Source organism: Flavobacterium sp. GW821-FHT11G01 (genome assembly GCF_058808175.1).
Genome location: NZ_JBXARK010000005.1, coordinates 144840 through 202510 on the forward strand (window position 1 = coordinate 144840; position 57671 = coordinate 202510).

The following is a 57671-nucleotide window of genomic DNA, read 5'->3' on the forward strand; positions in this document are numbered from 1 at the left end:
TGCTTCAATCAGGAAATGTCCAGCATATGAAGTTCCCCAATCATCTGCAATCGTATTTCCTTGCCAATAAGCCACACCTCCATTTGACAATTGGAAACTTCCTAATCTTGTAATTCCCGCCGTAATATTTTTTTGGATAAGTGCTTTACGCGTGGCATCCAAATCAACAACATCATTCAAATACAATTGTGGAAAAACAGACGAAGTCGTTTGCTCTACACATCCATGCGGATATTGAATAAGATATTGCAATCTTCCATTCAAATTCATTGTTGGCATTGATGAAACTTCCAATCTGGCTTTATTACTTCCAGCAACTCCAAAGGTTTTCCATGAAATCGTTTTGGTACTATTTGGAGGTAAAATTACATCGGTAAAAGTATTCGTAACCGGATTCGGGTTCGTCATATCGATTTCGACATCATAAACCGATTTCTCTTTTCCGGAAGTTGCAACAACCTGAACTTTTGCAATTCCGGTAGCAGAACCTACAACTAAATTAAAATACGCCATTTTTTCGTCAGGCGAACTAAAAGTTAAAGATTGTGTTGCACTTCCCATTACTTTTAAACCATTGCTCGTTTTAATCTGAATCGAAACATTTTTGATATTATTCTCCGTTGCAAAAACAGTAACCGGAATCGTCACTTTTTCTGAAGGCGAAATTTTTCTCGGCAAAGAAGCCAAAACCATTAACGGACTTTTAACCGAAGTTGCTTTTTCTACACTTCCGTAAGCGCTTGTATTGGCATCGCCAGCAACAATCATAGTTCGAACGGAACCAATGTATTTTGGCAATTTTAATTGATGTGATTTGGTTTGTCCTTTTTCTAATTTAAACGGACCGTAATACAATACAACAGGTTTAAAACGATTGGCTTTTTTAGCTTTTCCTCCGCCTAAATCCTGATCTCCACCAATACTGAAAATCTGATTTATTTTTCCGCCATATGCTCCAATTACATCATCATAAATATCCCAGGTTTTAACACCCAAAGCTTCACGAACGTAAAAACTATCCCATGCATTTGGTGTTTTAAAACGAGTTAAATCCAATAAGCCTTCATCAACAACTGCAATGGTATAGGTCATTTCTTTTCCGGTTTTCTCTCCTACTTTTACCGTAAAGGTCTGCTCTGGTTTTAAAACATCAGGCATTGATAATGTTGGGGCTAGAATCGTATTTTTATCTATCACTTCAATCGGCACAATTCCGTACATACGAATTGGCGAATCATTTTTAGTAGAAGCATGAGGCTGTAATAATGTGATATTAAAATACACGTTTGGAGCCATTGCAGAAGTTATCGGAACTTCCACTTTTGTTTCTCCTTTTTCAGTTTTTGCCCAAATGGTCTGTACTACTTTTGATCCGTTTTCTATCGAAATCAAAGCGCGTCCTCCTTCACTTGAAGGGAAAGATATTTGTGCTTTTTCGCCTACTGCATAATTCTTTTTATCTGTAGAAAAAACCAACATATTAGCCGTAGAAGCATCTCTGTTACGCGTTTTTCCAGACCAAATTGGCCAGTCGATATTTACAGTCAAAGCAGTCGCATGACCGTCTGTATTATCTGAAACGCGAATTAAATAACGTCCCCATTCTTCATCGGTTAACGAAAATTGAACACTTCCTTTTCCGCTTGAATCGGTATTGATTACAAAAGTTTTATATGAATTTGTCGCATTCGAAGAATTATAATTTGACAAATTATCGCTAGAAGCATCCCACCACCAGCGCCATTCAACTTTATAAACCTTAACTTCAAGATTTCTGACTGATTTTGGTCTTCCGTTTTCATCAACAGTAACAATATCAAAACGATTATTGGTTCTCGTTTCCAACATTCCATATTTGTTAGGTTCTGGCGATTTAATTCCAACATATGTTTTATATGGAGAATAAGTTGTTGAAATCACATCAGTACTAAAATCTCCTCCTTCTTCATAAACTTTTGTGATGAACGAAGCACGAAGCATTCCGGGCGCCTGTCCTTGTAATTTTGGCTGAATATTTACCGATGCTTTTCCGTTTTCATTCAATTTTCCTGAGAAAACATTTATTTCTTCTGTGCTGAATTGTCGCACTAAATCATCAAAACTAAATTTCTCGTATCCTTTAAAAGTAGTCGTCTGTTGCGAAAACTTCGCCTGCATTTCTACATTTAAATTTTTCGCAATAGCACCGTGAAGCCACGTTACTTCAAGGTTGCTTGTATTTGGATAAGAAGACGAAAGCGTTTTTCTTGAAAAATTGTTTTTTATTTTCAAACGATTCGGTTTGATCGTTTCAATTTTGATGCTTTTGTAAAATTTAGCCCCACCAACGCTAACCATTGCTTCCCAATTTCCTGTTGGTGCATCCTGGCTTGTTGGAACCGTAAAAGCATAATGATTCAATTCGTTTGTTTTTTGAACAGTCTGATAAACGGTTTTCCCATTCGGATCATTCAATCTGAATTTAATTGGATGTGATTTCGGTAATTTATTTGAAACATCATTTAAAATGAAAGACAAATACAAATTATCTCCCGGACGCCAAACACCACGTTCCCCATAAATAAATCCTTTTAATCCCTTTTGCAAAGTTTCGCCGGCAACGTCAAAATTACTGACAGACAATGAAAGACCATCGTCTAACTTCACATAAGTGGATTGATTTCCTAAAGAAACGATAGCAAAATAAGCGAATTTATCGAGTTGAAAAGAAGCGATTCCTTCACTGCTTGTGGCGGCTGTTGCAATTTTTTGTTGTTGATAGGTATACAAATCAACTCTCGCATTCGAAACCGGTTCTGTTGTTTCAATGTTATTTACGGCAAATAAATAGGATTTATTCTCGCCTCTTTTTGCAATTACGCCTAAATCTGTTGCCAGAATATTGGTCGCAATTTTGGCATTGTAATAATAAGAGCTTGTACAAGGATCCTGGCTTTCTCTCCATTCGTAATCGTCATAATAGTAATCATCGTACGAATTCTCACTATAGTTCACATCATTTTCATCAACTTCTTCCTCTTCTTCCTCATTTTGATCAGCTTCTGAAGACTCACATTTGTATAAAGAATATTTCTTTTTATAAACAAATTCTACTCTATAAATTGCTCCCGGTTCCGGCGTGATTATTTTTGATAAGTCTAAAGCATAAGTGTTCCATTTACTCGGATTAACCAATTTACTTTCAATTAAATTCAGCGTTGTTTTCGCGATGGGCTGAGCTACTTTCTTGAGATTTTGACTACCATTTAATTCATTATACTGAAGAAATTGCAGAATATTATTCTTGTAAATTTTATACACTTTTACATCGACAGCGCTTAAGTTTACCGCTTCGAAATTCAATTTTAAATTATTGGAGCTTGGCAGAATTGTACCATTTTTAATAAAACGGACATTTGGTTTTATTTGATCAAAAGTGATTTTCTCGGTATAATTAGCGTCCATTTTTTTACCGTATTGACTTTCGATTCCCTGAAAAACTTCAATCAGTAAATCTCCTGTCAAAATTTGTTCGGGTGCAGGCTCAGCTTCTTCTTCCTGAACGACTTCTACGACATCATCAACTACCGCCGCAGCGCTATCAACTACAACCGTAGCCGTGTCAACTAATGAAACCGCTGTTTCTTCTACAGGTACTGAAACCGTAACTTCTTTTTTGGCAGGCGCTTTTTCATTATTGAAATATACTTTCAATAAATTTCCCTGAGTTGAAAATTTCAGATTATTGGTATTCTGAATCGAAACCAAACCTTTGAAATCCTGTCCTTTTTCTAAAGGTTCAGAAAAATTAATCAAAACCGATTGATTGCTTCCGTCCGGAACTTCAACTTTTACGATTTTAAATTCGTTTATATTCGTAATCGGAACATCGATCTGACCTTTCTGATCAATATCAAAATCACTTCCATCATAAATAATCTCCAAATTTGTAGCTTCAGAATAACGCTGAATACTATCAATAATAAAATTGAATTCTTTTCCAGAACCTGAGTTCTTCTCAAATTTAATTTTAAGATTATTTCCTTTTTGTTTGGTTTCAACTAACTTTTTCGCCGTTTCAATATCAATATTGTCTGCTGTTTTAAGAACGCAGTTCAGGTATTGATATTCTTTGCTGTACGATTGAATATCGGCAGTATTTATCGTAAAATCCTGCTTGATGGTTTTGACGGTAAAATTGAAATCGGAAAGTGCTGCCTCTTTCTCTTTTGGAAGTGTAATCAGCTTATCCAAGTTCAAAGTAACCTGATATTCTGTTCCCGGTTTCAACTTTTTTTCCGGAATAAAAGCAATTGTATTTGGAGAAAGTGCCACGACTTTACCGTCAACACTTGGAGAAATATCAAACAAATCGCTGTCTAAAACCTGATTGGCTTTCCATTCTTTTTTATCGAAAGCCAAAACTACCCGAATATCAGATTCCGACGAGACTATTCCCCCCGTGAAACTGACTATATACTCTTTAAATAATGAAAAATCGGAATTGAAATCGGCTGCTGATTTTCTGCCGCAAGATTGAAAAATAAAAAACACACAAAACACGAGAACTAATCCTTTTGCTTTCACTTTTATTTAGAGTTAATGGGTTACGAATTTTAAGAAATGACAGAACGTTTTAACATTTTAAGTATTAAAACCATAACTATCAAATGATAAATATATTGTAGTAAATGTAGAATATTTTCTACGATATTTTAAGAGGAAAATTCGCCACTATAACTATTTAACTTTTGTTGAAGTTTTTAAAAAATGAATTATTAAAATATTATATTTCACAACTTTTTAATAATATAAAAAATGGCAAACCAATCAAATAGATATTCTGCTGAAAATGAATTTATTGTAAAAAATAAACATGTAATTATATATCTGCTAAACGTAGTAACATTTTTTATTTTAGTTGGTTTCGCTGATTATTATGTTTTACCAGTTTCAAAAACCACTGATTTAATAACTCATTACAGTGTTCAAACTACTGGAAAATCCAAGCAAACGGTTTCTTATCATTATTTTACGCAAAAGGGATTTACATTCTCAACAGCAAAAGAATACATTGAAGAGAATAATATTGAGATTGAAACTTCCTTGTTATTTAAATCGATAACCAAGGTAAAATCAAAGACAAAAAACTATACCAACTTACTTTCAAGCAGCTTAAGCGTTAACGGTATCCTGTTTTATTTTTGTCTTGTACTGCTCTTTTCAATAGGAATAAGTTTAAAAATACTTCTTTCAAAAAAGGGCTTCTCAGAAAACACATTTTATAACATAGTCTGTTTTAATTCCTTATGATTTTTGTATGTCTTTATATGACTTACTTATTCTAAAACTACTTTCTTCTTTCAATAAAAAATCGTTTCATTAAATCAGCGGCTTCATTAGCCATAATCCCTGAAACGACGGTAGTTTTGGGATGTAGTTTTGTTCCCATAACCATAAAACCGCGTTGTTCATCACGGGCACCAAAAACGATTTTAGAAATCTGACTCCAGTACAAAGCACCTGCACACATTTGACAAGGTTCAAGTGTGACATATAAGGTGCAATCTTTTAAATATTTTCCGCCAAGAAAATTCGCTGCAGCCGTTATCGATTGCATTTCGGCATGAGCCGTAACATCATTTAGTAATTCGGTTAAATTATGACTGCTTGCAATTACTTTATTTGCCACAACAATGACAGCTCCAACAGGAATTTCGCCTTTTTCAAAGGCCATTTCAGCTTCCTGCAAAGCTTTTTTCATAAAGTATTCGTCTGTGAAAGGATTTATCATAATTGCAAAAATACTGTTTTCGTATTTATTTTTTATTACATTTATTTTTTGATATTTATATATGGAAAGAAAACATACAATATTTCTACACACTTTATTTGTCATTATAGGAGCAACTTTGTTTAGTTGTCAGGACAAAAACGAAAAAAAACAAAAAATTGATACCTTAGAAATTATCGCTGATACAACTAAAATCGAAAGCTCTATTGATAAAACTTCAATTAGCAAAAATGATTCTGTTCAGGATGTTAAGGCTCAGCCAAAAGTTGATTATCATCAATCTGTAAAGCCAAAAGAAAATAATAATCTTAAATCTGAGAAAACAGATGATAAGAAAAATAGTCTCCCAAAAGTAGCAATTCATGCTACTTCCACCGGAGAAATTGTATCAGAAACCAATGCAGAATTTCCAGGCGGAATTGAACAATTCTATAATTATTTTGGAAAGGAATTTAAAACTCCTGAAAATGTAAATACCAAAAACCTTAAAATAAATCTTTCTTTTGCAGTAGACAAAAATGGCTCTGTTTCGTACCTTCAATCCGAGCCGGCAATTGAACAGCCTTTAGAAAAAGAAATTATCAGAGTTTTAAGCTTATGCCCTAAATGGCAGCCGGGAGAATCAAACGGAAAAAAAATTAAGAGGCAATATTCTTTGCCAATTGTATTGCAATAATACGCTGCAATAAAATTAAATTTAAAACCGTAAATTTGCTTTTTACCTTACAATGAAAAGCAATTTACTTTCAAACATATACAATCCCGCCGATTTACGCTTACTTTCTGAAGCGCAACTACCAGAAGTTGCTCAGGAATTGCGCCAATTTATTATTGACATTGTCTCGGTTAAAGAAGGCCATTTGGGCGCAAGTTTAGGCGTTGTTGAATTGACAATTGCCTTGCATTATGTTTTTAATACGCCCGAAGATTTATTGGTTTGGGATGTTGGACACCAAGCTTATGGTCATAAAATTCTAACTGAAAGAAGAGAAAATTTTGATACCAACAGACAAATTGGTGGTATTTCCGGTTTCCCGAAAAGAAGCGAAAGTATTTACGATACTTTTGGCGTTGGACATTCGTCCACTTCTATTTCTGCTGCTTTAGGAATGGCGATTGCTTCTAACTTAAAAGGCAATTTCGAAAAACAGCATATTGCAGTTATTGGCGATGCTTCAATCGCATCCGGAATGGCATTTGAAGGTTTAAATCATGCCGGAGTCACCGATGCTAACTTATTGGTTATTCTGAATGATAATGCAATTGGAATTGATCCGAGCGTTGGTGCACTTAAAAAATATCTTACTGCTGTAAAAGAAGGAAAAAATCCGAAGAAAAATAACATGATCAAATCTTTGAATTTTGATTATTCGGGGCCAATTGACGGTAATGATCTTCCAACTCTGATCAATGAATTAAACCGTTTAAAAAAGATAAAAGGTCCAAAATTCCTTCATATTGTAACGACAAAAGGAAAAGGTTTACAGCAAGCTGAGGAAAATCAGGTAAAATATCATGCGCCTGGAAAATTTGATGCTGCAACTGGAGAACTCCTTTTTAAATCTGAAGAAAATTTACCTCCAAAATATCAGGATGTTTTTGGTTTAACGATCTTAGATTTAGCCAAAAAGAATAAAAAAATCATAGGAATTACACCGGCAATGCCATCAGGAAGTTCTTTAAAATTTATGATGGATGAAATTCCGGAACGTGCTTTTGATGTTGGAATTGCTGAACAACATGCCGTAACGCTTTCTGCAGGAATGGTAACACAAGGAATGATTGTGTATTGCAACATTTACTCTACCTTTTTACAGCGCGCTTATGATCAGGTTATTCACGATGTAGCGTTGCAAAATCTGCCGGTTATTTTTTGTTTAGACCGCGCCGGTTTGGTTGGCGAAGATGGCGCAACCCATCACGGCGTTTTTGATATCGCTTATTTAAGAGCGATTCCAAATATGATAATTTATGCGCCTATCAATGAAATTGCTTTACAAAACATTTTATATACAGCACAATTAGGACTAAATCATCCTATTGCGATTCGATATCCTCGTGGTCGGGGTGTTCTTCCAAATTGGGAAGTAGAAAATTTCGGACATTATGAAGAAATTAAAATTGGCGAGGCCAGCTGCTTAAAAAACGGCACAAAAATTGCGGTTTTATCAACGGGGAGTATTGGCAATAATGTAATTGAAGCGCTGAATCAATATTCAAATTCTGACGAGATTGCACATTATGACTTTCCTTTTATTAAACCATTAAACAACAATACATTACACTCTATTTTCTCTAATTTTAACCGCATTATCACAATCGAGGATGGCACAATAAATGGAGGATTTGGAAGTGCTGTTTTAGAATTTGCTGCTGCAAATAATTACAAAAATGATATTCAAATTTTGGGTATTCCTGACGTATTTATTGAGCATGGAACAGTAAATCAATTGCAACAATTGTGTAAAATTGACGTTAAAAGTTTGGTAAATCTTTTTTCAAACGATTCAAAATAATTATTTTGCACAACCAAAATATTAAAACCAACCTAATGAAATTATTGCGTTCTACCCTTTTGTTGCTGTTGCTTTTGTGTACTTCAAATAACTTTGCTCAAATTATTCAAACCACTTTAGATCCAAATCAATTACCAAAATTGCCTTCTAACTGGACTAAGAAAAATCAATTAGGTTTTGACATTTCAGAAATTGCTTTTGTGAATTGGAGTGCCGGGGGAACAAGTTCTATTTCAGGATTATTTAAAGGTGAATTTGGAAGAACTTACGCCAAAGGAAATCATAAATGGGTGAACGAACTTATTGTAAAATACGGTTTAAATAAACAGGATGGTACCGAATTAAGAAAAACGGATGATGCACTTTTGATTAACTCCACTTATGGATTTAGAAAAGATACTATTTCGAATTGGTATTATTCAGCTAAATTTAATTTCAATACACAATTTTCAAACGGTTACAATTATCCAAACAGAGATATTGCCATTTCGAAACCTTTTGCACCAGCTTATATCTTTTTAGGAGCCGGAGCTGAGAATTCAAACAAAAAGAAAAACAGAACATTTTATTTCTCTCCAATTACTTTAAAAACCACTTTAGTACTAGATGACTATTTGGCCAATCAGGGATCTTTTGGTGTTAAAAAAGCAGTTTATGCACCAGATCCTCTTGATCCTACCGCTAAAATATTAATTGAAGAAGGGCAAAAAGTAAAAGCCGAATTTGGTATTTTATTTACCGGATATATGAAAAGCGAGATTTACAAAAATGTATTTTACGAAAACAGATTGAGTTTATATACTGATTATCTAAATAAATTCGGAAACGTCGATGTGGATTATGACACTCGTTTAGATCTTGTTGTTAATGCTTATGTTAAAGCAAATATTGGTTTGCATTTAGTATATGATGACGATATCAAAACTAAAAAGGATGTTGTCGATCCTACTACGGGAGCAACAACTCAGGTAAATGACGGTCCAAGAGCTCAGCTGAGACAAGTTTTAGGTGTTGGTTTAGTGTATGCTTTCCAATAATAAATCTACTTCTCTATTATTGAGAAAATAAAAAACATCCCATAAAATGACATTTTATGGGGTGTTTTTTATTTGATTAAACTAATATATCTTAATTGCTTTTTCTTCCGTTGATTGTTTCAAATAACTCCAGTGCATTTCCATCTGTTAGAAGCGAAACATAGTGACAAATATGAAGCAGACGCTCGTATAAATTTCCTTTGTCTAAATGATGTTTTTCTGGCAGCATTTTCAAAATCAATTTATCGTAGTTTGACGCTGTTCCGTCATATTTATTGTTGAAAGCTGTTATGAATTTATCCAGCAAAGTTTGAATAATTTGGTAACCTACAATTTCTTTTTCGATTACTTCGCGGCTTTGATATATTTTCTCAACACTTAAATTGATAATATCATTCATTTGCGCTTTGTATTTACTTTTATCAGTTAAAGCATAAGGAAATTCTCCAGCCAGAATTGCTTCTTCATTTTCAACAAAAACATCGACTGCGTCATTAATTAGGGCACCAATTGCCAAAGCACGCAAATAACTAATTCGGTCTTCCTTGGTTTCCAACAGTTTGTATTTTGCTACTCCAATATTATCTTTTACTAATTTAATCAGATATTCTAAGGCATAATCTTCTGAAACTAAACCTAAATTGATTCCATCTTCAAAATCGATAATGGTATAGCAAATATCATCTGCAGCTTCGACTAAATATGCTAACGGATGCCTTTCAAAACCAAGATCTCCATCAGATTTATTAGGAATCATTCCCATATCGTTGGCAACTTCTTCAAAAAATAATTTATCGGTTTGAAAGAAGCCGTATTTTTTGTCTGCTATATTGTTTGTTGGTTTCTTCGGAAGACTTTCTTTTGGATATTTCATGAAAGCACCTAAGGTCGCATATGAAATTCGGAGTCCGCCTTCAATTCCCGGACGGCTTGCAGTTAGAACTGAAAAACCATTCGCATTTCCTTCAAAATCAATTAAATCCTGCCATTGTTTTGCGGTCAGTTTATCTTTGTATTTCAATCCTTTTCCGATTGAAAAATACTCTCCAATTGCTTTTTCGCCAGAATGCCCAAAAGGCGGATTCCCGATATCATGAGCCAAAGAAGCCGCAGCAACAATAGCACCAAAATCGTTCATATGATAACCATGAATTTCTTTTAAATAAGGATATTTTTCGATAATTTTTTTGCCAACCAAACGACCTAAAGATCTTCCCACAACCGAAACTTCTAAACTGTGCGTTAATCTGGTATGTACAAAATCTATTTTTGAAAGTGGAATTACCTGAGTTTTATCCTGTAAAGATCTAAATGCGGCCGAAAAGATAATTCGGTCATAATCAACCTCAAAACCTAAACGCGTGTCGTCTTGTTCTACACGTAATCTTTTGCTCGTATCGCCTTGGCGTTTTAGTGATAAAAGTTGTTCCCAGTTCATTTTTCTATTTTAGATTTCTGATTTTAGATTTTAGATTGAAGCTCAAAAATACGTTTTATTTTAGGATAATATTGAATAAAAATAGGCCGCAGATTAATTTGATTTAAGTTTTATCTGCCACGAATTCACGAATTATTTTAAATAGAATGATTTATAAAAATTCGTGAATTCGTGGCGAAAATTAAACATTCAAAATATACAAATCATTATAATCTGTGTAATCTGTGGCAAAAAAATTTCACTAAAACTCCAATGCGGTACTATGTTTGATTTCTCCCATTACAAAAATACTATTTGTATTTCCGATGTTTTCAATCGTAGATAATTTATTCATGACAAAATCCTGATAACTAGCCATGTCTTTGACTAAAATTTTTAGCATGAAATCATAATCGCCTGCAATATTATAACATTCGATAATTTCAGGAAGTGCTACAATATCTTTCACAAAATTACTTCCCACATTTTTTGCATGCTCTTTTAAACGCACATTACAAAAAACAGTCATGCCACGATTCATTTTGTTTTTATCAAGCAAAGCAACATATTTCGTAATATATCCGTCTCTTTCTAATCTCTTAATACGCTCATAAACGGGCGTAACCGTCAGAAATAATTTACTGGCGAGGTCTTTTGTGTTGATATTTGAGTTTTCCTGAAGGTGTTTCAATATCAATAAATCGGTTTTATCCAGGTTTTCCATAGTAATTTTTACGGCTAAAGGTTCTTTAAAAAGAGTTTCACAGTAATATAATCTCCAAAAAAACAATTTAAAAAGACAATTTACTCAAATAAAGACCAAATATAAGTTTTAAAATCTAATACAATAAATTTGTTCAGTAAAAAATACTGAATCAAAAATGAAAACAAATAATTTAGGTTACCCAAGAATTGGCAGCAATAGAGAATTAAAAAAAGCTTCTGAATTATACTGGGCAGGAAAAATTCCTGTAGAAGAATTAATCGAAACCGGAAAAGATATTCGCCGCAGAAACTGGCATTTACAATCAGAAGCCGGAGTTGATTTGATTCCGTCTAATGATTTCTCTTTTTACGATCAGGTTCTGGATTTAACGTTAACTGTAGGCGCAATTCCGCAACGTTATCAGGAATTTGCCAAAACTAATTCGGCTATCGATTTGTATTTTGCCATGGCAAGAGGAGCGCAAAAAGACGGTCAGGATGTTGTAGCAATGGAAATGACAAAATGGTTCGATACCAACTATCATTACATTGTTCCTGAATTCACTAAGAACCAAAAATTCGAATTGTTTTCTGAAAAAATAATAACTGAGTTCAAGGAGGCAAATGCTTTAAAAATTGCCACAAAACCAGTTTTAATTGGACCAATTTCTTATTTACTTTTAGGAAAAGAAAAAGAAGAAGGTTTTCACCGAATTGATCTTATCGATAAATTACTTCCTGTTTACTTCGAAATTTTTGAAAAGTTACAAGCAGAAAATGTGGAATACATTCAATTGGACGAACCGTTTTTAGCTTTGAATTTAACGGATAAAGAAAGAAAAACTTTTACCGAAGTTTATAATGAAATCAACATTCGTTTTCCGAAAATTAAAATCATTTTAGCTAATTATTTTGACTGTTTTGGAGAAAATCTTGCAACAGCTTTGGCTTTGCCTGTCGACACTTTCCATTTAGATTTAGTGCGTTGCCCCCTTCAATTAAATGATATTTTAGAGTCAGGAAAATTAAATCCGAATGTAAATCTTTCTTTGGGAGTTGTTGACGGAAGAAATATCTGGAAAAATGATTTCAAAAAATCATTAGAATTGATCCAAAAAGCAACTGATGCTTTGGGAGAAAACAGAATTTTAGTAGCACCATCTTGTTCGCTAATTCATAGTCCTTGCGATTTAGATTTAGAGACAAATGACGAAACGCTTACGCCGGAAATTAAACAATGGCTGGCTTTTGCTAAACAAAAAATCAACGAAATTGTTATTTTAAAACAATTGGCTTCTAATGAAATCGATGTTAAAAATTCAGTTGATTTTGAAAAAAATGTAATTGCAAATAACAATCGTAAAACTTCAAAATTAATTCATAATGATGAAGTTAAAGCGCGTGTTGCCGGAATTACATCTTCTGATGATAAACGTAAAAGTACTTTTGCAACCAGAAGAAAAAGTCAGATTGATGCTTTAGATTTGCCTTTATTTCCAACAACTACAATTGGATCTTTCCCTCAAACCGCTGAAGTAAGAAGCTGGAGAGCGAAATTCAAAAAAGGAGAATTAACTACAGAACAATACAATGATTTAATTGAAAAAGAAACCGAAGCTACGATTCGTTTTCAGGAAGAAACCGGAATTGATGTTTTGGTTCACGGAGAATTTGAGCGTAATGATATGGTTGAGTATTTCGGCGAACAATTATCCGGATTTACTTTCACGAAAAATGGCTGGGTTCAAAGTTACGGAAGCCGTTGCGTGAAACCTCCGGTTATTTATGGCGACGTTTCAAGACCAGCTCCAATGACGGTAAAATGGTCGAAATATGCACAATCTTTGACTTCAAAATGGGTAAAAGGAATGTTGACCGGACCGGTAACTATTTTGCAATGGTCATTTGTTCGTAATGATCAGCCTCGTTCTGAAACTTGCACGCAAATCGCTTTGGCCATTCGCGATGAAGTTGTTGACCTGGAAAAAGCCGGAATCAAAATTATTCAAATTGATGAGCCTGCGATTCGCGAAGGTTTACCATTGAGAAAGGAAGAATGGGCAAACTATTTAGACTGGGCTGTAAAAGCGTTTCGTATTTCTGCATCTGGTGTTAATGATGATACGCAAATTCACACGCATATGTGTTACAGCGAATTCAACGATATTATTCAAAATATTGCTGATATGGATGCGGATGTAATTACGATTGAATGTTCGCGTTCGCAAATGGAACTTTTAGATGCTTTTGCCAACTTTAAATATCCAAACGAGATTGGACCCGGGGTTTATGATATTCACTCGCCACGTGTGCCTTCAAGTGCAGAAATGGTTCGTTTATTAGAAAAAGCTTCGGCTGTTATTCCAGTTGATCAATTATGGGTAAATCCGGATTGTGGTTTAAAAACACGTCATTGGGATGAGACTAAAAAAGCTTTGATCGAAATGGTTGCTGCTGCTCAGGAAATGAGAGCTGCCGTTGAAAACGGCGCAACTGTATAATTTCATTTGAATATATTTTTGTTTTTTAGTGCCAACAAGTGGAATCGAAAATTCTTGTAGTTATGATTTAGTTTCGATTTCACTTTAGTTGGCACTTGTTTTTTTGAAAATATTGTAGAATTAAAAATGGAATTCTTTTGAAAACAAAAATGTCTTGCTTAGCCCCGATAGAAGCGGCATCCTTTTTCTTGCTCCTTTAGCAAGAAAAAGATATAGCGGATAGCGGGACGAAACGTGTTAGGAAACGAAAACTTCTGCTTCATAAAATTTAAAACTACATGTCATTATTTTTAAACAAAAAAAAACACCCCAAAATTGGAGTGTCTTTTTTGAAATTGAAATATATTCTAAAATTAGAAATTCTTTGAAATCCCTACAGAAAATTGTTTTCCGAAAGAAAAGTTGAAATTTTTAACGTTGTCTCCGTTTCCATCATTTCCATCATAATTTAAAGTATTATACCCCAAACCTCCAACATTAAAGTTCAAACCAAATCCTTTACCAACATTAACTAAAATTGCTGGTGTAACACCAATATAGAATCCGTCTCCTTCATTTATTACATTCATTGGCCCCACATCTTGTGTTACTTTTCTGCTCTGGTATCCTACACCTAAATCAGCATAAGCAGAAAATGTTTGGTTTAATGGTTTAGAATAACGTAAAAAACCTCCTAAAGAGAAATTGTTTGTTTTGTACTCTGTGTTATTACCATTTTCTTGTTTTGAAGTACCAACTCCAGCCTCGATACCTGCAGTCCAATTTTCGTGAAATTGGTAACCAACTTTAGGTGAAAAAGCAAAAGTACTGTATTTATTTTCTGAACCAGAATTAGATACGTTTTGAGAATTGTACTCAATACTTCCCATAACTAAAATAGAACCTTTTTTTTGAGCATTTGCAAAACTAACAATAGCTAATGCAACAACAACTAACATTTTTTTCATGTGTGATATTTGTTAAAATTTAATACTCCTTTAACAATAAAGATGCCACAAATCTTACTTCTTTCATTTTTAATTCAATTCTTTGAAAGACAAAATTTAGTAATCAAAACTATTTCTGTTTACTTTTGTAGCAAATAAAAAGTGATGTCGATAGAAGTAAACAACATATCAAAAAGTTACGGAACTCAAAAAGCCTTAAACGAAATTTCATTCTCCATTCAAAAAGGAGAAATTGTTGGATTTCTTGGTCCAAACGGAGCGGGAAAATCTACTTTAATGAAAATTTTGACGACTTATTTATTGGCCGATGAAGGCTCAGCCCTTGTAAACAGTCACGATGTCATGACGGATGCTAAAGCCGTTCAGCGTTCAATTGGTTATTTACCGGAGCACAATCCGTTGTATTTGGATTTGTATGTTCGTGAGTATTTGGCTTTTAATGCCGATGTATATAAAGTCCCAAAATCAAGAATCGAGGAAGTTATTCAGCTGACAGGACTGTCATCAGAAAGTCATAAAAAAATAGGACAATTGTCTAAAGGATATCGCCAGCGTGTGGGACTTGCCAACGCATTATTGCACAATCCTGATGTTTTGATTTTGGATGAACCAACTACCGGACTGGATCCGAATCAGTTAATGGAAATTCGAAATGTAATTAAAAATGTTGGAAAAGATAAAACAGTCTTTTTATCCACACACATTATGCAGGAAGTAGAAGCTATTTGTGATCGTGTCATTATTATTGACAAAGGACAAATCGTTGCCGATAAAAAATTAGATCATCTGGTTTCTGAAGATAAGGAACAAGTTATAGAAGTAGAATTTGATTATCAGGTTGAAGAACAGCTTTTAGCAAAGCTCCCAAATATTACTTCATACAAAAACACCCATGATATGACCTGGGAATTAACTTTTGTAGCTGATAAAGATATGCGTCCGGCGATTTTTGATTTCGCCAATGAAAATGGTTTAAAAACGCTACAATTGAATCAGAAAAATAAAAACTTAGAAGCTGTTTTTAGAGAAATTACTAAGTAGTTTTCAGTCGCAGTTTTCAGTTTACATATAAAAGCTCGTTTAAAGTATTAAACGAGCTTTTTTCTATTTCATTAAATTCTTCAAATAAATTGTAAATAATAGTGAAAGAAATATAGCTGAAAGTCGCAACAGATTTTTAAGAAAAAAACCATTGACATGTACTGATTGCAAGGTAGATTTTGTCTTAAAGAAAAAATCATTCAACTTTTTTGAATCCAGCAAAATCAAATATAAAACACCAACTGTTACTAATATTGACTGCAATAAGGCACCGGCATTCATATGATAAAAAATATTTATCAAGGTTAAATTCAACAGAAAGGAGAACAATATGATTGCTCCAAACAATACTGTTCTTCTAAACAATAATAAATAACCTCCAACAATCTGAATCAAGGCTATTACAATTCCGAAAGTATGCGAGTATCCAAAATAAAACCAGGTTAGCCATTCGCCTGATTGCTGATTCATGGGCATATTTGAGATTTCGGCCGGAACAATAAATTGAAGTCCGTAGAACTTTTTCCAACCAAAACTGGCTATATTAAAAGCGATGCAATACCGAATTCCGCTATATAAAATGGCATAGACTTTAGTAGAATTTATTTTTTGTTTTTGTTCCAAAAAATGCCAAACAAATGGAAATAAAATTGAAAGCAGTAATGAAACTCCAACTCCAGAAAAAACTAAAACAGGTGGCAACCAGGGAATATTTCCTCCATTTCCCAGTAACAAAAGTAAAGCTGCTATTTCAAGGCCAAGAATTAAAGAAGCGCTGATTTTTTTTAAAATTGAATTTGAAATTTCTAAAGATTGTTCTAACATGGTTTTTTATTTTTGAGTTAATATCCAGCAAATTTGAATATTAATCAAAAATCAAATGTTCCGATGTACCCTTTCGAACGGATTTTAAACTTCTTTTTTAATCAGGAAATATGAGATTTTACAAATTCTGTTGGAGACATACCAACATATTTTTTGAATGTCGTATTAAAAGTTGTTTTCGAATTAAAACCCGATTCATAAGCAATTCCTAATATGTTTAATTGATTGTATTTTTCAGACAACAATAACATTTTTGCTTCTTTGACACGATGTTTATTTATAAAATTATAGAAATTCTCTTTATACAATTCATTAATTAAAAATGAAGTTTCATTGCAGCTTGCTTCAATCTTTTTGGATAATTTAGGCAAACTTAAATCACTTTCCAGATAGATTTTTTCTACGTCAATAAGTATTCTAAGTTTTTCATTCAATACATTCAATCGGCTTTCAGGAACTCTTTTTGGATTGTCTTTTTTATATACATTAATTGCTGACAATTCATTTAAGATACTTTTATCGAAATCAAAAATTTCTCTTTGTTGCAACGAAAAATAAGCCAGAAAAAAAATACTTGATAAATAAAGCAGAGGGGTAAAATTCTTCAAATTTTCCAATTGAAAAAAAATCAAATTAAACCAGACTAATACAATTACCAGTAAAATCAATAAAAAATATTTAAGCCATACAAGATCAATATTTTCAGTAGCTGCTGAAAACTGACGTATATTTTTTAAATGTTTTTGAAGTATTATAAATGAAAAACTCCAATAAATTATTGTCTGAAGTGGTAAAGCTGTCTGCAAAATAAAAAATAAAATCCTTCTTGCTTCATCATTAAATTCGATGTTTTTTCCGGTAACAAAAAATGGAATTCTAAAAATTAAAAAAAATAAGAAAGGCAAAAAATGTAGTAAATACTTCAATTTAAATGTTTTTCTAATTGAAGTAAAATACAGGACACTAATATAAAGTAGAGGGGCAGTCAAAAATCTTGATAAGCCAATCATTTCAAACAGATAAGGGTGTTGCAAATGAAAATTTTTATAAAAAAGCGGAATTTCAATCAATGCTAAACCCACTGTTATAATAAACAATCCCAGAAATCTATTTGCTGCTCCATTTACTCTACGAGGATGAACAATGAGTAAAAAACCCAATAGGAATGCTGCACCACCTGTAATACCCATTATTATTGGAAAATCTATCATTTCAAATAATATTTTAGTTTTTTATCAATTGTAATTTTAGCATTACTTCGTTTTCAACCTGTTATATTTTTTTTCGTAAATTATGTTTGTTTTTATTTAGACTTAATACAAATAATATTATATTTGCCATGTGAATTAAAATATACGCACAATGACGAATATAATTGTTCTCATAATTTCAATATTAATTTATAATGCAAGTCAATTTTTGAATTGTCCTTAATTATAAAAAACTTAAATCAGAATATTTTTTTTTGTTTTTAAATCCTTGTTTTTTTGTTTTTTTGATGTTAGTAAAGAGCCTGTCTGTTCAACAGGCTCTTTTTCATTAAATCTCTAAATCTAAAATCGCACTTTTCATTTCTTCAATTACGATTTTAATATCTTCTTCTGTGGTACGCCAGTTAACAAATGAAGCTCTTATTCCTTTACGATTTTGATAAACTGTTGGAGTCATAAATACTTTTCCTTTGTCATTTAAAAGCGTCAAAAACTCGCTTACTTTTTCCTGATTGTGATTTCCTTTCAAAGTAAAACAAACATTATTTAAACGAATTGGAGCCAGTAATTCAAAATTACCTTCTTCAATAAGTTCATTAGCAAATTGAAGCGCCATTGAAGTACTGTTTTCAACGATATCCTGAAAACCTTCTTTTCCATACGCCAATAAAGAGAACCAAACTGGTAGCGCTCTTAAACGTCTTGAATTTTCCGGTAACACGTTTAAATAATTAAAATTTTCTAACGGATTTCCTAAATAAGGTGCATTCGAATTTTGAAAGGTTTCTATTTGCAAACTTGCATGTTCTTTTTTAATCAAATAAAAAGCACTTTCATAAGGTACATTCAACCATTTATGACAATCGATGGTAATACTGTCCGCTCCCTCCCAACCTTCAACAAAATGTTTGTATTTATCCGAAACCGCAGCAAAACCTCCAAAAGCAGCATCAATATGCCACCAGAAATTGTATTTTTCTTTTAGCTTTGAAATGGCTTCAAAATCATCAAAATCTGCTGTATTTACAGTTCCTGCACTTGAAATTAAAATAAAAGGCTTTCCGTTTAAGTTTTGAATATTCTTTTCCAAATCGGCAATATCAATAGCTTCACGATTGCCTTCTATTGTTTTTAATGTGGTGTAATTATTACTTCCAATCCCTAACATCGCCAATGATTTGATTGAAGAAGAATGTGGAGTTGCTGTTAAAATATTAATTGTTTCTGAAATTCCGTTTTTAGCAAAATCTTTCCCAAATTGTTTTCCAAACCATTGTCTGGCAACTCCTAAACAGGTGAAATTTGACATTGTTGCTCCAGTTACAAATCCGCCTAAGAAAGTATCCGGTAATTCTAATAATTGCAACAATAAGTTAATAGTTTCAAATTCAATCAAAGCTGAAACTCCACCCTGAGCTTTTACCGCCTGAGTATTTTGATCGTAAACCGAAGCTAACCAATCGCCAACAATGGAAGCCGGAGTTGATCCTCCGGTTACAAAACCCCAATATCTTGGACCAGACGAACTAACCATTAAAGGTGCTAATCTTTCATTAAATTCTTCTAATGCGGCCAATGATCCTAATCCTAATTCGTTTAGCTCTCTGGTGGGATCAATTGAATTTTTAGTAGAAGTTGGAACATTTTCAAGATTGTTTAGAAAATCTATTCCTTGCTGTTTTGTTTTCTCTAAAATATTTGAAAGATCATTTAGATCGTTCTGTAATACTGTATTCATTATATAGTAATTTGAATAGTTGTAAATTTATTTTACCATTTGGTTTTTTCAGAAAACCGCGCTACCATCATTGAGCAAATTACATCGCCATTTGCATTTAGTAAAGTCGCAATTGGGTCAACCAGAGTTCCTAAAATCATAGCAACCGGAAGTGCTTGTTCCATCGGGAAACCATAAACGGTAATAGCTAAAATTTCACCTATATAACCACCGTTGGGGATTCCGCCTTCAACAATCGAAACTATTACTGTAATTCCTAAAGCTAAAAGAATCGTCATGGGATCTGTAAAATCCTTCCCAAACATGGCGAATAAAAAAGTTATTTTTAAGATAGATGACATACTGGAGCCATCTTTATGCAAAGGCGCACCAAGCGGAATTACCAAATTACGAACATGTGCCGGAATTCCCATTTTTTGTGCAGCTTCCAGATTTGCCGGAATAGTTGCAATACTGCTGCAAGTTCCCACTGCTGTTAATGATGGCGTAATATTATTACTCCAAAAAACTTTAAAAGCTCTTTTTCCACCAGCTACAAGTGCGTATAAACTAAAAAACACAAAGAAATAAAAGATACAGGCAGCATAATATACTGCCATAGGTTTTGCATAAACGCCAAACAACTGGGGTCCGAAAATACCAACCTGGTACGCAAAATAAGCACCCAGACCAATTGGAGCAAACTTCATTATGATATTCAAAAGTTGCTTCATAACCTCGTTTCCAGAATCTAGAAAACTTTTAAAAGCATTTCCTTTTTCTCCAGACTGCAAAGTTGCGAAACCAATTAAAAAAGAAAAAATAATCAACGCTAGCATACTTTTTCTCGAGAGTAGTTCGAAGAAATCATTTGCAGTAAGCAATTTTACGATTTGATCTCCAACCGATTCTGATTGAATATTTTCAAACGGAACTTTTGTAATGGCTATATCCTGATGAATTGGAAAAACATAAACGGCCAAAATCATGACAATTGCAGAAATCAGAATCGTGGCCAAAAAAACAACAATCATGATAATGAATAGCTTTCCTAATTTTTCTGTTCGTTCTAAATTAGCAATGGAAGAAGCAATTGTGAAAAATATAAGTGGAATAATTGCCGTAAAAAGTAAGTTTAGAAAAATATCGCCGAGCGGTTTGATAACCAAGACATCTTTACCAAAAAATAATCCTAAAATACTACCAAGTATAATTCCGCCAAGAAGTAATAAGATACTGCTATAGCTTTGCAGAAAATTGATTTTTTTAACCTCCATATTATAAAAAGTATTAGGATTTGCCGAAATGGAAACTTGAAATAAAAATCAATTAAATTACTCAAAAAAAGGGTTCAAAAACTATTTTTCTAAAACAATAGTAGTAAAATCCCGATCGACCAATTCGCCTGTTCTGGTTTTTACCTTTTCAGTTAAAGTCTCTCTGTACAAGATTTTAAACAGTGTTTTTTGAACTAATTGTTCTACTTTTTCAGTGCTGTAAAGTTGAAATTCGAATTTGGTAAAAGGAAGCTGTTTCATGAAACTTTCTTCTGCAAAAGTGATACAGAAAACTCCGCTTGGTTTTAAAACCCTGTATATTTCTGAAAGTAATTTTTCAGGCTCCTGCCAAAAATAAATGGTGTTTACAGTGAATATTTTATCGAAAGATTCGTCTTCAAACGGAATTATATCTCCGTCATAAAGTGAAAAGAAAGCTTGTTTTTGAGAGACAAAATTTCTGTTGATCTTGCGTGCTTCCTGAAACATTAATTCAGACATTTCGAGTCCGTAATATTTCAGATTCTCAGCCTGTTCGAATATAAATTCAACATGTCCTGCATTTCCGTGACCTAATTCTAAAATAGAATTTCCAGCTTTTACATTTAGATTTTGTATAGAATGGCGCGTCATATTGATGTTGGTTTCATGCATCATGTTGGCCATTTCTATTCCTTTTTCTCCTGTTGGATGTTTTAGCTGAGAGGCGATTGCTTGTAATTCTTCTTTTTCCATAATGCTTAAAATTAAATTCCAAATTAAAAAAAAATCCAAATTCCAAGCTTTCATTTCATTCCGAGGAATGACAACTGTACTGGAACAACTTTGTCAAAGTTTAAAACTTTGACAAAGTTCAGTGTTTATCTTTAAAAAATCTGACTCGCAATCTGGCGAATATTCTCCGATTTTCCCATTGAATAATAATGTAAAACCGGAACTCCGGCTGCTTTTAATTCTAATGATTGCTGAATCGCCCACTCGATTCCGACTTGTTTGATTTCAGCGTTATTTTTGCATTTATCTACAGCATCAATTAAATCTTCAGGTAAATCGATTCTAAAAATTTGTGGTAAAATCTGTAAATGTCTTTGAACGGCGATTGGCTTAATTCCGGGAATAATCGGAATTGTGATACCCATTTCTCTGGCTTTCGCTACAAAATTAAAATATTTAGAATTGTCGAAAAACATTTGTGTTACCACATAATCTGCTCCGGCGTCTACTTTTTCTTTTAATCTTTTTAAATCTGATTGCAAAGAGGGTGATTCTAAATGTTTCTCCGGATATCCGGCAACACCAATACAAAAATCAGCTTTGTTATCGGCATCCATCACTTCGTGAAGGTATTTTCCACAGTTTAAATTATTGATCTGTTTTACCAAATCGATAGCAAAATGATTTCCGCCCGCTTTTGGTACAAAAGATTGCTCGTCTTTCATAGCATCACCACGAAGTGCCATTACATTATTGATGCCTAAATATTGACAATCAACCAACATATATTCAGTTTCTTCCTGTGTAAAGCCGCCACAAAGTAAATGCGGTACAGTATCAACGTTGTATTTATGTTTTATAGAAGCGCAAATTCCAAGCGTTCCCGGACGCATACGAGTCAACTTTTTATCCAAAAGTCCGTTGCCTTTATCAATATAGATATACTCTTCGCGCGAAGTCGTTACATCAATAAACGGCGGTTTAAACTCCATCAACGGATCAATATTGTCGTATAATTCCTGAATGCTTTTCCCCTTTTGAGGTGGAATCAATTCAAATGAGAATAATGTATTTCCTTTGGCGTTTTCTATATGTTCTGTTACTTTCATTCTTTTAATTATGAGTTATGAATTATGAATTTTGAGTTTTGGTTTGTGAAAAAAAATCTGAATCAAAAAACGTAAATCAATCTTTTAGTATAAAGTCTGAATGTCCAAAGTCGAAAGTCACATTCTTTGGGACTTTATGACTTTTGACTTTAAGACTATTTTTAATCTGCTATATTAGGGTTTAACCATTTCATTGCGTATTCAGTTGAGACATTACGTCTTTTAGCGTAATCTACTACCTGATCTTCTTTTATTTTTCCGAGTCCGAAGTATCTGCTTTTCGGATTTCCAAAATAATATCCTGAAACCGATGACGCCGGCCACATTGCCATGCTTTCTGTCAAGGTCACTCCAATTTCTTCAGCTACATTCAAAAGCTTCCAGATTGTTGGTTTTTCCAAGTGATCTGGACAAGCTGGATATCCTGGCGCTGGTCGAATTCCTTTATAATTTTCTTTAATCAATTCTTCGTTGGTTAAAGCTTCTTCTGAATCGTAACCCCAGAAATCTTTACGCACTTTTTCGTGAAGGTACTCGGCGAAAGCCTCAGCAAAACGATCGGCAAGCGCTTTTACCATAATCGAATTGTAATCGTCTAAATTCTTTTCAAATTCTGCTGCCCATTCGTCTACACCAAAACCGGTTGTAACACAAAAAGCTCCCATATAATCTTCTATTCCGCTTTCTTTTGGCAGAATAAAATCGGCCAAAGCGATGTTTGGTGCACCTTTTGTTTTTTGCGACTGCTGACGAAGCGTTAAGAATTTCTCCAACACTTTTCCGTTTTCATCACGCAATTCGATATCGTCGTCATCAACCTGATTTGCAGGGAAAATTCCGTAAATACCTTTTGCTTTTAGTTTTTTCTCCTCTAAAATTACTTTCAGCATCGCCTGAGCATCTACAAAAACCGAAGTTGCTTCTTTACCCACAACTTCATCTGTTAAAATCGCTGGATATTTTCCGTGCAATTCCCACGTTTGAAAAAATGGTGTCCAGTCGATATACGGAACCAAAACATCTAAGTCAACTTCAACAATTTGTTTGCCAATTACTTTTGGTTTAGTCGGCGTATATTCAGACCAATCTAATGGTAATTTATTTTTACGGGCATCTTCAATACTTAAGAAATTTTTATCTCGCGAACGATTTAAAAATGTTTCTCTAAATGCATCGTATTCTGCACGAATATCGCTTGCATATATTTTTCGGTTATGATCCAACAAGTTTCCTGCAACAGTAACAGCTCTCGAAGCGTCGTTTACGTGAATTACAGTTTCTCTGTATTGAGGTGCAATTTTCACGGCGGTATGCGCACGCGAAGTCGTTGCTCCACCAATCATAATCGGGATTTTAATTCCTTGTTTGTCTAATTCTTTAGCCAGATACACCATTTCGTCAAGCGAAGGCGTAATCAATCCGCTTAAACCAATAATGTCAACATTATGTTCAATAGCCGCAGCAATAATTTTTTCCGGAGGCACCATAACACCAAGATCTACAATCTCGTAATTGTTACAAGCCAAAACTACTGAAACAATATTTTTACCAATATCATGAACGTCGCCTTTTACAGTCGCCATCAGGATTTTTCCATTTCCTTGTTTGTCTCCGGCTTGTTTGCTGGCTTCAATATAAGGTAACAAATAAGCAACGGCTTTTTTCATAACACGAGCCGATTTTACTACCTGAGGCAAGAACATTTTTCCGCTTCCAAATAAATCTCCAACCACATTCATTCCCGTCATCAAATTGATTTCGATAACTTCGATTGGTTTTGTAGCAGCCAAACGCGCTTCTTCCACATCTTCTTCAATGAAAGCGTCAACTCCTTTTACCAATGAATGTGTAATACGTTCCTGAACTGTTCCTAAACGCCATTCCTGAATCGCTTTTTCATCTGATTTTACTTCGCCTTTTACGTTTTCAGCAAAATCTAAAAGTCGTTCTGTCGCGTCGTCGCGTCTATCTAAAATTACGTCTTCAACGTGCTCTAATAAGTCTTTTGGAATATCATCGTAAATCGAAAGCATCTCCGGATTTACAATTCCCATCGTCATTCCGTTCTTGATCGCGTGGTATAAAAACACCGAGTGCATCGCTTCACGAACCGTGTCATTTCCTCTAAAAGAAAACGAAACGTTACTCACACCACCACTAATATGTGCGTGCGGCAGGTTTTCGCGAACCCATTTTGTTCCTCTAAAAAAGTCCAAAGCATTTAAGCGATGTTCTTCCATTCCGGTTGCAACTGGGAAAATATTCAAATCGAAAATAATATCCTGCGGAGGAAAACCAACTTTGTTAACCAAAATATCATACGAACGCTGACAGATTTCGACTCTTCGGTCAAAATTATCCGCCTGACCAACTTCGTCAAAAGCCATGATGATAGCCGCCGCTCCGTAACGTTTGATCAATTTGGCATGATGAATAAAGGCTTCTTCGCCTTCTTTCAACGAAATCGAGTTTACAACACTTTTTCCTTGTACGACTTTAAGACCCGCTTCGATGATTTCCCATTTCGAGCTGTCGATCATAATCGGCACTCTCGAAATATCGGGTTCTGATGCAATTAAATTCAGGAATTTTGTCATTGCCTGAACACCATCAAGCATTCCTTCATCCATATTAATATCGATGATCTGTGCTCCACCTTCTACTTGTTGTCTTGCAATATCAAGCGCCTCGTCATATTTCTCTTCCTTGATTAAGCGAAGGAATTTTCGTGAACCGGTTACATTCGTACGTTCCCCAACGTTTACAAAAACACTTTCGGGCGTAATAATCAACGGTTCTAATCCTGCTAATACAAGGTCTCTTCTTTTTTCTGCCATTTTTTTTAAGTTACTAAGATCCTGAGATTCTAAGGTTCTGAGTTTTTTTATTCTTTGTTTTATTTTCCTGCGAGGTTTTCGAAACCTTGTAGGTATATTCGTTTTTTTAAATAATCTTATTTTTGGCGTGTTTCGCCGCGGTGAACCGGGCTAACGCTACTATCCATCACACAGACTCGCTTCTTAATTTCTTGCTGAATTATCTAGAACTTGAATAGTTTCTTTACTATTACCAATTCCAACATCATCATTGCAGTTTAAACTATAGTTTACTTTTGCATCTTTTCCCCAAGATTTATTTGCAATTGCTGCATTTACATCATTTACTGTAATACAATTGAGATTGGGATTTTTAATTGCTTCTAAATTAAAATTAGGCGAACCATTTTTTATATTTAAACTTCTTAAATTATTATACATACATACAAGCGTAGACAAATCTGGATTTTTTGAAACATTCAAATTCGCTATTTGATTTTCTTCACAAGATATTCTCTGTAATTTCAAGTTTTTTGAAACCTCTAAACTTGTTAATTTGTTGTGCCCGCAGTCTATATCCTTTAAGTCGTTATTTTTTGAAATATCTACGCTGGCAAGAGAATTAAAACTAATTTGTAGTTTTTCTAATTTTATATTTTTAGAAACATCAATAGTTACTAACTTATTATATGAACAATCTACATTTGTTAAGCCTATATTTTTTGACAAATCCAAATTGATTAAACGGTTCGAAGAACAAAATAATCCATACATCACAACATTATTTGTCATCTTTAAACTTGATAATTCATTAGAACCACAATCTAAATATAGTAACATAGTATTTTTTGATACATCCAAACTTTTCAATTTGTTTGATGAACACTTTAAACTTAATAGATTCTTAAAATCCTCAATACCTGTCAGATCTGAAATATTTAAATTTGCAACATATAATTCTTCTACATTAACGACATTAGCTGTCAACACTTTACCATCTACTGAACCTGAATCAATTCCGAGAGCAATAAGTTTTGTTTCAAAATTAATATCTGGTATTTTGGTATATTGTGAATAAGAAATAACCGAAGTAAATATTAGAAAAAATGCTAATTTAATTTTCATTTGAATTGTTTTATTTATTATAATGAAACCGGTGCTACTCTAGGTTTATAATCTTTCGCAACCTCAGCAATCAATCGAATATGATCTGGAGTTGTTCCGCAACAACCTCCAATTATATTGATTAAATTATCGTCTAAATATTCTTTTATTAAAGCCTGAGTTTGTTCTGGTGTTTCATCGTATTGTCCGAACGCGTTTGGCAAACCTGCATTTGGATGTGCTGAAACGTTGAACTGTGTATGCTGTGATAATGTTTTTAAATACGGTTTTAACAAATCCGCTCCAAGAGCGCAATTGAAACCAACACTTAATAACGGAATATGTGATACTGAAATCAAAAACGCTTCTACCGTTTGTCCTGAAAGTGTTCTTCCTGAAGCATCTGTAATCGTTCCTGAAACCATGATTGGAATATCAAGGTTACGTTCGTCTTTTACTTCTTCGATGGCGAAAAGTGCTGCTTTTGCATTTAACGTATCGAAAATAGTTTCTACCAAAAGTAAATCACATCCGCCGTCCATTAAAGCTTCCACCTGTTGTTTGTAGGCAATACACAAATCATCAAAAGTTACGGCTCTGTAACCTGGATCGTTTACATCTGGCGACATACTTGCCGTTCTGTTTGTCGGTCCGATTGAACCGGCTACAAAACGTGGTTTATCCGGATTTTTAGCAGTAAACTCATCGGCTACTTGTCTTGCAATTTTAGCCGATTCATAATTCAATTCGTAAACCAAATCTTCCAGGAAATAGTCGGCCATACCGATCGTAGTTCCTGAAAAAGTATTGGTTTCTACAATGTCTGCGCCAGCATCAAAATAAGCAGCGTGAACATCGCGGATCGCTTGTGGTTGTGTTATGGATAGTAAATCGTTGTTTCCTTTTAAAGGATGTGGGAAATCTTTGAAACGCTCTCCTCTGAAATCTTCTTCGGAGAAATTATAGCGCTGCAACATTGTTCCCATTGCTCCATCAAGGATTAGGATATTTTTTTTAATTGCTTCCTGAATTGTTATTGCCATTTTGTTTGCCTTTTGCCACGAAGACGCTAAGACACTAAGCTTTTTTTTAATTTTTATTATCTTCATACCTAACAGGTTTTGGAAACCTGTTAGGATACGCATTTTGATTCACATTGATTCCAAGAATTCACTATTCATAGCTAATTAGCCCCGATGGAAGCAAATATCCTTTTTATTCTGGGGTTCAGAATAAAAAGATATTGTGTACAGCGGGAACGATGACAGCAAAAATGCGTCAATGATTCGCTCATGATACTGTGAATTCAGTAAAATAATATTGTAAGTTGTCAGGAAAAGTTGAGGAAATACTTTATGTATTTGTGTTATCTATCTTTAATACTATGATTTAGTATAAAGTAGAATTTAGCACCTTCTTTATGATAAAGGGTTGCTAAGGTTTCATCGGGTCTATCCCTCCGCCTTTCGTGATAACTTTCAATAAATTTAGGAACGGTGCAAAGGTATGAAATAGACATCCGATTTGCAAATGTTTTTTTTAAGGTTCTGAGATGCTAAGGGACTAAGGTTCTAAGTTTACAATCTTAGTGTTTAAGTTTTTGTTTGGTTCCTCTAAAATTGATAATTTCAACAGTATTAGATTCTTTATTTACTCTGTAAACTAAATAATTATTTTTGTCTACAATTGCTTTATGCAATGACACACGCTTCTCAGATTTCGGGAATTGTTCTGGATTGTGACTGATTTGATTTATTACTTGCTGGATTTTATTTTCTAAATTTAAAATCTCTTTTGCTGTCCATTTTGCTTCAAGATAATCAACAACTTTATTAAAGCCTTTTACAGCTTGTGAAGTCCAAATAAATTTTAATGCCATTTTGAAAACCTTTTCATGACATTTTCATGACTTGTAAATTCGCCTTTTTCGGCTTGATCTAGTCCAATTTGAATTTCGTTTTTCTCTGATTCTGATAATTCATCAAACCAATCATTTTGATTTGCTTTCAACACCAATTCCAGTTTCTCTAAAATACGCTCATCTTCCACCTTAACCAACTCTTGAATAAACTGATATTTTCTAGCTTCTAAATTCATGATAATCAAAATTTATATTTACAAAGATACGTTTTTTTTTGGGGTTCTGAGATGCTAAGGTTCTAAGGGACTAAGCTAAAAAAGCCCAAACTAAAAGTTTGAGCTTTATATATAAAAATCTTAGAATCTTAGTCCCTCAGAACCTTAGCAACTTAGACTATTGCTTTCACAACCGCTTTTGGCGCTTCTTTACGAGTTCCGTCGAAACCATCTACTCCAGAAACTGTTGTATATTTCAATACGTATTTTTTACCTGGGTTGATGATTTGGTATGCTGCCTGACACATTAAAGTTGCCTCGTGGAAACCACAAAGAATTAACTTTAATTTTCCTGGATATGTGTTTACGTCTCCAATCGCGAAGATTCCCGGAATGTTCGTTTGATAGTCTAATGCATTGTTTACTTTGATCGCATTTTTCTCGATATCTAATCCCCAGTCTCCAATTGGACCTAATTTTGGTGTTAATCCGAAAAGTGGAATAAAATAATCGGTTTCGATTTTACGGTGTGCTCCGTTTTCTTCTATATCTAATGATTCAACATGTTCAGCACCGTTGATTCCGATAACTTCTGCAGGCGTAATTAATTTGATTTTTCCGGCTGTTTTTAATTCCTGTACTTTTTCTACAGAATCTAAAGCTCCTCTGAATTCATTTCTTCTGTGAATTAAAGTTACTTCTGAAGCTACATTTGCAAGGAAAATACTCCAGTCTAAAGCTGAATCTCCTCCTCCGGCAATTACAACTCTTTTATCTCTGAATTTCTCCGGATTTTTAATGAAGTATTTTACTCCTTTATCTTCATAAAAATCGATATCTTCTATAAGTGGCTTGCGTGGCTCAAAACTTCCTAAACCTCCTGCGATAGCAATAACCGGCGCGTGAAATTTAGTTCCTTTATTTGATGTTACAATGAAACTTCCGTCTTCTTGCTTTTCGATGGTTTCAGCTCTTTCTCCTAATGTATAACCTGGCTCAAACTGTTTAATTTGTTCTTGTAAGTTATCAATTAAATCTCCTGCTAAAACTTCTGGGAAACCAGGAATATCATAAATAGGCTTTTTTGGATATAATTCTGAAAGTTGTCCGCCTGCTTGTGGTAAAGCATCTAAAATATGACATTTTAATTTCAATAATCCTGCCTCGAAAACGGCAAATAAACCTGTTGGGCCTGCTCCAATTATAAGTATATCTGTTTTAATCATTATGGTTGTTGTTTATAATCATTCTTAATAATACAAAGAAACGAATAATTTATTCTACTGCCAATGATTTTTATCATTGATTTCTTTGTGTAATTTCTACTCTTTATTTTTTAATGAAGCGGTTATTTCGTTCATTCTTTTAACCTTATCTTCAAAATTGCCTTTCAGTGTCTTTCGGTATTCGTTCAGATTTTCTACCATTTGGTTGATATCTTCCGGAATTACTTCTTCGAAAAACTCCCGCAATCTTTTTGCTGTTGTTGGCGATTTTCCGTTGGTCGAAATGGCGATTTTTACATTTCCTTTCGTTACGATTCCGCCTAGATAATAATCACATAAATCTGGCGTATCGGCAATGTTGCAAATCAAATAGCGTTTTCTCGACAATTCGTAAACTCTTTTATTCACTTTTAAATCGTCTGTACAGGCAATTACCATGTGACGCTTTTTGAGCATTTTCTTTTTAAACTTGGCTTCCGTCAATTTAATTGAAGGATGATTTTCGGCTAAAACTTTAATTTCTAAATGAAAATCCGGCGCAACCACCTCAACATTTGCATTTGGACTCGACTTCAACAAAAAAGAAAGTTTCTCTAATCCTACATTTCCTCCTCCCACAATTAAAACATTCAGATTGTGAAGTTTTAAGAATATTGGATATAATTCATTCTGTTCCATGTTACTCTTTTTTTATACAATCAAAATTAGATGATTTTATTGAATCGGATAACCAATCATATGTTCCTAACGAACATTTTTATTGAAACGTTTGTTTTTACCGATGAATTGTTCCTAACGAAACATTTCCTTTGTCGCTCCTTCGGAACTTTATCTTGCGATTTCTTTTGATAGAAATTCTTCGTAAAAACCTTTTAGTTTATTGCTTTCTCTCACAACTTCTCCGAGAACAATAATGGCTGGCGAACTCAATTTTTGTTCTTTTACGATTTCAACGATTGAATTTACTGTTCCAACTCCTACTCTTTCTTCTGAAGTTGTTCCGTTTTGAATGATCGCTACGGGCAAATCTCCTTTATCTTCTTTTTGAAACAAATCGATAATTTGAGGCAATTTGTGCATTCCCATCAAAATAATTACTGTTGCTGATGACTGTGCGGCCAAGGCTACATCTGCAGATAATTTTCTGTCAGAAGTTGTGCCTGTAATCGCCCAGAAACTTTCTGAAACTCCTCTTTTAGTAATCGAAATTCCCTGACTTGCCGGAACAGCTACTACTGAAGAAATTCCAGGAACGACAACGGTCTCGATTCCGAAGCTTTCAATAAATTCTATTTCTTCGCTTCCACGCCCAAAAATAAACGGATCACCGCCTTTTAACCGAACCACATTTCCGTAAGTCAAAGCGTTATCAACAATTAATTGATTGATCTGATCTTGCGTATAAGCGTGATTCCCAATTTTCTTCCCAACAAAAATTCTAATTGCATTTTTGGGTGCGTAAGCTAGTATTTCTTCATTGGCCAATGCATCATACAAAACCACATTTGCTTCAGCCAATGCTTTTGCGCCTTTCAGCGTAAGCAAATCCGGATCGCCAGGACCTGCACCGACTAAAGTTACTTTGGGTTTTATTGTATTAAGCATTTGCTAATTCTTGAGCTCTATATTTTTCTATGGTATCAAAAAATGCAATTCCTTCCTGAATGTATTGTTTTGCAAACGCTTCTGAAGGTTCGTTTTGATTGATTTGATACACTAATTCTTTGAATGATGTTGCCAATTCGATTTTACCAGTTGCAATGAAAACAGTATCAAACAAATCAACAATTCCTGCGTGATTGTTTGTTTTTTCATTTTCAGAAAGTAACAATGCTTTTGCACCGTTTACGAATCCTGCATAAGCGTGATAAATGGCATCTGACCATTTTGCTTCGTCGAAAGATTCTTGTGCGAATGTCAATTTATCTTTTGCTTCTAATAATAAAGTAGCAACCAAATCAATTACAACTCCGGCACATTCTCCAACTCCAACTGCTTTTACGTAGTTATCGGCATTACCCCAGTCTATGAAATCAGCTTCTGTTAAATTCGTTACATCTGCGAAAGGTTTCAAAATTTCATAGAAATATTTCTCTCCTTTTTGATCGTAATAGTTTAGGAATTTTTCTCCGTTAGCATTTTTATCAAAGTCATTTAAGATGGTACGTAACGCATCTGGACCTCTACGGCTTGGAATTTTGATTACTTTATCGGCAAAACGTCCTTCGCCGTTTCCTAATCTTCCTCCACCTAATAATACCTGCAAAGCCGGAGCCACTAATTTCCCTGAATTGATTGACATTCCCTGAAAACCAATTGCTGACATATTATGTTGCCCACAAGCATTCATACAGCCAGAAATTTTAATTTCGATTTCACGGTTTTTTAAGTACTGTGGATATTCTGCACTTATTACTTTTTCCAGTTCTTCTGCAATACCGGTACTACTTGCAATCCCCAAATTGCAAGTATCTGTACCCGGACATGCCGTAATATCTACCGTAGAATTATATCCTAAATGAACAAAATCCAATTTGGCTAATTCCTGATAAAAGAAAGGTAAATTCTCTTCTTTTATGTGACGTATTACAATATTTTGACGCAATGAAAAACGTAATTCATTTGCTCCGTAATTCTTAACTAAATCGGCTAATAATCTGGCTTTATCTGTATAAAAATCTCCTAATAAAACTTTGATTCCGATAGCATAATAACCTGCTTGTTTCTGAGCAATTACATTTGAATTTTTCCATGCTTCATAAGCTTTGGTATCTTCAATTGTAACTTGCGGAACTTCTAATAATGGTTCCGGAATTGGACCATCAAAAGCTGTTGTATCAATTTCGTAGGTTTCAAAAGCGATTGCTTTTTTCTCTTTTTCAACCAAATCAAGGAAAACATCTCTTCCCATTTCTTTGATTAAGAATTTCATACGTGCTTTCATTCTTTTCGCACGCTCTCCGTATCGGTCAAAAATACGGATGATTCCTTCTGCTGTTGGAATGATTTCGTTTGCCGGAACGAATTCAGAAAGTAATTCAGCGTGCGCTGGCTGAGATCCTAAACCTCCTCCAAACATGATTTTAAATCCGCGTTGTCCGTCAACAATTTTTGGAATAAATCCTAAATCGTGCAAATAACTCAGCGCCGTATCTTCATCTGATGAAGAGAACGAAATTTTGAATTTACGTCCCATTTCCTGACAAATTGGGTTTCTCAACAAATATTGAAATAAAGCATGGGCATAAGGCGAAACATCAAATGGCTCGTTTACATCTACACCTGCTAATTCACTTGCTGTAATATTACGAACTGTGTTTCCGCACGCTTCACGCAACGTAACATCATCTTTGGCCAAATTTGCCCAAAGTTCTGGTGTTCTGTCCAAACTCACATAGTGAATCTGAATATCCTGACGCGTTGTAATGTGCAAACGTCCTGTAGAATATTCATCAGAAACTTTTGTGATACGCAATAATTGCTCACTGGTAACTTTACCAAAAGGCAATTTAATACGAATCATTTGAACGCCTTCCTGACGCTGACCGTAGATTCCACGCGCTAAACGAAGACTACGAAAACGCTCATCATCAATTTTTCCTCCACGGAATAAATGAATCTTTTTTTCTAAATCGATAATCTCTTTTTGAACTATCGGATTTTCTATTTCTGTTCTAAAACTTTCCATTTTTCTTTCGCTTTAGGCTTTAAGCTTTAGGCTATAAGCTTTTTTTACTTTCTTGCTTTAGGCTTTAGGCAATAAGCTGTAAGCCTTCTTGCTTGCCTTTTTTATACGTTTTTTGCTAAAAGCTTACAGCCTAAAGCTTATTGCTTACAGCAGTGAAACTATCTAATGAATCCTACTCCTGCTGTTGTGTTGGTTGCTGTATCAATTAAGATGAAAGCTCCGTTTGATTTATTTTCGTTGTAAGCGTCAAAATATAAAGGCTTACTTAATTTGATGGTTACTTCTCCGATTTCGTTGATCGCTAATTGTGAAGCTTCTTTTGTTCCGGAATAATCTGTTGAGATGGTATTTTTTATACTTTCTACTTTTGCTAAAACTGAATTTGTATTGTGTTGTACAATATATTTTGTACCAGCAACCAGTTTTTTACTGTCCATCCAACAAACTGTTGTTGTGATTTCTTTTTCAATTTTTGGAAGTTCTGATGATTTTACAATCATATCACCTCTTGTCACATTGATATCATTTTCTAATTCGATAGTAATTGATGAACCCGCAACGGCTTCGTCAAATGTTTTATCAAAAAAGTGAATTTTAGATACTTTTGATTCTGTTAAAGAAGGAAGAACTGTTACCGCATCTCCAACTTTGATTGAGTTTCCGTATAATTTTCCAGCGTAACCTCTAAAATCGTGGTATTCTTCTGTTTTTGGACGAATCACTGTTTGAACCGGAAAACGTGCTTTTCCTGCTTCAAAAACATCTGAAGAATGCAATCCTTCTAAATGCTCTAAAACTGTTTGTCCTGTATACCAAGGCATATCTTTTGACTGATCCACTACGTTTCCGCCGTTGATTGCACTTAAGGGAATATAACTTACGTTTTGTTCTTTGAAAGTACTTTTAGCATTTAATGCCTGAAAATCAGCTTTGATTTTGTTGTAAACTTCTTCAGAATAATCAACTAAATCCATTTTATTAATCGCAACAATTACCTCTTTTACTCTCAATAAATTATTGATAAAAAAGTGACGGTAAGTCTGCTCGATAACTCCTTTTCTGGCATCAATTAAAATGATCGAAACCTGAGAAGTTGAAGCTCCTGTAACCATGTTTCTTGTATATTCTACGTGACCCGGAGTATCGGCAATAATGTAACTTTTCTTTGCAGTCGAAAAATAAATATGTGCTACGTCAATTGTAATTCCTTGTTCTCTTTCTGCTACTAATCCGTCAGTTGCCAAAGAAAAATCAAGATAGTCGTAACCTTTTTGTTTACTGCTTTTTTCGATTGCTTCAATTTTATCTGTAGTCAATGATTTTGTATCATACAATAATCTCCCGATCAAAGTACTTTTTCCGTCATCTACACTTCCTGCTGTTGCTATTTTTAAAACTTCCATTCTTTTTTTGTTGTTGGTTGTTGGTTTATGGTTGTTGGTTTTTCTTAAACATCAACTAAAACCATCAAAATATTTAATCTGTTCTTTTATGTTATTACTATAATTGAAGTTTTCAGCTATCAACTAAAAACTATCAACCATTAACTTAAAAGTATCCCTGTTGTTTTCTCTTTTCCATTGCAGCTTCAGAACGTTTGTCATCGATTCTGGCTCCTCTTTCAGAAATGGTTGAAGTTCTGATTTCTCCAACAACTTCCTGAATTGTTGCTGCATACGATTCAACAGCGGCTGTACAACTCATATCTCCAACGGTTCTGAAGCGAACAATTCGTTCTTCGATTTGTTCGTCTTCTTCCTGATACACAAAAGGAGAATGCGACCAGATTAAACCGTCTCTCAAAAAAACTTTTCTTTTATGTGAAAAATAGATTGATGGAATCTCGATATGTTCTTTTTCGATATAGCTCCAAACATCTAATTCTGTCCAGTTTGAAATTGGGAAAACACGAACGTTTTGACCATTTTCTATTTTTCCGTTCAAAATATCAAACAATTCCGGACGTTGATTTTTTTCATCCCATTGACCAAAATCGTCACGAACTGAAAAAATACGTTCTTTTGCTCTTGCTTTTTCTTCGTCACGACGCGCTCCGCCAATACAAGCATCAAACTTAAATTCTTCAATTGCATCTAAAAGTGTTGTTGTTTGCAGGCTGTTTCTACTAGAATATTTTCCTGTTTCTTCAACCACTTTTCCCTCATCAATAGCATCCTGAACATTACGAACGATCAACTCTAAACCTAATTCTTCTACCAATTTATCTCTGAAAGCAATTGTTTCAGGGAAATTATGTCCCGTATCAACATGCAATAGAGGAAACGGAATCTTAGCAGGGAAAAATGCTTTTTGTGCCAAACGCACTAATGTAATAGAATCTTTTCCTCCTGAGAAAAGTAAAACCGGTTTGTCAAACTGTGAAATTACTTCTCTGAAAATGTATATCGCTTCACTCTCTAAAGCGTTTGTTTTTAATACTGAACTCATTGTGTTTTTTTGTTTCAAGTTTCAAATTTCAGGTTGCAAGTTTTGTGGTGTACTCTAAAATTTTCAACTATTGTTTTATTCTATACTCTTGTCTCTTGCTTCTATCTTCTTTGTTCTATTCTCTTTATTCTTTCTTAGCGCTGTGCAATCCGCACTCTTTATGGCTCGATTCCCACCACCATCTTCCGGCTCTGATATCTTCACCAGGGAAAATTGCTCTTGTACATGGCGCGCATCCTATACTTACGAAACCTTGTTTGTGCAAAGCATTTTGAGGAACATTGTTTTCTGATAAATACGTTTCAACTTCCTCTAAGGACCATTTTAATAATGGATTGAATTTGATGATTTCGAAACCTCCGTCATATTCAAACAAATTCAAATCTTGTCTGTTTTCTGATTGCTCGGCTCTTAATCCCGTAATCCAAACTGAGTTTCCTGCTAAAGCTTTTCTTAACGGAACAACTTTTCGGATAAAACAACATTCTTTTCTATTCTCAACCGAATCATAAAAACTATTCGGACCTTTTTGTTTTAATAAATTTTCCACTGCTGTTGCTTCCGGAAAATAAACTTCAATTGGTTTTTTATACTTTTTTAATGTTTTATGAAAAACATCATAAGTCTCCTGAAACAATCTTCCGGTATCCAGAGTAAAAATGGTAATATCAGTATTGCTTTTTGCAATTAAATCTGTAATTACCTGATCTTCCTGACCAAAAGAAGTCGAAAAGGTCACTTTTCCCGGGAATTCCTTTGCTAAAAAAACTAAGGTTTCGTCAAGCGAAAGATCTTTTGTTATATCTAATAATGATTCTATAATTGGTGTGCTCATATTCTTTTTCCTTTCTAAAAAACTGCTTACAATAATTTAGATAATGTTTTTAAACTCAATAATATAATTAGGATTCCAACGGCAATCATCATTGGTTTTCTTTTGATTTTATTTACCAAATAGGCTCCCAATGGTGCTGCAATTACACCTCCTAAAATCAAACCTATAATAACCTGCCAGCCATGGATTCCTCCAAAAAGCATGAAAGTGATACCGCTTGCAAATGAAACCGCAAACTCAGCTGCATTTACAGAACCAATAGTGTAACGAGGATTTCTCCCTCTTCCTAACAATGTAGAAGTTACGATTGGTCCCCAGCCACCGCCACCTACAGCATCCATAAAACCTCCAAAAGTGGCAAGTATTCCTAATTTTTTGGTTTTCTTTTTTATAATACTTTTTGCTAATGCTTTTCTAATAATAATGATCGCTAAAATGATCATATAAACTGCAATGAACGGTTTTATAACATCACCATTAATCACATCAGAAAGTAAGTAAGCTCCTGTAATCGAGCCTAAAACTCCCGGAATCAACAAATGTTTCACCAGTTTTTTATTGATATTCCCAAAACGATGATGAGAAATCGCCGATGCTCCGGTTGTAAACATTTCTGCAACGTGAACTCCCGTACTACTCACTACTGGCGGAACTCCATAAGCCAATAAAAAAGAAGTTGAAGTTGCTCCGTAACCCATTCCTAACGTTCCATCAACCAATTGAGCAAAAACACCAATAAAGAAAAAAACTAAAAACTCCTGATTAAATCCTGAAACAAAACCGTTCCATGAAAATTCAGCGTGATGATTATAGACTAAAACCGTCAATAAACCGACCAACAAAACCACAGGCACAATAACCCATAATTTTTCTTTTAATGACGTATCAGACTTAACATCAGCACTATTTAATTTTAGCTCTTTTTCCATATTTCTACTATATCTTTTTTACAAAATCCATTACCCTATCGGGTTAGTAGATTACTTTGCAAAAATACTACTTATTTCTAAATATCAAAACAATATTTTTATTTTTTTAACCCTCTAATAACCCCTCAATTACATCTTTCATAGATATTTAAAGCTTTGACGAATTAATTTAACAAATAATACACTATTTCAACGTATTCAAACAATAAATTCAGAACGAATATTTGTTTTTTAAAATAGATTTTTAAAGTCTACCATTTCCATAGGATAATTATAAAATTGTTGTTATTTTTACGGCAAATTTTTATTATGGATTTTCAAATCGGTCTTGTTATTGCGGGTTTACTCGTTGGTTTTGTGGTAGGGTTGACAGGTGTTGGCGGCGGTTCTTTAATGACTCCAATTTTATTGTGGTTTGGTATTCCTCCAACTACAGCCGTAGGTACCGATTTATTGTATGCGGCTTTTACCAAAATGGGAGGCGTATTTGTGCATCATAAAAAAAGCAATATCAATTGGCAGATAACAGGCTGGCTTACATTAGGTAGCGTGCCTGCCGCTTTACTTACTTTATGGATTTTAAATAGCATCAAAACAGATATTAGTACAATAAATGCGGTAATCAAATACAGTTTAGGCTGGGCATTACTGTTTACATCAGTGGCTATTTTATTTAAAAAGAAACTTTTAGTGTTTTCTCAAAAACATGCCGGAGACAAGTTTCATAGTGAAAGTCATACCCAAAATATGCTGACTATCGGGATTGGAGTATTGTTAGGAGCGACCGTAACACTTACTTCTATTGGTGCCGGCGCATTAGGAACTGTTACTTTATTTTTCCTTTATCCTCTTTTGCCAACACCACGTTTAGTTGGAACTGAAATTGCCCATGCCGTTCCGTTAACTCTTGTTGCAGGAATTGGACATGCCTCAATGGGAAATTTAGATTTGGGATTATTAGGTCAGCTATTAATGGGCTCACTTCCCGGGATTTTCATAGGAAGTATGTTGAGCGGAAAAGTACCCGATTTATTTCTTAGAAATGCAATCGCAGTGATGCTTTTTCTGGCAGGTTATAAATTAGTTTTTTAGAAGAAACAATATCATCATTTTATAAAAAGCAAAGACCATTTCAGGAAGTATGAAATGGTCTTTTTTATATTGTTTTAAAACAGAATTACTTAAAACGCAATATCTGCCAATGAATTACTTTCAAGAATTTTAAGCGTGTTATCTCTAACCTCGGTCATTAAACGTCTGGCGGCGCAGGTTGATTCATCATCACAATCATCACATTTTTCATAAAAATTATGACTGGCACAAGGCAAAAGTGCAATTGGACCTTCAAGAATACGATAGACTTTAGCCATGCTAATATCTTTTGGATCTTTGATAAGATAATATCCGCCACCTTTTCCTTTTTTGGCTCCAAGAAAACCAGAGTTTCGAAGTAATAATAAAATACTTTCCAGAAATTTAATTGAAATATGTTCGCTTTTGGCAATTTCAGCAATTTGTACAGGTTCGTTGTTTTCGCGTCTGGCCAAATAAGTTAAAGCTTTAATTCCGTATTTTGTTTTCTTTGAAAGCACGTATATAAATTTTAGATTTTAGAGTGTAGATTTTAGATTCGAAGTTTTAAATCTACACTCTAGATATTTTTCTGTTACAAAAATATACTTTTTGAACGAGAATAATAATATAATGAACAACTATATTCTACCAAATTAGTATAGTTTAAATTAATTCTGCTTCCGGAACACCAATTAAATTAAAATCATGAAACGATTTTACACTTTCATCCAATCCTTTTTTACTTACAACATAGGTATCAGAAATAGAATCATGCCAGCCTCTTGAACCTCCTAAAAAAGTAAAGGCATCAAAAGGAATATAACGGCACAAACTTCTTTTAAAAATTATTCCAAAGCTTGGTTTTTCTCCATTTTCATCTACAACGACAGAGCCCGTAATAAATTTGCCTACAGATCGTCCAAAGAATCCTTCCATAACCGTGTAATAAATAATAGATACAGTAATCGCTACAACATTCCATCCCAAATCACCCAAATTATCAACCCATAGACCGAGTGCAGTCATTCCAAAGAAATTGGTCAAAATTCCTAATACAACGCCAATCGCAATTAAGACTATAAAAAATGAGACTAAATCAATAATGTAATTCAAAAAACGTGTGCCACCGGACACCAATAATGTATCATCTAAAATGTAAGTAGAATTACTCATAAGCGATAAGGGTTAATTAAGGTTAAGTTAGATTTTTTGATTTCGTTATGAACAAAAATATACTTTTTACTCAAACAATTGTTAAATAAAACAACGATTTTTAACAGTAATAAATCTACAGTCAAAAATCGTTGTTTTAAAAAAAATAATAAATTCAGATATAAATTTTGCAATCTAATATCTAAAATCATAAATCTAAAATACCTTAAGAAAGCGCCTGATCTAGATCGGCAATAATATCTTTTACTGTTTCTAAACCTACAGAAACACGTACTAAACCTTCTGTAATTCCAACTGCCAGCTTTTCTTCAACAGACAATTTACTATGTGTTGTAGAGGCTGGATGTGTTACAATTGTTTTAACGTCTCCAATATTTGCCGAAAGAGAACATAATTTAATCTTGTCCAAAAATTTCCTTCCTGCTTCAAGACCTCCTTTAATTTCAATGGCAATAATGTTACCTCCTAAAAGCATTTGTTTTTTAGCAATCTCATATTTTGGATGTGATTTTAAAAATGGATATTTCACACTCGCAACATTTGGATGATTTTCTAAAAACTCAGCCACTTTTAAAGCATTTTCACAATGTCTGTCAACACGAACAGCCAAAGTCTCTAAACTTTTTGACAAAACCCAAGCATTAAATGGTGACATTGCCGGTCCTGTATTTCTCGAAAATAAATATATTTTTCGAATCAACTCTGCTTCTCCAACTGCAACTCCGCCTAGTACACGACCTTGTCCATCTATTAATTTTGTTGCCGAATGAATAACGATATGTGCACCGTATTTAATAGGTTGTTGAATGTATGGCGTTGCAAAACAATTGTCGATTATTAAAATCAAATTGTGCTTTTTTGCGATTTGTCCCAATAATTCTAAATCAACTACATCTACACCAGGATTTGTTGGTGTTTCTGCGTATAAAATCTTCGTATTTGGTTTGATGAAACTTTCAATGGTTTCTGGCTTATTGATATCAAAATAAGAAGTTTCAATTTTCCATTTTGGAAAATATGTCATGAACAACGCATGAGTTGATCCAAAAACACTTCCCGCAGAAACAATGTGATCGCCAGATTCTAATAATCCTGCAAAAGTAGAATATATCGCGGCCATTCCGGTTGCAAAAGCATAACCAGCTTCGGCACCTTCCATTGCACAAACCTTGTCTACAAATTCTGTAGTATTTGGGTTGCTAAAACGAGAGTAAATATTACGTACTTTCTCTTCTGTGAAAGACGCTCTCATATCTTCTGCATCTTCAAATACAAAACTTGATGATAAATACAAAGGAGTTGAATGTTCCTGAAATTGTGTTTTTTCTAAATGTGTACGGATGGCTTGGGTTTCAAAACCAAATTCTTGATCGCTCATTATTTTTTTGTTTAACACGAATTGCACTGATTAGCACTAATTCGCTAGTTTTATAATTTCACAAAGACTCGCAAAGAAACTCAGAGATACACTAAGAATTTTTCTGCAGTTTTGTTACAATCAATAAAAGAATTATCTAATTTTCTAATTCTCAAATTGACTAATTGACTAATTTTCTAATTCTACAATTGTTCGTTGTTCAATACAACTTTATATTTTATTGTCGCTGTTGGTTCAACCGTTTTGGCAACTGAACAATATTTCTCGAAAGAAAGCTGTGCAGCTCTTTGTGCTTTTTCAGGATTGATATCGCCTTCTAGGTAAAAAACTACATTGATTTCTTTAAAAGGTTTTGCTTCTTCAATTTGAACACGCTCGCCTTCAACCTCAGCATTAAATGAAGTTATTTCCTGACGTTGTTTCTTCAAAATCGAAATCATATCAATAGCACTGCATCCTGCAACACCCATCAATACTAATTCCATTGGACTTGCACCTAAATCGCTTCCGCCAAATTCAGCTCTGCTATCAACATCAACTACATGACCTCTTTCATTTTTTAATTTGAAATGAAACGCGTCGTTTACTCTGTTTAAGGTTACTTTCATTTTTTTTGTTTTTTGTTTTGTTTGAGCTTAAGATTTGCAATCTAAACTCTAAAATCTTCAATCTAAAATTAGAATTATCCTTTATCTGATAATCTCAAAATATCTCCAAAAACTCCTCTTGCTGTAACTGCAGAACCTGCACCGGCTCCCTGAATTACGATTGGACGATCTCCGTAAGATTCTGTATAAATTTCGAAGAAAGAATCTGAACCTTTCAATCCGCCAAGTGCGGTATCAGAAGGAACAGATACTAGTTTTACTTCTAAATTTCCTTTGTCGTTTTGCAAGTCTCCAGACAATTCACCAATATATCTTAATACATGATTTGGTTTTTGATCGGCTTTTATTTTATCATAAATTGGGTCGAATTCTTTCAGTTTGGTTAAGAAATCAGCAACATTCCCTTCACGCAAATGTTCCGGAATTAGATTCTGAATTGAAATTTCTTCAAATTCATTTTGCAAGTCTAATTCTCTCGCCAAAATCAATAATTTTCTTCCCACATCATTTCCGCATAAATCCTCACGCGGGTCTGGCTCTGTGTATCCGTTATCGATTGCTTCTTGCAAAATTTGGCTAAAAGGAACATCTTTTGCTGAGAAATTATTGAATAAATAACTCAATGTTCCTGAGAAAACTCCTTTAATTTTTGTGATGTTTTCACCTGAAAGATGCAGTAATTTGATTGTATCAATTAATGGTAATCCTGCTCCAACATTGGTTTCGTATAAATAATTCTTTTGATTTTCTGCCAAAGATTTTCTCAATTCTTTATAGAAACCATAACTTAATGTATTGGCTACCTTATTAGAAGAAATCAAATCAAAACTACCTTCTATAAATGGGATATAATTTTCTACGAAAGAAGCACTTGCTGTATTATCAACCGCAATTAAATTTTCTAAATGATGTTGATTAGCATAAGCAATAATATCCTGAATAGTATAAGCAAGGCCTTCTTTTTCAATCTCGGTTTTCCAGTTTGAAGTTACGCCGTTTTTATTTAAAAGTAATTTTTTAGAATTGGCAATTGCAAAAACATTCAGTCGAACATCTTTTCTTTTTTCAATAGCTGAAGCCGATTCTAAAATCTGATTGATTAATGTTCCACCCACTAAACCGTGACCAATAATGGCAATGTTGATTTTTTTAGAAACTCCAAAAATCTCACCGTGAATTACGTTTAAAGCTTTATGAAGCTCTGTTTTTTTAACAACCAAACTCACGTTTTTACCCGTAACAGTGTTGTTAAACAAGATTGGAACAATTTTATTTTTAATTAAAGCAGTGTAAGGTTTATGGAAAGTACTCAAATCCTGACCAATAATCGAAATAACCGAAACATTATCAGTTACCGTAATTTGATTTACATCTTTAGAATAAAAGTCATTTTCGAATTCTTTTTCTAATTCAACCATTGCCAACGTAGCTTTTTCAGTTGCTACAACAAGCCCAATTCCTCTTTCTGAAGAACCTTGCGAAATAATACTAACACTAATATTATTATCACCCATTACTTTAAAAATTCTGGCATCAACACCAGCTTTTCCAAGCAATCCACGGCCTTCAAGATTCACCAAAGAAACATTTTCTAAAACAGAAAGTGTTTTGATTCCTTCTTTCGTCGAGTCAGAAGTAATTAAAGTTCCGCGGTTTTCATGATTGAATGTATTTAAAATACGAAGCGGAATATTTTTTTCCAATAAAGGAATAATTGTTTTGGCGTGCAAAATTGTGGCACCAAAATTCGCTAATTCATTTGCTTCATTAAACGAAAGGAATTCGATTTTTTTTGCATCAGCAACTAAATCAGGGTTTGCAGTGTAAATTCCGTCAACGTGCGTAAAGTTTTGTAACTCTTCGGCATTTAAATAATTAGCAATTAACGAAGCCGTATAATTACTACCATTTCTTCCTAAAGTTGTGGTGTCATTATTATTGTTTGAACCAATGAAACCAGTTACAATATTTACCGTTGAACCATTGTGTTCTTTAAAATAATTGACAACATTTTTCTTGGAAAGTTGCTCTAAAGGCTGTGCATCACCAAATTTAGAATCTGTTTTTAATAATTCTCTTGAATCAACAAAATTCGCCGGAATCCCTTTTTCTTTTAAAATTGCTGTCAATAATTTAGCCGAAAGTAACTCACCTTTAGATAAAATCTGATCTTTAATTTTGTTGCTGTAATCACCAATTAAGCTTACGCCTTCAAACAGTTTATCCAAAATATTGAATTCTTCAGACAGATCTACCTGAGGATAATCTGAAATTTGATAAATTTTAAAATTTTCTAACAAGATTTTATAATTCCCGTTTTTAGCAGCAATTTTTAAAATATACTCTAATTCATCCGTTGCGTCTCCGCGAGCCGAAACTACAACGGCAATATTTTCGCCCTGATTTACTTTATCAGAAATTATTGAAACAACTTTATTAAGTCCTTCTCCGTTTGATAATGATTTACCTCCAAATTTTAATATTTTCATTTTATTTTGCTATTGTTTCTGCCTTAAAAATATCGGCAAGTAAATGATCTAATTGTTTGTACTCTATTAAAAAAGCGTCATGCCCGTGCAGCGAATCTATTTCACTATAAAAAACATTTTCTTTGAACTTTTTTAACTCCTCATAGGTTTCTTTATTTTCTCTGGCAGTAAAAAACAAGTCCGAATTGATTCCAATAATATGAATCGCTGCATTTGTTTTAGACATTAAAGTTTCAAAATCGGCACTATTTCTTGTAATATCTATGGTTTTAAGCAATTGATTCATCAATTTATAAGATGCTAATTGATATCTCTTTTGCAATTTATCTCCGTGATGTGCCAACCAGCTTTCTATATTAAAAATGGAAAGATTTTCATTGACAGTACGTTGAAATTTTTCTTTGAATGATTCGGGAGATCTGTAACACAACATGGCATGAATCCGGGCATCCTCGATTGGTTTTGATGAATTGTTCAGGATTTGCTCCTGCAAAAAACAATTGGCAATCATCCAGTCAGTCGATTTCCAGTCGGTCGCAATTGGTATTAGATTTTGAGTAATATTTGGTTCTAGTGCCAACATTTCCCAGGCAATTCCTCCTCCAACAGAACCTCCAATAATCGTATGAACCTGACTTATATTTAAGATTTCAAGTCCTTTAATAAAAATTCGGGCAATATCTCTGGTCGTAAAATCCTGGTATTTTTCAATTATAAAAGAATCTGTTCCATTGCCCGGAACATTAAATGCCAATACGGTATATCTGCTGGTATCAATTGTTTTTCCTTCTCCAATTAAGTCGTTCCACCAGCCATTTTCGCCGGTAACCTGAGCATTTCCTGTCAAAGCATGATTGACCAAAACAATAGGCGCGCTATGTAATGGCAAACCGGCAACGGTAAAACTTAAAGGTAACGAACGGTATAGTGCACCATTTTCGGTGGTGAAATTTTGTATGCTAATGGGGTTTGGTATATTTTCCAATTTCAAATCTGTTGTATTATTGATTTGTATCTGGAAATATTAGAAAGAAAAAACTAGTAAGAAACTAGAAAAATTCTTGTTGTTATCTTTCCACGTTTGGGCGTGGTAGAATGCAGCACCTTCTTCGCTTTACCGAAGGGTTGCTAAGGATTCATCGGGTCTAATCCCTCGTCCTTTCTTTATAACATTTCAATACGTTTTTGAACTTAAAGGTGCAAATTAACTACTATTTTCTTAAACAAACAAATTTTATCGAAACTGATTCCTCAATTTCTTAAATATAATTCAAACTAAAACTATTATACGCAAAAATTTACCGAACAAATTGCCCAGTAAAATTAAGCAGGTATTCCCCTATTTTATGATACTTTTCGATTTAGATAAAAAGCGTTTCATTTTCTTTTGAATACATCAAAAACAATAAAGAGTTTGGTTCTTTTTTATCTGTTTTTTTATCCGTTTCTGTTATTCCGAATCTTGGATGGATCAATTCGTTTTTTGGCGGCGGATTGTTTCTTTTAGTCCTGTTTTTCAATGTTGAAAATGTTCTTGATAAGTAGTTTAATGTGCTCATGATATTTAAGTTTAGTTTAGTTTGTGTATTATTATCTTTATTATTCGTTTATTATTTTGTTAAGCCAGCCGGATGAAATAAAAAAACCCTTTTGGATTAGGATGCCAAAAGGGTTTAAGTTTTTAAACTCATATATTCTTTTGGAATCAACAGACGCGTACGCAAATAAATGCGACAGTGAACATCTTGTTCATCTGTAGGGATTTATTCATCTGTGATTTATTTATTATTTTAAATTCTTGCATTTTGTTATAAAATTAAAAAGCCTCCTAAAATTATTGGGAGGCTTTGCATATAATATTATTGTTTTCTTACAATTTAAGCAAAAGACATCCCAACGGTATTAACCGAAATGGCGCAAAACATTTTATAGACATTTGAGTTCATTGATTCAGTAGCTTTTGGGTTTAACAAATATGCAAATATTATTTTAATTACGCAAATTATTTTAAGTAAATTATGACAAAAAAACGATAAAAAAGCACATTTTAACGATATAAAACATCTTACAAAAGTTTTGTTTCATAAAAACAAAGTAAAAACTTACAAAACAGACTTTCCGCTTTAATATCTCCGCAAATCAGTTTATCAAAGAACTTTCAAAAACATTTCTAACTTCAATTTTTAAAGCCAGACCGCCTCTTTATTTTTAATTTTTTCTGACACTTTTAATATATCAGTAATAATCCCTCTTGAAATTGCCTGTTTACACGGAGATGCACTCTGAATTACAATTGGAACCTTAGCGTAAGACTGTGTATAAATCTCAAATATGGAATCAGATCCTTTTAACTGACCAATGGCAGATGAAACAGGTTCCGATAGTAATTTTACTTCTAATAGATTACGTTCCACATCAAATTCGCCAACATATCTTAAAACATGATTATCTGACTGCGTGATTTTTGCAATTTTAAATGATCTGTCAATTGCTTCTTTATTAAGGATTCCGTTTTTCTCTAAATGTTCTTCCCTAATAAGAGGATCAATTTTTATATCTGACAGCTCAAAATCTTTCCCAATTTCTCTTGTCAAAATCAATAATTTTCTGGCAGTATCATTTCCTGACAAATCCTCCTTAAAGGTAGAACGCATTAAACCTAAAAGACTTGCATCTTTCAATATAGAGGAGAAAGAAGCTTCTTCAGTAGAAAACCGATTAAAAACATAACTCAGATTATCTGAGAAAACACCACGTATCTTCGTTATTTTTTCTCCGGAATAATACAAATCCCTTACAGTTTGTAAAACCGGAAAACCAGTATCGACTGAGGTTTCATACAAAAACTCTTTGTCATACTTTTTAAGATTCTCTCGTATCTCTTTATAAAGATCAATTGGCAACGTATTTGCTTTTTTATTTACAGCAACAATATTAAATCCGTTCTGAATTAGCGTATTATAATGACCAATTAATTCGTCGCTGGCCGTTGCGTCAACTGCAATCAAATTCTCAAATTCGTTTTCTTTAGCGAATTCTACAATATCTTGTACCTTAAAAGGAACAGCCAATTCTCTAAAATTGGTTTCCCAGGCATATCCAACACCTTCTTTTTCAAAAAAAGCAACTGTAGAATTGGTGATAATAGGAAAATGAAAATCAATGTTTTTACTTTGAAGAAAAAACTCCTGACTTTCAATAATTTGATTAATCAAAGTACTTCCGATATTCCCAATTCCAAAAAGGATAATATTTATTTTAAGCTTCGACATAATTTTATTTATTGGGGTTAATTTAAACCATATGTTGGGTTTTTAATCATAAAAAATCACCTCTAGCAACACCACATTGCTAAAGGCAATTTTTCAAACAAAAAACAAAAAAACCTAATTTTTATTGATACTATATTGTGACTGTGTAACGCTTTCAAAAACCGTTTGCAAATCAGCAATAAGATCTTCTATGTCTTCAATTCCAACAGAAAGTCGGATTAAATCTTTTGAAACTCCGGTTTCTAATTGTTCGTCATCAGACAATTGCTGGTGCGTTGTACTTGCCGGATGAATAATTAGCGATTTTGTATCTCCGATGTTTGCTAAAAGCGAGAATAGTTTTGTTTCATCAACGACTTTTTTAGCCGCTTCGAAACCGCCTTTTAATCCAAAAGTGATAATTCCGCTTTGACCTTCTGGCAAATATTGCTGTGATAAATCATAATATTTACTCGATTTCAAACCTGGATAATTCACCCAAACCACTTCTTCTTGCTTCTCTAACCATTCGGCTAAAGCCAAAGCATTTTCGCTGTGCTTTTTAATTCGGATTGGTAAAGTTTCTAATCCCTGAATAATCTGAAAAGCATTAAACGGACTCAGAGCCGCACCAAAATCACGCAATCCTTCAATTCTTGCTTTTGCAATAAAGGCTGCATTTCCTAAAGCTTCGTGATACACTAATCCGTGATATCCTGCGGAAGGTTCTGTAAATTCCGGAAATTTTCCGTTTGACCAGTCAAAATTTCCGGCATCGATAATGGCACCTCCTAATGAAGTTCCGTTTCCGGCGATATATTTGGTTAAGGAATGAATTACGATATTTGCTCCGTGTTCAATTGGTTTTAGCAAATAAGAAGTTGCCACAGTATTATCTACAATAAAAGGCACTTTAAAGTTTTTGGCTTCCGCCGAAATTCCCTTCAGATCCAAAACATCTAATTTTGGATTTCCTAAAGATTCCACGAAGAAAGCTCTTGTATTTTCTTTTGCAGCTTTTGTAAAGTTTTCTGGTTTTGAAGGATCTACAAAAGTGGTTGTAATTCCTAATCTTGGCAAAGTCACTTTTAATAGATTATAAGTTCCTCCATATAAACTATTCGAAGCTACAATATGATCTCCGGCTTTTAGCAAAGTCAAAAAGGTTGTCGCAATTGCTGACGCTCCTGATGCTGTAACAACAGCCGCGATTCCGCCTTCAAGCGCTGCAAGACGTTGTTCTAAGACATCATTTGTTGGATTATTTAATCTGGTATAGATAAATCCGGCTTCGGCCAAACCAAATAAATTGGCAGCGTGATCAGCATTATTAAAAACATACGAAGATGTCTGATAAATTGGCACCGCTCTCGTTCCTGCATTTTTAGTTACATCGTGTCCTGCGTGTAATGCGTTTGTTGCAAATTTTTGTGTACTCATGATTTCTTAATTTTTTAAATATTGTTAATACTTATTATATATTGTTATTTGATTTTGAATTGATTTAAACGAAAGTATATTCTCCTTCTTCTTCTAATTCATACATATGAAAGAGTAAGGATTTTTGAGTTTTTATCTGTTGCTCCGGATTATACTTTACAACTTCACTTGTTGTTTCTTCAGATTTACTATTATTTTTTTGGGATTCCGATCTCAATAAGTACTGAAATGCAATTGTGTTTATATCTAATGTATTCATGATTTAAAATTTAAAATGTTGAAATAAAAAAAGCCCTTTCGGATGGCTACCAAAAGGACTTATAGTTCTAACTATAACAAAGACTCACTCTTTCACTTTTTGGCAACAGCTAATTGGGATGCACATTTGCATCATCTCACAACACATCATTTTTCTATTAGCTATTGTTTTCATTTTATTTAAAATTAATTCTTTTTTTAAACTCGACTAATTCGATAGAGTAAATGTAATAACTATTTATCGAACTACCAAACCAAATATTGATATTTAACATTAAAATTTTATTTATCTCCAGAATCAGGTGCTTAATGCTAAATTTTTTTCTACTTAAAAAGGTTTCACATTTTGCTTCATTTTCGAACAAAAAAAACCTCTGCGGTCTGCAGAGGTTCTCTATATGATGTTTGAAAATAAACTACAATAGTCTCTCTGCGGAAGGCTCCGGCATCATACAAGACATATTGCAAACAGTTAATTTCATTTTCCTTATTTATTTTGATGAGGCAAATGTCTGAACTATTTTTTAATCGACCAAACAAAAACTAAATTAATTTCTATTACCCTATCAATTTAGTATGTTTGTGTTAAATTTCTGTTTATAAAAATAAAAAAAGTTGAACTTTAATTTGCAAATCAAAATGGTTTCATACCTTTGCACGCGAATACAGAGGAAAAATTTGAACTGATTGCAACCTCTTCATAATGAAATGGTTCATTATGAATGCTGAAGATTTGATTTCAGTATTAAAAAATGCTAAAGCAGAAACTCTCCTTTAGCCTTTTTAGCAATTTCTCCTCGCTTAATTTTAATTTAATAAATTATTATGGCTTATTTATTTACGTCAGAATCTGTTAGTGAAGGGCATCCAGACAAAGTTGCAGATCAAATTTCGGATGCATTAATTGATAACTTTTTGGCATTTGACGCTGACTCAAAAGTAGCTTGTGAAACGCTGGTTACAACAGGTCAGGTAATTTTAGCAGGTGAAGTAAAATCGAATACTTATCTAGATGTGCAGCAAATTGCCCGCGAAGTAATCCGTAAAATTGGATATACTAAAAGTGAGTATATGTTTGAGGCAAATTCTTGTGGAATTTTATCAGCAATTCACGAGCAATCAGCTGATATTAATCAAGGGGTTGACAGAGCTAAGCCAGAAGAGCAAGGTGCAGGTGACCAGGGAATGATGTTTGGTTATGCAACTAACGAAACTGAAAACTACATGCCTTTGGCACTTGATTTATCTCATAAATTATTACAAGAGTTAGCTATTTTAAGACGTGAAAACAAGGAAATCACTTATTTACGTCCAGATGCTAAATCTCAGGTAACTTTAGAATATAGCGACGATAACAAACCAACTCGTATTGATGCGATTGTAATCTCAACTCAACACGATGATTTTGATGAAGAAGCTACAATGTTGGCTAAAATCAAAAAAGATATTATCGAAATTTTGATTCCAAGAATCATTGCTAAAAATCCAGCTCACGCGCATTTATTCAATGATAAAATCAACTACCATATTAACCCAACAGGAAAATTCGTAATTGGAGGACCTCACGGAGATACTGGTTTAACAGGAAGAAAAATCATTGTTGATACTTACGGTGGAAAAGGAGCTCATGGTGGTGGTGCTTTCTCTGGAAAAGATCCGAGTAAAGTAGACAGAAGTGCTGCTTATGCTACACGTCATATCGCTAAAAACTTAGTTGCTGCAGGTGTAGCTGACGAAATCTTAGTACAGGTTTCTTACGCAATTGGAGTTGCTGAGCCAATGGGTATTTTTATTGATACTTACGGAACTTCTAAAGTAAACTTAACAAACGGTCAAATCGCTAAAAAAGTAGAAGCTATTTTTGATATGCGTCCTTACTTTATCGAGCAACGTTTGAAATTAAGAAATCCTATTTATAGTGAAACTGCTGCTTACGGACACATGGGACGTAAACCAGAAGTTGTAACAAAAACTTTTTCTGCTCCGGGAGGACATGTAAAAACGGTTACTGTTGAGTTATTTACTTGGGAAAAACTTGATTTTGTTGACAAAGTAAAAGCTGCATTTGGATTGTAATTTAGACTACTTAGATTGTTAGATTATTAGACAACTAATTTAGTCTTAAACATAAAAAACCCGATTTCTAAGAAATTAGAAATCGGGTTTTTATTTTATCAAAAACTATTTTATCTTTCCAGCTTTACATCCGGTAAAGTTTTAGGTCGACCTGCATCATTAGATAAAATCCATCCTGTGCGATACATCCACTCCGTCATTTTGCGCAATTTTACGTAATCAATATTTTCTGCTTCATCCATTGGTGTATGGTATTGACTGTGCAAAACACTGGTAAAGAACACCGACGGAATTCCTTTTCGGGCATAAGGCAAATGATCTGAACGGAAATAAAAATACTCCGGATGTTCCGGTCTGTCCCAAAGTTTATCCAAATCAAATTTTGGTCCTTCGTCATTTGCTTTTTTAGCGATAGCCACCAAATCAGAAGAATTCTCGTGAGGAGAACTTGAACCTAATAAAGCAGCCTGATTCACATTATTTCTTCCAATCATATCTCCGTTTAAAACAGCTACAATATCTTTTTCCGTAACAGTTGGATGCGCTGCATACCATCTTGATCCCAATAGACCTCTTTCTTCAGAACCATGAAATACAAATAAAGCGGTTCTTTTTCCGGGTTGTTTTTTGTAAGCTCTTGCAATGGCTAGCATCGCTACACAGGTACTTGCATTATCATCAGCTCCATTGTAAATAGAATCTTTACCATATTTTTGACGAACACCATCATGATCCTGATGTCCGCTGAAAAGAACATATTCATTTTTTAATTTCAGATCCGTTCCTGCAATTGTTCCAACAACATTTACTGACGGATATTTATAAGTCTCTGAAACCACTTCGGCAGACAAAACGTCTTTAGTATTTTTCAGGTAGTCTAATTGATCGCCATGTACCCAGAAAACCGGCATTGTTGAACCTATTTTATCTCGAAAACCTTCTATTCCATAAATTCCTCTTGTCATTTGTGGTTCAACCTGAGACCAACTTTGTTCTGCTAATTCATCTGCGACCATAATAAGTGCCACGGCTCCTTTTTTAACTACAAGATCGTAATATTTATTTCTAACAAGACCAGGATAACGTCTGTCAAAAAGCGAAATATCATCTGCAATTCCTTCTTTCGAAGCTAATAAAACAACGACTTTTCCTTTTACATCAGCTTTTTCAATTTCTTCTTTTGTGGCCGCACCCAAATAAACTAAAGAACCTTCTACTTTAATATTTGTAGTTTCTGCTACCAAAACTTCTTTCCAAAGTTTATATTCTTTTTGTCCAATTTTAAATTTTGTATTGGGAGTTACCTGATGCCTGTACAAATCAAAAAATTGAAAATAAGTTCCGTCATCACCAGCTGGAGCCATTCCGGCTTCTTTGGCTTTATTAGCCAGCCACATCGATACCTTTAACTCATCTAATGTTCCCGCCTCACGACCGTTAAAATGATCACCCGCCATTTGGTACATATCAGTTCTAAGATCCTTATCCGTTATTGCCGAAACTAAAGGTGTTTTGATTGTTTGCGAGAAAGCAAGTCCTCCACAAATAATCAAACTTAAGATCATTTTGTTTTTCATACGTTTTAATTTAGTATTCCAAACTTACTAATTTATCGACAAAAAACGCTCTTTTTAAATTTGAAAGATCTTTAAAGAAAGTACTTCTTATAATCAAACAAAAGCCCGACAGATTTTAATCTGTCGGGCTTGCTTTTTATTTAATAACAGAATCTAGTAAATTCCGTCTTGCATCTTTGTTAAGGTCTCTCTAATTTCAGTGGCAGTTTCCGCTTCTATCTCGGCGCTTAAATATTTTACTGCTAATGTTTGAGTTTCGACAGCTTTCTCTTTTTGTCCATCCTTATAGTATAGCTGCGCCAAAGTATCTAAATAATAAGGATTGTTTTTAGTAACCACTAAACTATACTCGGACCAGCTAATGGCAGATTTTAAAAAGTTAAAATTAGCAGATTTCAACACTACTGTCCAAGCAGCGGAGTTGCATAAATTTGAATGGTATTCTTTGAATGCGTTCCAGCCATTATAAGTGTAGTCAGAAAGTGGATCTAAAGTCGCATATATTTCATCTAAACGTTCGATTGCGCTTCCTTTATCTGTCGCTAAATTAGTATTAAAATAACTACTAAACTCTTTTAAATAACTTGTATTAGAACCGTCCTTATCTTCGACTTCACCTAAATAGGCAAAATAATTACGGTAACATTCAAAGTTTCCTTTTCCGGCAACAATCAGTTTTTTATAAACCGATATTGTTTTGTCTTTATTCACTTCTCCGGAAACTCCATCAGCTTCTATATAGGCGTTTTGTTGCAATGCCGAAGTAATTTCAGAAATTACATTACCAACTAAATGTGTTTCTCCTTCTTTTTCATTAAAAGCTACTCTTTGTGTTTCTATAGCATCAACATGTTTTATCAAATAATCAATAGATAGGAAATCAGTATCTGTTAACACTTTGTCTTCATTGAAAAATTGCTTGTAAAATCCTTGATTTTTAATTTCTTTCAAAATTGTTTCTACCAAATACATATTAGGTTTTGTATCTTTTAGATGCGCTTCAATTAGTTTTTTCCACGTTTGAGAAACTGTTTTTTTGTCCAGCGCTACTTTTACAAGCTTAAAATCCTCAGGATTTTCTGTGCCTGTTTCCGTATAATCATAATCGTAAGGCATTTCAAGAACAGCTGCTTTATTAAAAGCCATAATCAAATCAGTATCTGTTGCTTTTTTATTTTTAATTACTTTATCAAAAGACAAAAATGCATTTACTCTTTGCGCTTTTTTATAAAATCCGTCATAATAATTAAACTGAGCTTGTTTGTCTTTCAAATTAGATTTTGAGGTTGCTAAAATATCTCCGTTTTCATTTAAAATAATTATACTTGGATTGTCTGTTATTTTATTGGCTTTCAACCATTTTTTATCTTCGGCGGAAGCCAAATAATAATTAAAAAGATCATATTCCGCGTGATATGCATCATACATTGTATATGCTACTTGCACTTCCTGATCTTTAACAAAAGCATCAAAATCAGTTTTTGCCGATTGATTTTTACTATCAACATACACAACCAAAAGTTTGTTTTTAGTTGATGAAATGGCGTTTTTTAAATTGTTTTCGATCTTAAATTTAAAATCAAATTTAGTTGAAGGATAGGACTCCACAGCAACCGCTGTACTATCAACCGCTACATTTTCTGTACCAAAATCATCACTTATTAACGCTTCCTTTCCCGGATAAGTCCAGTTTGAAATAGTTTGACTTTCAATCGGAATTACTTTAGAAACTGTAGCTTGAGGTACCTCTTTCTCATTTAAAAAAATTAATGGGTTCTTTCCTTTTTGCTCAGAAATTCTCAACTCATTTGTTTTTTGGTCAAAAAATCCGGCAATCTTTAAATCGTTTACAGCAGACAATTGATAGTTAATAGTCACTTCAGAAACATCTTTTGGCAGCGCAAATTTTGACAATTTACTCTCGCCATTGTAGTCTTCATAAACCAAATACAAATAATCTGCTTTATCTATTTCAAATTCTAAATTGGTCTGTATAAAATCCGGATCAATTTTAGTTCTGATATCATTGATTTTTTGATACTGAACAGGATCATTTGATTTTTGTGTTCCGATATAGAACGAATAATAGGAAGGATCTAAAAATTTAATTTTAATTTTTTGCGCTTTTTTATCATTTGCAAAAGCAAGATCAAAAGCATTCTCTGATTTTACTTTTTGTGAAAATAAAAGTGAATCGCCTTTAATTTCATATTCTCCGGAATAAAAAACCAACTCGTATTTATTATCTTCTAATAAATTCAGTTTGATTTTTTCTCCTTTATTTGTAGACAGATAAGTTCCTTTTTGAATGCCTTTTGTTTGAGAAAACGAAACAAATATTACACAAAAAAACAATAAGAAACTCCATTTAAAATTACGCATACTTCAATTTTTTGGCTGTTAATATAATGCGTAAAGATATTGCATTCCTGATTAAACAAATCACAAAAAAGAAGTTTTGTAATTAAAATACTATAAATTATATTTCATAGAAAAGATAATATAACGTGGCTGAACCGTGTATTGAGAAACTCGTGTAGAAAACTGCGAGAAACTATCATCATTAAGATATCTTGTGTTTAACAGATTGGTTGCCGCAATTTTATATTCCCATTTGCTGTCTTTTTTTTGATAAATTAAACTAGCACTTAAAAAATCATATTCGTTGTCAACCGATTTGTTACCATTATAATAATGATAAAATTCATATTCAGACACAAACGAAAAACTATTCCAAAAATAATAATCTAATCTTGCGAAGGGTTTGTCTGTATAATAGGTCGAACCACTGTATTGATTGATTAAGGCGTTGTATCCTACTTCTAAATTCGGAAATTTTTTATAATTTGTTGAAGCTCTTACCGTATAACTTTGGATAAAACTTTCTGTAGTGGCCAGCACATTATTCTGAATATTATTGAATTTCGACCAATTGAAACTTGCAACTGCAGATGCTTTATAATTCTTTAAAAAAGAGCGTCCATAACTTCCCATTCCTGAAAAAGTTTCATCTGCCAAATTTGAATTATAAGGTACAGATGACTGATTGATTCCATCAAAATCAGCTTTGGTTTTAATGGCATCAACCTTTTTAGTATAGGTTGCGTTGGCAAAAATATTCTCAAAATTGAACATATTGTACTTGAAATATCGGAGCGAATGTACCTGTGAAGTGGCATTTTCCAATAAACGATTTCCTCTAAATAAACTGCTGTAATCTGATAAAACATAACCCGAAGCCAATTGATTTATATCAGTAAAATCATTTGACAAAGAGAAATTATAAGTCAGTGTTTCTGATTTTTTGATTTGATATAAGGCAAAAAAATCAGGCAATACTTTGGTGAAATTTTGAGAATAATCTGTTCCTAACTGATTGTTTGTCATTGAATAAGAATGCAAACTTACTCCTGGTGTCAAGGTAAATTTTCCGGATAGTATCTTATAATGAAAACCTAAAAAAGTATCATTAAAATTATAATTTACCTGATTATTATTTTGAGGATCGTTCAAATCATTTCGATTCCCGTTGTCCAGCATCTGAAAAATATGCGAATTAAAATCCTGATAAGAATAGGTATTTCCTAAAGTAATATTGATATTGCTTTTTGGTGTTACCATATAATAGTAATCGAGTTTTGCGTCTAATTTATTTGTTTTTACAAAACGATCCTGATTTAAATCATTTCGCTGTTGCCCTATAATATAACCTGACAAATCAAATGGCTGTGTTCGTAAATTGGCATTATAAAACGGATTTTCGTCCTGATATAAATGCTGCATTTCAAAAGCAAAAATATTTTTATCGCTTTGCGTATAGTACAAACTTAAGTTTTGATTTACGGATGTTGGATTCTGTTTTTTGTTAGTCAAAATAGTTTCAATAGAAGAAATATCATTTACAACCGATTCACGCAACAAATCTGTGTCTTCATCTTGTTTGGATAATTTGGTTAAGATATCATAATCAAACTGAAACTTATCGTTGGGTTTATACGTTGAACTCAATTTAAAAAGTCCCAAATTATTTTTTTGATGTGTTGATTCATCTCTTTTTTGCTGATCACCCGAATCTAAAATGGTCGTTTGAGATTTTGTTTCTAAATCTGTTTTTGATGTAGAAAGTATTCCAAAACCGCTAATATTCCAAGTTTTTGAAACTGAGTAAGCAAAATTTGTGGCTCCAAATTTCGTTTCAATTTCCTTAGCACGATTATTTCTTAAAATTGAAATTCCCAAATCATTTGATGAAACATTAAAGTTGCTTCCGCCCTTTTTCATCATATTTTTAAATCCACCTGTGAATTTAAAATAATCCTGCGCGGTCAAAGGTAATTCACCAATATTATTGAAATTGGTAATTAAATTAATAGAGTATTTTGGACTATAATAAAACAATTTCGGATTAATAATGTAACGACTGTCGAGTTCTGCA

The 57671-nt window shown here is 33.6% G+C and carries 45 protein-coding genes and 2 riboswitches (2 of these 47 cut by a window edge); of the genes, 8 read left to right on the plus strand and 37 right to left on the minus strand.

The annotated features are described in order from the left end of the window. Window positions 1-4566 carry the 5' portion of an alpha-2-macroglobulin family protein gene (locus AC1RRN_RS11305; RefSeq protein WP_492967402.1) on the minus strand. The gene continues 1113 nt to the left of window position 1, outside the view, so the window shows 4566 of its 5679 coding nt (coding positions 1-4566); the start codon lies at window positions 4564-4566; the stop codon falls past the left edge of the window. Between the two features lie 231 nt (window positions 4567-4797). On the opposite strand from AC1RRN_RS11305, the gene AC1RRN_RS11310 reads away from it, so the two are divergent. Continuing rightward, window positions 4798-5292 (plus strand): hypothetical protein, encoded by a 495-nt coding sequence (locus AC1RRN_RS11310; protein ID WP_492967403.1) that lies wholly within the window; start codon window positions 4798-4800, stop codon window positions 5290-5292. A 37-nt stretch (window positions 5293-5329) separates the two neighbouring features. Here the strand turns inward: AC1RRN_RS11310 and AC1RRN_RS11315 are convergent, their stop codons facing one another. Next, window positions 5330-5773 carry a nucleoside deaminase gene (locus tag AC1RRN_RS11315; protein WP_310293693.1) on the minus strand — a complete coding sequence of 148 codons (444 nt, stop codon included), beginning with the start codon at window positions 5771-5773 and terminating at the stop codon, window positions 5330-5332. Between the two features lie 61 nt (window positions 5774-5834). On the opposite strand from AC1RRN_RS11315, the gene AC1RRN_RS11320 reads away from it, so the two are divergent. Genes AC1RRN_RS11320 through AC1RRN_RS11330 form a run of 3 tightly spaced genes read left to right on the plus strand, consistent with a single transcriptional unit; the run spans window position 5835 to window position 9326 of the window. Continuing rightward, the gene (locus AC1RRN_RS11320) at window positions 5835-6449 is read left to right on the plus strand and encodes an energy transducer TonB (RefSeq protein ID WP_492967404.1); all 615 of its coding nucleotides are present in this window, start codon (window positions 5835-5837) and stop codon (window positions 6447-6449) included. Between the two features lie 52 nt (window positions 6450-6501). Next, window positions 6502-8289 carry a 1-deoxy-D-xylulose-5-phosphate synthase gene (locus AC1RRN_RS11325; protein ID WP_492967405.1) on the plus strand — a complete coding sequence of 596 codons (1788 nt, stop codon included), beginning with the start codon at window positions 6502-6504 and terminating at the stop codon, window positions 8287-8289. 35 nt (window positions 8290-8324) lie between these two features. After that, window positions 8325-9326 carry a DUF3078 domain-containing protein gene (locus tag AC1RRN_RS11330; protein WP_492967406.1) on the plus strand — a complete coding sequence of 334 codons (1002 nt, stop codon included), beginning with the start codon at window positions 8325-8327 and terminating at the stop codon, window positions 9324-9326. A 91-nt stretch (window positions 9327-9417) separates the two neighbouring features. Here AC1RRN_RS11330 and AC1RRN_RS11335 read toward each other — a convergent pair whose 3' ends face one another. Continuing rightward, window positions 9418-10764, minus strand: coding sequence for a deoxyguanosinetriphosphate triphosphohydrolase (locus tag AC1RRN_RS11335; RefSeq protein ID WP_492967407.1), 1347 nt, complete (start codon window positions 10762-10764; stop codon window positions 9418-9420). 241 nt (window positions 10765-11005) lie between these two features. Further along, window positions 11006-11467: an Lrp/AsnC family transcriptional regulator gene (locus AC1RRN_RS11340; protein WP_056190279.1), complete on the minus strand. Its 462-nt coding sequence runs from the start codon at window positions 11465-11467 to the stop codon at window positions 11006-11008. 157 nt (window positions 11468-11624) lie between these two features. On the opposite strand from AC1RRN_RS11340, the gene metE reads away from it, so the two are divergent. After that, on the plus strand, window positions 11625-13949 hold the full coding sequence (metE, locus tag AC1RRN_RS11345) for a 5-methyltetrahydropteroyltriglutamate--homocysteine S-methyltransferase (protein WP_492967408.1): 2325 nt from the start codon (window positions 11625-11627) through the stop codon (window positions 13947-13949). A 353-nt stretch (window positions 13950-14302) separates the two neighbouring features. On the opposite strand, the gene AC1RRN_RS11350 is transcribed toward metE, so the two are convergent. Beyond that, a complete protein-coding gene (locus AC1RRN_RS11350) occupies window positions 14303-14896 on the minus strand; it encodes an outer membrane beta-barrel protein (protein ID WP_492967409.1) in 594 nt (197 codons plus the stop codon). Between the two features lie 144 nt (window positions 14897-15040). Here AC1RRN_RS11350 and gldA point away from each other — a divergent pair, with 144 nt between their 5' ends. Further along, window positions 15041-15937: a gliding motility-associated ABC transporter ATP-binding subunit GldA gene (gene gldA / locus AC1RRN_RS11355; RefSeq protein WP_492967410.1), complete on the plus strand. Its 897-nt coding sequence runs from the start codon at window positions 15041-15043 to the stop codon at window positions 15935-15937. 63 nt (window positions 15938-16000) lie between these two features. On the opposite strand, the gene AC1RRN_RS11360 is transcribed toward gldA, so the two are convergent. The 19 genes from AC1RRN_RS11360 to AC1RRN_RS11450 all read right to left on the minus strand — a co-directional run bounded on the left by AC1RRN_RS11360 (window position 16001) and on the right by AC1RRN_RS11450 (window position 37912). Beyond that, complete coding sequence (locus tag AC1RRN_RS11360; protein ID WP_492967411.1) at window positions 16001-16762, minus strand: hypothetical protein; 762 nt, start codon at window positions 16760-16762, stop codon at window positions 16001-16003. Between the two features lie 101 nt (window positions 16763-16863). Further along, complete coding sequence (locus AC1RRN_RS11365) at window positions 16864-17973, minus strand: helix-turn-helix domain-containing protein (RefSeq protein ID WP_492967412.1); 1110 nt, start codon at window positions 17971-17973, stop codon at window positions 16864-16866. A gap of 328 nt (window positions 17974-18301) precedes the next feature. Next, window positions 18302-19711 (minus strand): pyridoxal phosphate-dependent decarboxylase family protein, encoded by a 1410-nt coding sequence (locus AC1RRN_RS11370; protein ID WP_492967413.1) that lies wholly within the window; start codon window positions 19709-19711, stop codon window positions 18302-18304. Window positions 19712-19743: 32 nt separating this feature from the next. Further along, entirely contained in the window at window positions 19744-20967 is a 1224-nt protein-coding gene (locus AC1RRN_RS11375) for a dicarboxylate/amino acid:cation symporter (RefSeq protein WP_492967414.1), read from the minus strand. Between the two features lie 81 nt (window positions 20968-21048). After that, entirely contained in the window at window positions 21049-21702 is a 654-nt protein-coding gene (locus AC1RRN_RS11380) for a class I SAM-dependent methyltransferase (RefSeq protein WP_492967415.1), read from the minus strand. 131 nt (window positions 21703-21833) lie between these two features. Beyond that, complete coding sequence (gene metF / locus AC1RRN_RS11385) at window positions 21834-22790, minus strand: methylenetetrahydrofolate reductase [NAD(P)H] (protein WP_492967416.1); 957 nt, start codon at window positions 22788-22790, stop codon at window positions 21834-21836. Between the two features lie 161 nt (window positions 22791-22951). Next, window positions 22952-25627 carry a methionine synthase gene (gene metH, locus AC1RRN_RS11390; RefSeq protein WP_492967417.1) on the minus strand — a complete coding sequence of 892 codons (2676 nt, stop codon included), beginning with the start codon at window positions 25625-25627 and terminating at the stop codon, window positions 22952-22954. Between the two features lie 183 nt (window positions 25628-25810). Beyond that, a complete protein-coding gene (locus AC1RRN_RS11395) occupies window positions 25811-26731 on the minus strand; it encodes a leucine-rich repeat domain-containing protein (RefSeq protein WP_492967418.1) in 921 nt (306 codons plus the stop codon). A 17-nt stretch (window positions 26732-26748) separates the two neighbouring features. Then, window positions 26749-27753 carry a homocysteine S-methyltransferase family protein gene (locus tag AC1RRN_RS11400; RefSeq protein WP_492967419.1) on the minus strand — a complete coding sequence of 335 codons (1005 nt, stop codon included), beginning with the start codon at window positions 27751-27753 and terminating at the stop codon, window positions 26749-26751. Window positions 27754-28073: 320 nt separating this feature from the next. After that, window positions 28074-28188, minus strand: a riboswitch (SAM riboswitch). Between the two features lie 107 nt (window positions 28189-28295). After that, window positions 28296-28589, minus strand: a complete 294-nt coding sequence (locus AC1RRN_RS11405) for a type II toxin-antitoxin system RelE/ParE family toxin (protein ID WP_492967420.1) — start codon at window positions 28587-28589, stop codon at window positions 28296-28298. Further along, complete coding sequence (locus AC1RRN_RS11410; RefSeq protein WP_492967421.1) at window positions 28580-28807, minus strand: hypothetical protein; 228 nt, start codon at window positions 28805-28807, stop codon at window positions 28580-28582. Before AC1RRN_RS11410 ends, AC1RRN_RS11405 begins: the two co-directional genes overlap by 10 nt. 152 nt (window positions 28808-28959) lie before the next feature. Beyond that, the gene (locus AC1RRN_RS11415) at window positions 28960-30012 is read right to left on the minus strand and encodes an NAD(P)/FAD-dependent oxidoreductase (RefSeq protein WP_492967422.1); all 1053 of its coding nucleotides are present in this window, start codon (window positions 30010-30012) and stop codon (window positions 28960-28962) included. A 96-nt stretch (window positions 30013-30108) separates the two neighbouring features. Further along, window positions 30109-30690: a precorrin-2 dehydrogenase/sirohydrochlorin ferrochelatase family protein gene (locus tag AC1RRN_RS11420; RefSeq protein WP_492967423.1), complete on the minus strand. Its 582-nt coding sequence runs from the start codon at window positions 30688-30690 to the stop codon at window positions 30109-30111. A gap of 150 nt (window positions 30691-30840) precedes the next feature. Then, window positions 30841-31617, minus strand: a complete 777-nt coding sequence (gene cobA, locus AC1RRN_RS11425; protein ID WP_492967424.1) for a uroporphyrinogen-III C-methyltransferase — start codon at window positions 31615-31617, stop codon at window positions 30841-30843. After that, window positions 31610-33700, minus strand: coding sequence for a ferredoxin-like domain-containing protein (locus AC1RRN_RS11430; RefSeq protein WP_492967425.1), 2091 nt, complete (start codon window positions 33698-33700; stop codon window positions 31610-31612). Before AC1RRN_RS11430 ends, cobA begins: the two co-directional genes overlap by 8 nt. A 158-nt stretch (window positions 33701-33858) precedes the next feature. Beyond that, on the minus strand, window positions 33859-35103 hold the full coding sequence (locus tag AC1RRN_RS11435; protein WP_056207855.1) for a sulfate adenylyltransferase subunit 1: 1245 nt from the start codon (window positions 35101-35103) through the stop codon (window positions 33859-33861). Between the two features lie 145 nt (window positions 35104-35248). Further along, window positions 35249-36148, minus strand: a complete 900-nt coding sequence (cysD, locus tag AC1RRN_RS11440; protein ID WP_026983843.1) for a sulfate adenylyltransferase subunit CysD — start codon at window positions 36146-36148, stop codon at window positions 35249-35251. A 124-nt stretch (window positions 36149-36272) separates the two neighbouring features. Beyond that, window positions 36273-36983, minus strand: coding sequence for a phosphoadenylyl-sulfate reductase (locus tag AC1RRN_RS11445; protein ID WP_492967426.1), 711 nt, complete (start codon window positions 36981-36983; stop codon window positions 36273-36275). A gap of 26 nt (window positions 36984-37009) precedes the next feature. Then, on the minus strand, window positions 37010-37912 hold the full coding sequence (locus AC1RRN_RS11450) for a sulfite exporter TauE/SafE family protein (protein ID WP_492967427.1): 903 nt from the start codon (window positions 37910-37912) through the stop codon (window positions 37010-37012). Between the two features lie 309 nt (window positions 37913-38221). Between AC1RRN_RS11450 and AC1RRN_RS11455 the strand changes: the two genes are divergently transcribed. Further along, a complete protein-coding gene (locus AC1RRN_RS11455) occupies window positions 38222-39004 on the plus strand; it encodes a sulfite exporter TauE/SafE family protein (protein ID WP_492967428.1) in 783 nt (260 codons plus the stop codon). A gap of 89 nt (window positions 39005-39093) precedes the next feature. Here the strand turns inward: AC1RRN_RS11455 and AC1RRN_RS11460 are convergent, their stop codons facing one another. The 10 genes from AC1RRN_RS11460 to AC1RRN_RS11505 form a co-directional block, all read right to left on the minus strand. Next, the gene (locus AC1RRN_RS11460; RefSeq protein WP_012023576.1) at window positions 39094-39504 is read right to left on the minus strand and encodes an RrF2 family transcriptional regulator; all 411 of its coding nucleotides are present in this window, start codon (window positions 39502-39504) and stop codon (window positions 39094-39096) included. A gap of 145 nt (window positions 39505-39649) precedes the next feature. Continuing rightward, complete coding sequence (locus tag AC1RRN_RS11465; RefSeq protein WP_492967429.1) at window positions 39650-40159, minus strand: RDD family protein; 510 nt, start codon at window positions 40157-40159, stop codon at window positions 39650-39652. A gap of 205 nt (window positions 40160-40364) precedes the next feature. Next, window positions 40365-41537, minus strand: coding sequence for a trans-sulfuration enzyme family protein (locus AC1RRN_RS11470; protein ID WP_492967430.1), 1173 nt, complete (start codon window positions 41535-41537; stop codon window positions 40365-40367). 182 nt (window positions 41538-41719) lie between these two features. Further along, window positions 41720-42145 (minus strand): OsmC family protein, encoded by a 426-nt coding sequence (locus AC1RRN_RS11475; protein ID WP_492967431.1) that lies wholly within the window; start codon window positions 42143-42145, stop codon window positions 41720-41722. A 74-nt stretch (window positions 42146-42219) separates the two neighbouring features. Further along, window positions 42220-44634: a bifunctional aspartate kinase/homoserine dehydrogenase I gene (gene thrA / locus AC1RRN_RS11480; protein WP_492967432.1), complete on the minus strand. Its 2415-nt coding sequence runs from the start codon at window positions 44632-44634 to the stop codon at window positions 42220-42222. A gap of 1 nt (window position 44635) precedes the next feature. Continuing rightward, window positions 44636-45619 (minus strand): alpha/beta fold hydrolase, encoded by a 984-nt coding sequence (locus AC1RRN_RS11485; RefSeq protein WP_492967433.1) that lies wholly within the window; start codon window positions 45617-45619, stop codon window positions 44636-44638. A gap of 79 nt (window positions 45620-45698) precedes the next feature. Next, a riboswitch (SAM riboswitch) is annotated at window positions 45699-45807 on the minus strand. Between the two features lie 188 nt (window positions 45808-45995). Next, on the minus strand, window positions 45996-46193 hold the full coding sequence (locus AC1RRN_RS11490) for a hypothetical protein (protein WP_492967434.1): 198 nt from the start codon (window positions 46191-46193) through the stop codon (window positions 45996-45998). A gap of 624 nt (window positions 46194-46817) precedes the next feature. After that, window positions 46818-47906, minus strand: coding sequence for a homoserine dehydrogenase family protein (locus tag AC1RRN_RS11495; RefSeq protein WP_492967435.1), 1089 nt, complete (start codon window positions 47904-47906; stop codon window positions 46818-46820). Window positions 47907-48020: 114 nt separating this feature from the next. Continuing rightward, window positions 48021-49325 carry an O-acetylhomoserine aminocarboxypropyltransferase/cysteine synthase family protein gene (locus AC1RRN_RS11500; protein WP_492967436.1) on the minus strand — a complete coding sequence of 435 codons (1305 nt, stop codon included), beginning with the start codon at window positions 49323-49325 and terminating at the stop codon, window positions 48021-48023. Between the two features lie 64 nt (window positions 49326-49389). Continuing rightward, complete coding sequence (locus tag AC1RRN_RS11505; RefSeq protein WP_492967437.1) at window positions 49390-49584, minus strand: hypothetical protein; 195 nt, start codon at window positions 49582-49584, stop codon at window positions 49390-49392. A gap of 824 nt (window positions 49585-50408) precedes the next feature. Here AC1RRN_RS11505 and metK point away from each other — a divergent pair. Further along, window positions 50409-51659 carry a methionine adenosyltransferase gene (gene metK, locus AC1RRN_RS11510; protein WP_492967438.1) on the plus strand — a complete coding sequence of 417 codons (1251 nt, stop codon included), beginning with the start codon at window positions 50409-50411 and terminating at the stop codon, window positions 51657-51659. A gap of 110 nt (window positions 51660-51769) precedes the next feature. On the opposite strand, the gene AC1RRN_RS11515 is transcribed toward metK, so the two are convergent. From AC1RRN_RS11515 to AC1RRN_RS11525, 3 genes are all read right to left on the minus strand, one after another. Next, window positions 51770-53236, minus strand: a complete 1467-nt coding sequence (locus AC1RRN_RS11515; RefSeq protein WP_492967439.1) for a M28 family peptidase — start codon at window positions 53234-53236, stop codon at window positions 51770-51772. 153 nt (window positions 53237-53389) lie between these two features. Next, window positions 53390-55618, minus strand: coding sequence for a hypothetical protein (locus AC1RRN_RS11520; RefSeq protein WP_492967440.1), 2229 nt, complete (start codon window positions 55616-55618; stop codon window positions 53390-53392). 90 nt (window positions 55619-55708) lie between these two features. Continuing rightward, window positions 55709-57671: the 3' portion of a carboxypeptidase-like regulatory domain-containing protein gene (locus AC1RRN_RS11525; RefSeq protein WP_492967441.1), read on the minus strand. The gene runs 725 nt beyond the window's last position; 1963 of the gene's 2688 nt are visible here — the last part of the coding sequence; its start codon lies off the right edge, out of view; the stop codon is at window positions 55709-55711.

What these genes read in the sequence shown, in the direction of transcription:
- metH (WP_492967417.1), bottom strand. Translation starts at nt 25,627, where the DNA reads ATGGCAGAAAAAAGAAGAGACCTTGTATTAGCAGGATTAGAACCGTTG.
- AC1RRN_RS11475 (WP_492967431.1), bottom strand. Translation starts at nt 42,145, where the DNA reads ATGAAAGTAACCTTAAACAGAGTAAACGACGCGTTTCATTTCAAATTA.
- AC1RRN_RS11505 (WP_492967437.1), bottom strand. Translation starts at nt 49,584, where the DNA reads ATGAATACATTAGATATAAACACAATTGCATTTCAGTACTTATTGAGA.
- AC1RRN_RS11320 (WP_492967404.1), top strand. Translation starts at nt 5,835, where the DNA reads ATGGAAAGAAAACATACAATATTTCTACACACTTTATTTGTCATTATA.
- AC1RRN_RS11450 (WP_492967427.1), bottom strand. Translation starts at nt 37,912, where the DNA reads ATGGAAAAAGAGCTAAAATTAAATAGTGCTGATGTTAAGTCTGATACG.
- cobA (WP_492967424.1), bottom strand. Translation starts at nt 31,617, where the DNA reads ATGCTTAATACAATAAAACCCAAAGTAACTTTAGTCGGTGCAGGTCCT.
- AC1RRN_RS11370 (WP_492967413.1), bottom strand. Translation starts at nt 19,711, where the DNA reads ATGAATACAGTATTACAGAACGATCTAAATGATCTTTCAAATATTTTA.
- AC1RRN_RS11360 (WP_492967411.1), bottom strand. Translation starts at nt 16,762, where the DNA reads ATGTTAGAACAATCTTTAGAAATTTCAAATTCAATTTTAAAAAAAATC.
- AC1RRN_RS11410 (WP_492967421.1), bottom strand. Translation starts at nt 28,807, where the DNA reads ATGAATTTAGAAGCTAGAAAATATCAGTTTATTCAAGAGTTGGTTAAG.
- metF (WP_492967416.1), bottom strand. Translation starts at nt 22,790, where the DNA reads ATGAAAGTAACAGAACATATAGAAAACGCCAAAGGAAATACATTATTC.
- metE (WP_492967408.1), top strand. Translation starts at nt 11,625, where the DNA reads ATGAAAACAAATAATTTAGGTTACCCAAGAATTGGCAGCAATAGAGAA.
- AC1RRN_RS11465 (WP_492967429.1), bottom strand. Translation starts at nt 40,159, where the DNA reads ATGAGTAATTCTACTTACATTTTAGATGATACATTATTGGTGTCCGGT.
- AC1RRN_RS11375 (WP_492967414.1), bottom strand. Translation starts at nt 20,967, where the DNA reads ATGGAGGTTAAAAAAATCAATTTTCTGCAAAGCTATAGCAGTATCTTA.
- AC1RRN_RS11435 (WP_056207855.1), bottom strand. Translation starts at nt 35,103, where the DNA reads ATGGAAGTTTTAAAAATAGCAACAGCAGGAAGTGTAGATGACGGAAAA.
- AC1RRN_RS11365 (WP_492967412.1), bottom strand. Translation starts at nt 17,973, where the DNA reads ATGATAGATTTTCCAATAATAATGGGTATTACAGGTGGTGCAGCATTC.
- AC1RRN_RS11490 (WP_492967434.1), bottom strand. Translation starts at nt 46,193, where the DNA reads ATGAGCACATTAAACTACTTATCAAGAACATTTTCAACATTGAAAAAC.
- metK (WP_492967438.1), top strand. Translation starts at nt 50,409, where the DNA reads ATGGCTTATTTATTTACGTCAGAATCTGTTAGTGAAGGGCATCCAGAC.
- AC1RRN_RS11500 (WP_492967436.1), bottom strand. Translation starts at nt 49,325, where the DNA reads ATGAGTACACAAAAATTTGCAACAAACGCATTACACGCAGGACACGAT.
- AC1RRN_RS11420 (WP_492967423.1), bottom strand. Translation starts at nt 30,690, where the DNA reads ATGGAACAGAATGAATTATATCCAATATTCTTAAAACTTCACAATCTG.
- AC1RRN_RS11405 (WP_492967420.1), bottom strand. Translation starts at nt 28,589, where the DNA reads ATGGCATTAAAATTTATTTGGACTTCACAAGCTGTAAAAGGCTTTAAT.
- AC1RRN_RS11470 (WP_492967430.1), bottom strand. Translation starts at nt 41,537, where the DNA reads ATGAGCGATCAAGAATTTGGTTTTGAAACCCAAGCCATCCGTACACAT.
- AC1RRN_RS11380 (WP_492967415.1), bottom strand. Translation starts at nt 21,702, where the DNA reads ATGGAAAAAGAAGAATTACAAGCAATCGCCTCTCAGCTAAAACATCCA.
- AC1RRN_RS11400 (WP_492967419.1), bottom strand. Translation starts at nt 27,753, where the DNA reads ATGGCAATAACAATTCAGGAAGCAATTAAAAAAAATATCCTAATCCTT.
- AC1RRN_RS11330 (WP_492967406.1), top strand. Translation starts at nt 8,325, where the DNA reads ATGAAATTATTGCGTTCTACCCTTTTGTTGCTGTTGCTTTTGTGTACT.
- AC1RRN_RS11445 (WP_492967426.1), bottom strand. Translation starts at nt 36,983, where the DNA reads ATGAGCACACCAATTATAGAATCATTATTAGATATAACAAAAGATCTT.
- cysD (WP_026983843.1), bottom strand. Translation starts at nt 36,148, where the DNA reads ATGAGTTCAGTATTAAAAACAAACGCTTTAGAGAGTGAAGCGATATAC.
- AC1RRN_RS11340 (WP_056190279.1), bottom strand. Translation starts at nt 11,467, where the DNA reads ATGGAAAACCTGGATAAAACCGATTTATTGATATTGAAACACCTTCAG.
- AC1RRN_RS11495 (WP_492967435.1), bottom strand. Translation starts at nt 47,906, where the DNA reads ATGTCGAAGCTTAAAATAAATATTATCCTTTTTGGAATTGGGAATATC.
- gldA (WP_492967410.1), top strand. Translation starts at nt 15,041, where the DNA reads ATGTCGATAGAAGTAAACAACATATCAAAAAGTTACGGAACTCAAAAA.
- AC1RRN_RS11325 (WP_492967405.1), top strand. Translation starts at nt 6,502, where the DNA reads ATGAAAAGCAATTTACTTTCAAACATATACAATCCCGCCGATTTACGC.
- AC1RRN_RS11430 (WP_492967425.1), bottom strand. Translation starts at nt 33,700, where the DNA reads ATGGAAAGTTTTAGAACAGAAATAGAAAATCCGATAGTTCAAAAAGAG.
- AC1RRN_RS11455 (WP_492967428.1), top strand. Translation starts at nt 38,222, where the DNA reads ATGGATTTTCAAATCGGTCTTGTTATTGCGGGTTTACTCGTTGGTTTT.
- AC1RRN_RS11395 (WP_492967418.1), bottom strand. Translation starts at nt 26,731, where the DNA reads ATGAAAATTAAATTAGCATTTTTTCTAATATTTACTTCGGTTATTTCT.
- AC1RRN_RS11415 (WP_492967422.1), bottom strand. Translation starts at nt 30,012, where the DNA reads ATGATTAAAACAGATATACTTATAATTGGAGCAGGCCCAACAGGTTTA.
- thrA (WP_492967432.1), bottom strand. Translation starts at nt 44,634, where the DNA reads ATGAAAATATTAAAATTTGGAGGTAAATCATTATCAAACGGAGAAGGA.
- AC1RRN_RS11350 (WP_492967409.1), bottom strand. Translation starts at nt 14,896, where the DNA reads ATGAAAAAAATGTTAGTTGTTGTTGCATTAGCTATTGTTAGTTTTGCA.
- AC1RRN_RS11315 (WP_310293693.1), bottom strand. Translation starts at nt 5,773, where the DNA reads ATGATAAATCCTTTCACAGACGAATACTTTATGAAAAAAGCTTTGCAG.
- AC1RRN_RS11310 (WP_492967403.1), top strand. Translation starts at nt 4,798, where the DNA reads ATGGCAAACCAATCAAATAGATATTCTGCTGAAAATGAATTTATTGTA.
- AC1RRN_RS11520 (WP_492967440.1), bottom strand. Translation starts at nt 55,618, where the DNA reads ATGCGTAATTTTAAATGGAGTTTCTTATTGTTTTTTTGTGTAATATTT.
- AC1RRN_RS11515 (WP_492967439.1), bottom strand. Translation starts at nt 53,236, where the DNA reads ATGAAAAACAAAATGATCTTAAGTTTGATTATTTGTGGAGGACTTGCT.
- AC1RRN_RS11335 (WP_492967407.1), bottom strand. Translation starts at nt 10,764, where the DNA reads ATGAACTGGGAACAACTTTTATCACTAAAACGCCAAGGCGATACGAGC.